The following is a 55185-nucleotide window of genomic DNA, read 5'->3' on the forward strand; positions in this document are numbered from 1 at the left end:
ACGGAGCACCATAAGGCGTATCCAGCGTCAGCCTCTGACGAATCGCGAGGCCTTCCAGATTGGCCAACCCGGTACCTCCGATGAGCGCGTGAACGGTCATAAGTCGAACCTCAGTCGAGCAACTGCGCCGTCCTCAGCGCAGCCACTGCCGTCGACCAGCGCGGCGCCTGGCGATAATCGGTACAGGCATGGCCACGCCCGCGCATGCGCTGCAGGCGCGGGGCCGGCATGACCTGCAAGCGCTGCAGTGCGCTGAGGGCCAGTTCAGCCGAGCCGCGGTCATTGCATACCAAGCCCATGTCACAGCCTGCGGCAAGTGCAGCTTCGATACGCTTGCCGGCATCGCCGACCACGTGCGCACCGGCCATGGACAGGTCGTCGCTGAAGATCACGCCGTCGAAGCCCAGCTCACCGCGCAGGATGTCCTGCAACCAGCGGCGCGAAAAACCCGCCGGCTGCTCATCGACCTGCGGATAGATGACATGTGCCGGCATCACGGCATCGAGTTCACCAGCCAGCCGCTTGAACGGCTGCATGTCACAGGCACGGATGTCATCGAGGCTGCGCTCGTCGACCGGGATGGCCACGTGGGAATCCGCTTCCGCCCAACCGTGCCCAGGGAAGTGCTTGCCGGTGGCGGCCATACCGGCCTGATGCATGCCACGGATGAAGGCAGCTGCCAGTGTGGTGGCGCGCAGCGGATCGCCTTCGAACGCACGACTACCGACCACCGCGCTGCGCTGGTGATCGAGATCCAGCACCGGAGCGAAGCTCAGATCCAGCCCGACCGCCAGTACCTCGGTCGCCATCAGCCAGCCACAGTGCTCGGCCAGTTCGTCGGCGTTGTGGTTGTCGGCAATCGCGCGCATCGCCGGCAGCCGCAGAAAGCCCTGGCGCAGACGCTGCACCCGACCACCTTCCTGGTCCACCGCCAACAGCAGGTCCGGGCGCACGGCGCGAATGCTCTGACACAGCTCGCGCACCTGACGCGGCGATTCGATGTTGCGGGCAAAAATGATCAGGCCGCCCACCTCGGGCTGGCGCAGCATCTGGCGATCCTCGGCGGTCAGCCAGGTGCCGGCGACGTCCATCATCAAAGAGCCTTGCATGAACATATTCCTTATTTGAAAGCCAGGTTGGCAGCCCACTGCGGGCAAGACGCCTCGTCGATACGCACCCTGCAATACGAGGGCACGCGCTCGAAGAGCGCCAGCATGTCGGCGTTGCGCAAACGGATGCAGCCATGGGACAACGGCTCGCCCATGGGTTCCGTATCCGGGGTGCCGTGCAAATAGATGTAGCGACGGAAGGTGTCGACCTCGCCCAGGCGATTGCGCCCTGGTTCGAGACCACTCAACCAGAGAATGCGGGTAAGAATCCAGTCGCGGCCAGGAAACTGCTGGTGAAGCTGCGGCGACCACACTTCACCAGTCCAGCGCCGCCCGCGCAACACCGCCGCCAGCGGCAAACCGGCGCCGATCTTCGCGCGCACCTGGTGCAGCCCCCGCGGCGTGCAGCCCGAGGCATTGCGCTCGCCCACTCCATTGCGTGCGGTGGATACGGACAAACGCAACACCAGTCGCCCGGCGCTGAAGCCGTACAGCGCCTGATCGGCAATGGAGATATGCAATAAATCGAGATCGGACATGGGCCGCTAGCTTAGCCGAAGGGCGAAGCCAAGCCCACCTACTGCCGGGTCATGCCTTGGGGGCAGCGCTTGGCGTCTTGGTCCGCGGCTTGAGTTGCGCACCAGCCAGCGCCGGATCGTTGACCCCGGTCTCAGAGCGCATGCCGGCGGCGAGGAACGGCACCATCATGCGCATCACCTGCTCGATCGAGGTATTGACGCCGAAATCGGTCTCGGCCATCGCTCGCAGGGCCTTGATACCGGACATGCTGAACGCCGCGGCGCCAAGCATGAAGTGCACGCGCCAGAACAGCTCAAGCGGAGGAATGCGCGGCGCGGCGTCATGCACCAACAGCATGTAGCGACGAAAGACCTTGCCGTAGACCTCTTCCAGGTATTTGCGCAGGTGGCCCTGGCTCTGACTGAAAGCCAAACCGAGCAGACGCATGAAGATCGACAGGTCGTTACCGCTGCGCGGCTTCACGGCCAGCGCCTGCTCGACCAGAAGTTCAAGCAACTCTTCCAGGGAAACCTGGGTTTCGGATTTGGCCTGACGACGATCGAGTTCTTTTTCCAGGCTGGCGCAAAATGGCCCGAGAAAACGCGAGAAGACCGCCTGAATCAGCGCCTTCTTCGAACCGAAGTGATAGTTGACCGCGGCCAGATTGACGCCGGCCTTGCTGGTGATCAGACGCAGTGATGTCTCGGCGAAGCCTTTTTCCGCGAACAGTTGTTCCGCAGCATCGAGAATGCGTTCAACGGTTTCCGACTGAGCCATGAGTTATCACCTGACAAACACTTGTTTGAAACATACGTTTCAGCCCACCGCATTGTCAAGCCGCATGAGCCGTCTTTTGGCCGCCCGGTCACAGCTTACAACAAGCAGAGACGCAGATTAGCCAACGCGGGTAACAAGCGGAAAGATCGGCGCCTGCAAATAGACCGTTGCCAAGCCCGACTTACTGTATATAATCCCAGTCACTGTATAAAAAGACAGAGCCCAGCCATGCTGAAACTGACGCCACGCCAAGCCGAGATTCTCGCCTTCATCAAACGCTGCCTGGAAGACAACGGCTACCCCCCTACCCGCGCGGAAATCGCTCAGGAGCTGGGTTTCAAATCACCCAATGCGGCAGAAGAACACCTCAAGGCCCTCGCCCGCAAGGGCGCCATCGAGATGACCCCAGGCGCCTCGCGCGGCATCCGCATTCCGGGCTTCGAGGCAGGCGCCGCAAACGAGGATGAAGGCCTCCCGGTCATCGGCCGCGTAGCCGCTGGTGCACCGATCCTCGCTCAGCAACACGTCGAGGAATCCTGCCAGATCAACCCGGCGTTCTTTCAGCCCAAAGCCGACTACCTGCTGCGTGTGCGCGGCATGAGCATGAAAGACATCGGCATCTTCGACGGCGATCTGCTCGCCGTGCACACCACCCGCGAAGCCCGCAACGGCCAGATCGTCGTTGCCCGCATCGACGATGAAGTGACGGTCAAACGTTTCAAGCGCGAAGGCAACAAGGTCTGGCTGATTGCCGAGAACCCTGATTTCGCCCCGATCGAAGTGGACCTGGAACACCAGGATCTGGTCATCGAAGGTTTGAGCGTCGGTGTAATCCGCCGCTGAGGAGACACCATGTACGTGCAGCAATCGTTCGAACGCCCACAACTTGCCCTTTTCGACGCCTTCCTTGCTGGAGCGCCAAGCGCCCCACTGGTTACCGATGACACCTCCACTAACGAGGATGATCAGGCTTTCAGCGAACTGGCTCTGCGTGGAGCGGCCGGCCACTGCCTGCACTTGCTGGCCCCGATCCTGCGTGAACTGAGCCAGAATCAGGATGCACGCTGGCTGACGCTGGTGGCACCGCCGGCCAGCCTCACGCAAAGCTGGCTGCGCGATGCCGGGCTGAACCGTGAACGCATCCTACTGCTGCATCCGCGACAAGGGCAAAACGCGCTGGAACTGGCCGAGGAAGCACTCAAGCTGGGGCGCAGCCACACCGTCATCAGCTGGCTGCACCCGGTTGAACGCAGCACGCGCCAGCGTCTCGCCCAAGCCGCCAATGCCGGCGCCGCACAAAGCCTGAATATCAGCCTGGGCTGAAGATCCGCAAACGAAAACGGGGCTCCATTGGAGCCCCGTTTTCGTTAAGCCGTAACCACTTCAGTGCAAGACGCGCGGGCCTTCTTCTTCTTCGCTACTGAAATCGCCCTCAGCCATTCGACCGGCCATCTGCACGCCAACATTGAGCATGGCCTTGGCGACTTCGATGTGCTGCCCCTGCAGAAAGGCTTTGGCATCAGCGGAGAAATCCAAGGTCACCAACGCCTCTTCATCCTCTGCACGACGCAGGGCAATACGCCCATCGGGCAGTTCGACGATTTCCAGAAAGGATGTGGGCATGGTTCAGTCTCGATGCGAAAACATGACATTGTAACAGTCGAACGGGATCATCCCCAGTCCACTTGTCCAGATATGCGCAATCAGCACTCGCTGAGGCCTTCACGAAAGCGCAGCACCACAGCCTTGAGCTGCTGCCGCCAGGCATCTACGTCGTCCAGGCTCAACTCGACAGGCTCCTCACCGACGCTGACAGCCGTGATCAGGGGCATGGACGGATCGACCTTGGCCTTGGGCGCCTCGCGCGGCGGCTGGAACAACGCGGCATAGGCAGCGAGCAGCTCAGCCAGCCAGGTTTCACGCTGCTGCGCCAACTCGACCAGTTCAGCCAGCTCGGGACTGGGCGCGCCATCGAGCACGACCTGCTGAACGAACGACTCGACACGCGAGGGCGCGTCGTCGCTCATGCGGTAGTAGCCGGCAATCTCATGGCACAAGCCGAGAAGCCCACCGTACAGGTGAAACAGCGCGGCCTCGCGCTCGGCCTGTACCAGCGCCTGCACATTGAACGCCGAGGAAGCCTCGGCCTTGCGCCAGTTATCCAGAGCGATACCGGCGAAGAAGATCTTCTGATTGGTGCGGGTATAGATTTCTTTGGCCATTGCGGCGCCCTCCACTACAGATCGAGCCATGATACGCGCGCCAGCGGGAGCTGACGCGCATCTCGTCCAGGCATTCAGAGCGCCGCTTACGACGCCAGAGCGACACGCAGCTGATCGTGAGCCAGCGCTAGCGCTTGTCCTCGACCTTCCACTTGCCACCATCGTAGAACGCACGCCAGCCGGTCGGCTTGCCGTCGACCTCGGACTGCACGTATTGCTCCTTGGTCTTGCGGCTGTAGCGAATCACCGCAGGGCGACCGTCCGGATCCTTCTGCGGAGCCTCGCAGAGGAAGTGGTACTTGGGGTCGATCTCATGCTTGTGCGGGACGATTTCCAGCACCAGCGGCGCACGGGTCTCACGGTTCTTCGGGAACTGGCTGGCAGCGAGGAACAGACCCGAGGCGCCGTCGCGCAGCACGTAGGTGTCGTCCACCTTCTCGCACTTGAGCTCCGGCATCTCCACCTTGTCCATTTTCGGCGGCGCGGCTTCGCCGTTCTTGAGCAACTTGCGGGTGTTCTTGCAACTGGCATTGGTACAGCCGAAGAACTTGCCGAAACGGCCGGTCTTGAGCTGCATCTCGCTGCCGCACTTGTCGCACTCCAGGCTCGGCCCTTCGTAGCCCTTGATGCGGTACTGGCCCTGCTCGATCTCGTAGCCCGTGCAGTCCGGGTTGTTGCCACAGATGTGCAGCTTGCGGGTTTCATCCAGCAGGTAGGCATCCATGGCCGTGGAACAGATCGGGCAACGGTGCTTGCCAAGCAGAACCCGCGATTCGGACTCGCCCTCGTCGTCTGCAGCGATCTCGTCGCCCGGCACCAGGTTGATGGTGGCCTTGCAGCGTTCCTTCGGCGGCAGCGCATAGCCGGAGCAGCCGAGGAACACGCCGGTGGAGGCGGTACGAATCATCATCGGCCGGCCGCACTCGCGGCACGGAATGTCGGTCAGGGTCGGCTGGTTGGCACGCATGCCGCCCTCGCCGGCTTCGGCCGCCTCGAGCTTCTTCTTGAAGTCGCCGTAGAACTCGTCGAGCAGATGCTTCCACTCACGCTCACCCTGTGCCACGTCGTCCAGACGCTCTTCCATGCCAGCCGTGAAACCATAATCCATCAGGTTGGCGAAGCTCTCGTCGAGACGCTCGGTGACGATGTCGCCCATCTTCTCGGCATAGAAGCGGCGGTTATGCACCGTCACGTAGCCACGATCCTGAATGGTGGAAATGATCGCCGCGTAGGTGGACGGCCGGCCGATGCCGCGTTTTTCCAGCTCTTTGACCAGGCTGGCTTCGGAGTAACGCGCCGGCGGCTTGGTGAAATGCTGGCTGGGGTCGAGCTGGATCAGCTTGAGGCCTTCACCTTCCTTCATTTCCGGCAGGACGTCGTCCTCACCCGGCTTGCTCTGCTGCGGCAGCACACGGGTATAACCGTCGAACTTGAGGATGCGGCCCTTGGCACGCAGCTCGAAACTGCCAGCGGCCACGGTGACGCTGGTGGACAGGTATTCGGCCGGCGGCATCTGGCAGGCCACGAACTGGCGCCAGATCAGGTCGTACAGGCGCTCGGCATCGCGCTCCATGCCGGACAGCTGGGTCGGGCGCAGGTTGACGTCGGACGGACGAATCGCTTCGTGCGCCTCCTGAGCGCCTTCCTTGCTCGAATACTGATTCGGTTTGCCCGGCAGGTACTTGTCGCCGTACTCGCTGCCGATGAAGCCGCGCACCATCTCCACGGCATCGTTCGACAGGTTGGTCGAGTCGGTACGCATATAAGTGATGTAGCCAGCCTCGTAGAGACGCTGAGCCATCATCATGGTCTTCTTCACGCCGAAGCCGAGGCGATTGCTCGCGGCCTGCTGCAGGGTCGAGGTGATGAAAGGTGCCGATGGCTTGCTGCTGGTCGGACGGTCTTCGCGCTTGACCACGCTGTAGCTGGAGGCCTTGAGCTTCTCCAGCGCGGCCATGGCCTGCGCCTCGTTGACCGGCTTGAAGGCTGAACCGTCTTCGCGCACCACCTCGAAGCGCACCTTGGCGTTCTTCGCGGTACCGAGATCGGCGTGCACTTCCCAGTATTCTTCCGGGACGAAGGCACGGATTTCCTTCTCGCGTGCCACCACCAGTTTCACCGCCACCGACTGCACGCGACCGGCAGACAGGCCACGCGCGATCTTGGCCCACAGCAGCGGCGAGACCATGTAGCCCACCACGCGGTCGAGGAAGCGGCGCGCCTGCTGGGCGTTGACACGGTTGATGTCCAGCTCACCCGGCTTGGAGAAGGCTTCCTGGATCGCCTTCTTGGTGATCTCGTTGAACACCACGCGCTTGTAGCGGGTGTCATCGCCGCCGATGGACTCGCGCAGGTGCCAGGCAATGGCTTCCCCCTCGCGATCCAAGTCGGTTGCGAGATAGATGGTGTCGGCATCCTTGGCCAGACGACGCAGTTCGTCGATGACCTTTTCCTTACCGGGCAGGATCTCGTACTTGGCTTTCCAGCCGTGCTCGGGGTCGACGCCCATGCGGGCGAACAGCTGACGTTTGGCCTTTTCCTTGGGCGACAGTGCAGGCACCTCACCAGCAGCAGCCTTGCCACGCTTGGCAGGCTCCTTGGTGGCGCTTGCCGAGCCGCTGGTAGGCAGGTCACGGATGTGGCCGATGCTCGACTTCACCACGTACTGGTTGCCCAGGTACTTGTTGATGGTCTTGGCCTTGGCCGGGGATTCCACGATGACCAGCGATTTGCCCATGGATCAGAAAATTCCTGAATTGCGAAATATAGAAGGCTGGGAGCCATATGAGCCTGCTCACGAGCTAGTGAGCTAGAGTGATACAAGGCAAAAACAAGCGAGGAAGCGGAGTTTACGAGTGGTAAATGAGCATTCCGAGCTTGTTTTTAACGCAGTAGCGCCGACGCGCAACAGATCGTGAACAGGTTCTAAGGCCCCGCTATATATAGTGGCGACCAAGCGAAGGTCAAGCGCAGGGACTGCGCAGTCAGACTCAAGAACCGCCGATAGGGCTGACTTCAGCCTGAATCAAAGCAAAGCGTGGAACGCGCTTGCCGTCCACCTCGACCTCTTCACAGAACATGCTGAGAGGCCGCACCCAGAGGCCGAACTCGCCGTACAGCGCCTGGTAGACCACCACTTCTTCCTCGTTCTCGGAATGACGCGCCACACCGAATACACGGTACTGCGGGCCTTTGTAGTGGCGATAGAGTCCTGGCTGCAACTGCATGAGCGGTTCCCGAAATAAAAAGCCGTAAAAAGCAAAACCGGGGCACTGGGCCCCGGTTTCTGTCGCCTTGCGCTTAAACGCGTTCGAAGACGGTGGTGATGCCTTGGCCAAGGCCCACGCACATGGTGGAGACACCCAGGGTGCCGCCGTTCTGTTTCATGACGTTGAGCAGGGTACCGGAGATACGGGCTCCGGAACAACCGAAGGGGTGCCCCAAGGCGATCGCGCCGCCGTGCAGATTCACCTTCTCTTCCATCTTGTCGAGCAGCTTCAGATCCTTCAGCACCGGCAGGGCCTGGGCTGCGAAGGCTTCGTTGAGCTCGACGAAATCGATGTCAGCCATGCTCAGACCGGCACGCTTGAGCGCTTTCTGAGTGGACGGCACCGGGCCGTATCCCATGATCGCCGGGTCGACACCGGCAACGGCCATGGCGCGAACCACGGCCATCGGCTGGATGCCCAGGTCCTGAGCACGCTGGGCGCTCATGACGATCATGCAGGAAGCACCGTCAGTGATCTGCGAGGACGTACCGGCAGTCACGGTGCCACCTTTCGGGTTGAAGGCAGGTTTCAGCGCAGCCAGGCTCTCGAGGGTAGTTTCCGGACGAATGGTTTCGTCGAAATCGTACATCTTGAGGAAACCGTTCTCGTCGTAGCCTTGCATCGGGATGATTTCATCCTTGAACTTGCCTTCGACGGTGGCCTTGTGCGCCAGACGGTGCGAACGCTCGCCAAAGGCGTCCTGCGCCTCGCGGCTGATGCCATGCATCTTGCCGAGCATTTCAGCGGTCAGGCCCATCATGCCGGACGCCTTGGCGGCGTACAGCGACAGGTGCGGGTTCGGGTCGACGCCATGCATCATGCCGACGTGGCCCATGTGCTCCACACCGCCGACAACGAACACGTCGCCGTTGCCGGTCTGGATCGCCTGCACGGCAGTGTGCAGCGCGCTCATGGACGAACCGCACAGACGGCTGACGGTCTGGCCGGCACTGGTGTGCGGAATCTGGGTCATCAGCGACGCCATGCGCGCGATGTTCCAGCCCTGCTCCAGGGTCTGGTTGACGCAGCCCCAGATCACGTCCTCGACCTCGGCCGGATCGACCTTGGCGTTACGCTCCAGCAGCTTGCTGATCAGGTGCGCGGACATGGTCTCGGCGCGGGTGTTGCGGTGCATGCCGCCCTTGGAACGACCCATCGGGGTACGACCGAAGTCGACGATCACTGCATCTCTAGGATTCAGGCTCATAAATTCACTCTCGCTCTAGTCGTTGCGCGCTTAACCGAAGAACTTCTGGCCGTTGGCGGCCATTTCGCGAAGCTTGGCGGTCGGGTGGTACAGCGCGCCCAGGTCGGCGTACTTGTCGGCCAGGGCGACGAACTCGGCGACACCGATGGAATCGATGTAGCGCAGCGCACCGCCACGGAAGGGAGGGAAGCCGATGCCGTAGATCAGGCCCATGTCGGCCTCGGCTGCGGTGTCGACGATGCCGTCTTCCAGGCAACGAACGGTTTCCATGCACAGCGGGATCATCATGAAGTTGATGATGTCCTCGTCGGTGACTTCACGCTCTTCGACCACGATCGACTTCAGCAGCTCGTAGGCAGCCGGGTCGGAGACCTTCTTCGGCTTGCCGCGCTTGTCGGTCTCGTAGGCGTAGAAGCCCTTGCCATTCTTCTGGCCCAGGCGGTCGGCTTCGTACATCACGTCGACGGCGGTCTTGCCTTCCACGGCCATGCGGTCCGGGAAGCCTTCAGCCATCACGTCACGGCCGTGGTGACCGGTGTCGATGCCGACCACGTCGGACAGGTAGGCCGGGCCCATGGGCCAGCCGAACTTCTCCATCACCTTGTCGATGCGCACAAAGTCGACACCGAAGCCCAGCAGCTTGGAGAAGCCGCCGAAGTACGGGAACAGCACGCGGTTGACCAGGAAGCCGGGGCAGTCGTTGACCACGATCGGGTTCTTGCCCATCTTCTTGGCGTAGGCAACGGTGGTGGCCACGGCCACTTCGCTGGACTTCTCGCCACGGATGACTTCGACCAGCGGCATCATGTGCACCGGGTTGAAGAAGTGCATGCCGACGAAGTTTTCCGGGCGCTTGAGCGCCTGGGCCAGCAGGCTGATGGAGATGGTCGAGGTGTTGGAAGCCAGGATGGCGTCCTCACGTACGACGCCTTCCACTTCGGCCAGCACGATCTGCTTGACCTTGGGGTTCTCGACCACGGCTTCGACGACGATGTCGACGTTGCCGAAATCACCGTAGGACATGGTCGGACGGATGGCGTTGAGCGCCTCGGCCATCTTCGCCGGGGTCATGCGGCCCTTCTCGACGCGCTTGCCGAGCAGCTTGGAGGCCTCGTTCAGGCCCATCTGGATACCCTCTTCACGGATATCCTTCATCAGGATCGGCGTGCCCTTGGAAGCCGACTGGTAGGCGATACCGCCGCCCATGATGCCGGCGCCGAGTACGGCAGCCAGTTTCACGTCACGCGCGATTTCGTCGTGGTGCTTGGCCTTCTTCTTCAGTTCCTGATCGTTGAGGAACAGACCGATCAGGCTCTCGGCAACCGAGGTCTTGGCCAGTTTGACGAAGCCGGCGGCCTCGACTTCCAGCGCCTTGTCACGGCCGAAGTTGGCGGCTTTCTGGATCGACTTGATCGCCTCGACCGGTGCCGGGTAGTTCGGGCCGGCCTGGCCTGCGACGAAGCCCTTGGCGGTCTCGAAGCACATCATCTGCTCGATGGCGTTGAGCTTGAGCTTTTCCAGCTTGGGCTGACGCTTGGCCTTGTAGTCCAGCTCGCCGGAGATAGCGCGCTTGACCAGGTCCAGCGCAGCGTCCTTGAGCTTGGCGGGCGCGACCACAGCATCGACGGCGCCGACTTTCAGCGCGTCTTCGGCGCGGTTTTCCTTGCCGGAGGCGATCCACTCGACCGCGTTGTCGGTACCGATCACACGCGGCAAGCGCACGGTACCGCCGAAGCCCGGGTAGATGCCCAGCTTGACTTCCGGCAGACCGATCTTCGCGGTCTCGCTCATGACGCGATAGTCGCCGGCCAGGCACATCTCGAAACCGCCACCCAGGGCAATGCCGTTGATGGCGACGACGGTCGGTACGGCGAGGTCTTCGAAATCACTGAAAATCTTGTTGGCTTCCAGGTTGCCAGCCACCAGCTCTGCATCGGGCAGTTTGAAGTTGTCCACGAACTCGGTGATATCGGCACCGACGATGAACACGTCCTTGCCACTGGTGACAATCACGCCCTTGATCGAACCGTCAGCCTTGATTGCGTCCACGCTGGCGCGCAGTTCGGCCAAGGTAAGACGGTTGAATTTGTTGACGGACTCACCCTTGAGGTCGAAATTCAATTCGACGATGCCGCTCTCAAGAGCCTTAACCGTGATGGCTTTACCTTCGTAAATCATCAACTGATCTCCACGGTATGGAAGCTGAACAGTACACATCGGAGCCAACCGGCAGGCCAGCTCACGGCACAGCCGTCGAGCATAGCTCCAATCGGTACGACATACCCACCGACGCGATATTCGGGCTGTAGTGGCGCGCCTGACCAGGCAAACGCTCAATTCATACGCCCGTTTGATTTGGGTGTGCACACCTTCAGGGAAAAGCTGGCGCTTGTCAATTGGGCTGTTTTCGTCGATTTCTCGACGAATTCTGCAAGCCTGGTCATTCGCGGCCTTCAGCCGATTCCGATAAATAGCGTCAATGTCGAGCCATTGCGGGCGTTTTCAGGCCGGTTGCAGACACCACCGGGTGCCTAGCCAAACTGCCGGGCTCCGGGTACAGTCGTCTCACTTTCAGCTGGCATAGCGCCACCTGAAGGCAATACAAAAACAAATCGAGCCCCACGACGGGCCACACGGAGTCGCCAATGTCGAGCCGCCGTTCGCTTGCATTTCCCCTGAGCGCCCTGCTCGTTTTCTTCTTCACATTGCTGTCCCCTACCCTGCTCCACGCCGCGCCGGCCGACGACCTGCTGCGCCTGCACCAGTTGAGTCTGGCCACACAAAAGAGCCTGGGCGACTTCTACATGTACAACGGCATGGAAGGCGATCAGCGCTACGCCCGGATGATTGGCGAATCACTGCAGGAGGGCCAAGCCTACCTGGACGGTCTCGGCGAAATGCCCGGCGATGCGAGCAAAGCCCTGCGAGCGCAGCTACTGAGCAACTGGCAGAGCTACCGAAACGGGCTTCAGACGCTGATGGAGGCCATGCGCAGCCAGGGCTATACCGACCTGCAGCCGGTAGCCGACCTGGCCGAAAACAACCAGCGCATCATGGCCGTCAGTCAGCAGCTGTATCAGACAATTCAGCAAGAAAGCGGCTTCAGCGTACCGCCGCTGACCCAGAAGAGCCGTGAGCAAAGCCTGCTGATGCAGAGCATCGCGCTGGACTATGCTTCACGCAGCGCCTCGGTCGGCGCCAGCTTCTTTGGTGGCGGCGAGGAGCGCGCCATCGACGAACTGGCTGGCGAGTTTGCCAGCAAGCTGGATAACCTCAGCAACGCCGAGCAGAACACCCCGGAGATCCGCGCGGCCCTCAACGCCATCGGCACCAAGTGGCGTTACATCGAGAAATCCCTGCGCAACTACAACGAGAACACCGTACCCTTCCTGATCAGCAAGTATTCCGACAGCATCATCGACGGTCTGGAGGGCGTTGCCGCCCAGTACGCGGCAAGCCAGCATTGATGCATCAGATTCCGGCCTGCCTGGCCAACCCTCGCCCGGTGCTTGCACCGGGCTTTTCTTTGCCCATTCATGACCAGTCGCCCTATCCCGCACAATGGGGCCATACTTGGTACAGAGCCATTTGCCCCCTTGAGGAGGAGTTCACCATGCCCTATCAGCACATTCTGGTCGCTGTCGACCTGACCGAGGAATGCGACCCCGTAGTGGTACGCGCGCAGAAGCTGGCTCAGGCCAGCGGTGCCAAGATGTCCCTGGTGCATATCGTCGAACCGATGGCCATGGCCTTTGGCGGTGACGTGCCGATGGATCTGTCGATGCTGCAACAGCAGCAGTTCGAACAAGCCCGCGAGCGCCTGGACAGCTTCACCGGCAAATACCCGGAGCTGACCGCAGACCAACGCCACCTGGCTTATGGCCAACCCCGCCAGGAAATCCACCGCCTCGCCGAAGAGCAAGGTTGCGACCTGATCGTGGTCGGCAGCCATGGCCGCCACGGTCTGGCGCTGCTGCTGGGCTCCACCGCCAATGACGTGCTGCACGGCGCGCCCTGCGATGTGCTCGCCGTGCGCCTGAAAAAGGCGGATAAAAGCGCTTGAGATAGCGGCGCGACTAAAGCCCCTCCCGCACAGTAGCCACGTTGGCTCTGTCCGTGGGAGGCGCTTCAGCGGCCTTCGGCCCTATTCGAACGACTCGCCCGCGCTCATGACCAGCGGGCGGATCTTCTGCAGCTGGGTCTCCAGCGAGACCGTCATGCTCGATGACATCGAAAAGAAGGTGAGGAAGGCCTTGAGGTTGGAGTCGCCCTCGCAGGTGTCATGGATGCGCTGCCAGAAGGCCTGATTGACCAGCTTCAACTGCTGGAACAGGCGCACCAGCCCCTTCAACTCCCAATCGGCCAGACGCCCCTCACGCATATTGAAGTACTGCCGCGCCAGGTACAGCGATACCGCGCGCAGGATGAACTCCTGGTTGCTGGCAAAAGGCAGATGGTTCTGCGCCATGGGTTTCAGACGCGCCAGCACCGGACAGGCACTGGTGGCCATGATCACCCCAAGCAGCGCACGCAGGCCCTCTTCCAGACCGACATGCTTGGTGTACTCGCGCTCGGGCGTACGCACCCAGACACTGGCTTTCTTGAATGCCGGCAGGCCATGAAAGTCCTCGATCACCCGATGCAGGTCGACTGCCGCCGGACAATGGCTGAACTGCTCACGACTAAGCGGACAATTGCTGCATTGCTGATGCCCGAGCCGGGTCCAGGCCGGCGCCTGCTGCGCCTCTACGGGGTCATATTCGCGGTTCAGTTCGATCCGATAGCTGAACTGATGATTGTCGTCGAGAGTGATGCGGTACTCGATGGCCATTGCCCGTTCGTTCCTTCGTCAGCCTTCCAGTTCTGCCCAGCGCTCGAGCAACCTGTCCATTTCCTTCTGCAGGTCGTCGAGACGCGCCAATACTTCGGTGGTGATCTGCACCGGCTGTTGATAGAAGGCAGGATCAGAGACCTGCTCCTGCACAGCAGCCATTTCCTGCTCCAGAGCATCGATCTGCCCCGGAATCGCCTCCAGCTCGCGCTGTAGCTTGTAACTGAGTTTCTTCTTCGCCGGCTCGGCGCTCTCCTGCACCGGCGCCGTGGCGGCGGGAGTCGGTGTTTCGACGATGGCCGTGGCCAGCTCGGCCTTGCCCGACTTGCTTTCACCCACACCAAGCAGGCGCGGCGAACCACCCTGGCGCAGCCAGTCCTGGTAACCACCGACGTATTCGCGCACCTTGCCCTCACCCTCGAATACCAGGGTGCTGGTCACGACGTTATCGAGGAAGGCACGGTCGTGGCTGACCATCAGCACGGTGCCAGGGAAATTGAGCAGGACTTCTTCGAGCAGTTCCAGGGTTTCCACGTCCAGGTCGTTGGTCGGTTCATCGAGCACCAGCAGGTTGGCCGGTTTGCTGAACAACTTGGCGAGCAATAGTCGTGCCCGTTCACCCCCTGAGAGCGCCTTCACCGGGGTACGGGCGCGTTGTGGGCTGAACAGAAAGTCGCCCAGATAGCTCAGCACATGGCGGCTCTGGCCATCGATGGTGATGAAGTCACGACCTTCGGCGACGTTGTCGATCACCGTCTTTTCCGGTTCGAGCTGGTGACGCAATTGGTCGAAATACGCCACTTCCAGTTTGGTACCCACCTCGATCTTGCCGCTGCTCGGCTGCAGGTCACTGAGCAGCAGCTTGAGTAGCGTGGTCTTGCCGGTGCCGTTGGCGCCGAGCAGACCGATACGATCACCGCGCTGCAGGACCATGGAAAAATCCTTGACCAGGAACGGGCCACCGCTGTGCGCGAAGCTGACATTCTCAGCCACCATCACCTGCTTGCCGGACTTGTCCGCCGTATCGAGCTGGATATTCGCCTTGCCCTGGCGCTCACGTCGCTCACTACGCTCCGCGCGCATCGCTTTGAGCGCACGCACGCGCCCCTCGTTACGGGTACGACGGGCCTTGATGCCCTGGCGAATCCACACTTCCTCCTGGGCCAGACGCTTGTCGAACAGCGCGTTGGCGGTTTCCTCGGCGGCGAGCTGCTGCTCCTTGTGTACCAGGAAGCTGGCGTAATCACCGTTCCAGTCGATCAGCCCGCCACGATCCAACTCAAGGATGCGCGTAGCCAGGTTCTGCAGGAAGGAACGGTCGTGGGTGATGAACAACACGGCGCCGCCAAAATCCTTGAGCGCTTCTTCCAGCCAGGCGATGGCGCCGATGTCCAGGTGGTTGGTCGGCTCGTCGAGCAGCAGCAGATCGGGCTCGGAGACCAGCGCCTGGGCCAGCAGCACGCGACGGCGCCAGCCACCGGAAAGCTCGGCCAGGGTTTTGTCTGCCGGCAGTTGCAGGCGGCTCAGGGTGCTGTCGACCAGTTGCTGCAGACGCCAGCCATCTTTGGCTTCCAGCTCCTGCTGCACGTGCATCAGTTGCTCGAGGTCGTCATCACCCTGGATGTTCTGCGCCAGGTGGTGATAGCGCGCCAGCAACTCACCAACGCCGGCCAAGCCTTCGGCGACCACGTCGAACACCGTACGCTCGTCGGCTCGCGGCAACTCCTGTGGCAACTCGCCGATCTTCAGCCCAGGCGCACGCCAGATCTCGCCGTCATCGGGCATCTGGTCGCCCTTGACCAGGCGCAACATGCTCGATTTGCCGGTGCCGTTGCGGCCGATGATGCACACCCGCTCACCTCGCGCGATCTGCCAGGACACCCCGTCGAGCAGGGGCATGGCGCCATAGGCGAGGGATACGTCGGCAAACTTGAGCAGGGTCATGGGCATCTCCAGAAACAGGCGGCGCATTCTACCCGAGTTGCCCGCCGGCCGTTGCCGTTTCCACCAAGATGCAAGACGCAATTCCCGCGCATCCGTCGGCGCCGGCTCCGCGCATTTTTGCTGTATGTGTCCATCCGGCCCGGCGGCATTCACCGCGCCCCCATGAAACGCTAAGCTAGGGGTATGCAACGACACGGACCGTGTTGCCCCATACCTCTGCTTCCCCCCCTGGAAATGCCATGCGCAGTCGCTTTTTCTCTGTAGTTTCCTGTCTGATTCTCACCGCCACTGGTGTCGCCAGTGTCGAAGCCGCCAGCCTCACCCAGCAGCGCCAGTACTACGATGAAGCCAAGCGCGCCCTGGCCAAGGGCGACAGCGGCCCCTATCGCCAGTACGCCAGCGCCCTGCGCGATTACCCGCTGACGCCCTACCTCACCTATGACGAGCTGACCAGTCGCCTCAAGTCGGCAAGCAATGCCGAGATCGAGAAATTCCTCGCCGAGCACGGCGACCTGCCCCAGGCCAACTGGATGAAACTGCGCTGGTTGCGCTGGCTGGCCGAACGTGGCGACTGGAAGCCCTTCCTCGATCATTACGACCCGGCGCTCAACTTCACCGAGCTGGACTGCCTGTACGGCCAGTACCAGATGAGCCACGGCCTGACCGCTGAAGGCAACGCCACCGCCGAGAAACTCTGGCTGGTGGGCAAGTCGCAGCCCAACGCTTGCGATCCGCTGTTCGAACGCTGGGCTGCCAATGGCCAGCTCACCGAGCAGCGACGCTGGCAGCGCACCAAACTGGCGGTGGAAAGCGGCAACTACGGCCTGGCCAACTTCCTGATCAAAGGCATGCCGACACTCGGCGAGCGCGGCAAGCTGATGGTCGAAGTGGCGCAGAAGCCGCAACTGTTGAAGAACACCGCACGCTTCGCCCCAGCAGATGAGGCCATGAGCGACGTAGTCGGCCTCGGCCTGCGCCGCCTGGCCCGGCAAAATCCTGAAGATGCCCTGGACCTGCTCGAGGGCTATGCCAAGCGCATGAAATTTTCCTCGGACGAACAGGTCGCCATCGCCCGCCAGATCGGTCTGCGCCTGGCGCAACGCTTCGACCTGCGTGGCCTGCAGGTGATGAGCAAGTACGACCCACAGCTGCGCGACAACACCGTCAGCGAATGGCGTGCGCGCCTGTTGCTGCGCCACGGCCGCTGGGAAGAGGCGTATCAGCTGACCCAACGCATGCCATCCGATCTGGCCAGCAGCAACCGCTGGCGCTACTGGAATGCGCGCAGCCTGCAACTGGCGCAGCCCAACAGCCAGCAACCTGCGGTGCTGTTCCAGGCGCTGGCCAAGGAGCGTGACTTCTATGGCTTCATGGCGGCAGATCAGGTCAAGGCACCTTACGCCCTGAACAACCAGCCGCTGGCACTCGATCCGAAGGTGGTGCAGAAAGTGCGCAACACCGCTGGCATCAAGCGCGCCATGGAATTCCATGAACGCGGCCAGATCGTCGACGGTCGCCGCGAGTGGTATCACGTCAGTCGCCTGTTCAGCCGTGACGAGCTGGTGGCCCAGGCGCGCCTCGCCTACGAAATGGAATGGTACTTCCCGGCCATCCGCACCATCAGCCAGGCCAAGTACTGGGACGACCTGGAAGTGCGCTTCCCCATGGCCCACCGCAGCGAACTGGTGCGCGAAGCCAAGCGCCGTGACCTGCACTCGAGCTGGGTATTCGCGATCACCCGCCAGGAAAGCGCCTTCATGGCCGACGCTCGCTCCCACGCTGGCGCCATGGGCCTGATGCAACTGATGCCCGGCACCGCCAAGGACACCGCACGCAAGTTCGGTATCCCCCTGGCATCGCCACAGCAGGCGCTCAACCCGGACACCAACATCCAGCTGGGCGCGGCTTACCTGAGCCAGGTGTACGGCCAGTTCAATGGCAACCGCGTGCTCGCCTCGGCGGCCTACAATGCCGGCCCTGGCCGAGTGCGCCAGTGGCTGCGCGGCGCCAATCACCTCAGTTATGACGTCTGGGTGGAGAACATCCCGTTCGACGAAACCCGCCAGTACGTGCAGAACGTATTGTCCTACTCGGTGATCTACGGCCAGAAACTCAACGCGCCGCACCCACTGGTAGCGTGGAACGAGCGTTTCTTTGACGATCAGTAAAGGAAAAGCCCCGATCGGACCAGGGTCAGATCGGGGCTTGTCATTTCCTGCACCGAGGCTCCAAGGTGCATCATTTCAGTGGCGCATGGCGTTCGGTTCTTGCTACTCCAGCACTTCGACCGTCATCCCGACCTGCAGCTCACCGATGCCGCGTGGCAACAGGTTCTGACCGAAGTACACGTCGCCATCACGCTCGCGGTAGGTCTTGAGCGTGGCCAAAGGCTCGCGCTGGGCATTGCGCTCGCCCGTCTGCGGGTCGATGGTGGTGAGAATGCAGCGCGAACACCCCTTGGCCACCTCGAACTCCACCTCACCGATGCGGATGCGCTTCCAGCTGTCTTCGGCATAGGCCTCGCTGCCGGTGACGACCAGATTGGGGCGGAAACGCAGCATGGAAAGTGGCTGCCCGACGCGCAGGGAAAGATCGTCCAGCGACGCCTGGCCAATCAGCAGCAGCGGAAAACCATCGGCAAAGGCCACGCGATCACCCGGCTGCGCATAGGCGGTATCGACCTGGCGCGTACGTCCCTCCGGCACTTGCACCAGACGGCAGGGCTTGCCGAGCAAATCGCTGAGCCAGGCCGCCGCTTCATCGCCAGCATCCGGCACACGCAGGCTGTCACGCCAGACGATGACGCCGCGCAGGTCCTGCTCGGGATCGGGCAGCGCCACGGACAGATCGTCACGCCCAGGCGCACTCAGGGTCAAGCCGCCGCGCGCATCGTAAAGAGCACTTAGCTGGCTCATCTGCGGTAGCAGGCGTTGGGTGATAAAGCGGCCATTGTCGGCGTCGACCAGCATCCAGCGCCGATCACCCTGCACACCGAGACCGTCGACCGCGCTGCGCTGCAACACTTCGCCGCGACCGGACTTGAGCGGATAACGGTACAGCCCCGAGAGACTCAGCATGGGTCAGGCTCCTGTTGGCAAAACGCCGTTATACGAGCTGACGGCGCAGCTCACAAGCAGCAAGACTCGGGAAAATTTGCAGGTCAGCGAAGCTGGGTTATGGCACGACCAGCCATCAGCGCTCGGCGGGTCTCCCCGCACTGCGCCAACGCTAGCGGGGTTCGTCCAGCTCGAGACGTTGACGAACCACGTCGACGAGCTTGTCCGGCTGGAACTTGGAGAGGAAGTTGTCACAACCGACCTTCTTCACCATGGCCTCGTTGAAGCTGCCGGACAGCGAGGTGTGCAGCACGACGTAGAGGTCCTTGAGACGCGGATCGTTGCGAATTTCGCTGGTCAGGCGATAGCCGTCCATTTCCGGCATCTCGGCATCGGTGAAGATCATCAGCAATTTGTCGGTCATCACTTCGCCGGTGTCAGCCCACTTCTTCAGTAGATTCAGGGCCTTCAGGCCGTCGCCCGCCATGTGCAGACGCATACCCAGCTGCGTGAGGGTATCGCGCAGTTGGCTCAGCGCTACGCTGGAATCGTCCACCAGCAACACTTCGCGACCGCGCGCCTTTTCCAGCAGCGGGTCGGCGAGCTTTTCTTCGGAAACCTTGGTACTCATCGGCACGATCTCGGCCAGCACCTTTTCCACGTCGATGACCTCGACGATCTGCTCGTCGACCTTGGTGATCGCGGTCAGGTAGTGCTGACGACCGGCGCCACCGGGCGGCGGCTGGATCGACTCCCAGTTGAGGTTGAGGATGCGATCGACGCTACCAACCAGAAACGCCTGCACGGAGCGGTTGTACTCGGTGACGATGATGGTACTGCGCTCATCCGGCACCAGTGGGCGCATGCCGATGGCCTGGGACAGATCGATCACCGGCAGGGTCTGGCCACGCAGGTTGACCACGCCGCAGACGAAGCGATGACGCTGTGGCATCAGCGTCAGCTTGGGCATCTGCAGGACTTCCTGCACCTTGAACACGTTGATGGCGAACAACTGCCGACCGGCCAGGCGGAACATGAGAATTTCCAGGCGATTCTCGCCGACCAGTTGCGTGCGTTGATCTACTGAATCGAGGATGCCAGCCATCATGCGCTCCGAGGTATATAAGTTGAGTCTAGTCTGCCATTGGGATATCGGCGGACTGCCGGCAGACTGAAGCCTTGCTGGCTCGCAGCCATCATGCCTCAGCCCCAGACGCCTGACCAGCGAGCAGCGGCGAATGCCCAGGCAGATGCAGACGTAAAGCGCCAGGTTGTGCGCTGAAACGCAAGCCTTTGCTTTCCATCGGTTCACCGTCGAGGTTCAGGTCCAGCCCTTCCTGCGCTTCCACCTCCAGCCAGGGCAGTCGTGCATTGATCGCGACGCTCTGCAATCCATGCATACCGCCCGAGAGCAGCGTGCCCAGGGTGCTCACCACATCTTGCGCTGCGGGCACGATGCTGACATCCAGCAATCCATCATTGATGGTCGCATTCGGGCAGAGTAGATGCCCGCCGCCAGCCTGGCGACCGTTACCGATGCCCAGGGCCAGAAACTCTCCCTGCCACTCGAAGTCCGGCCCGTGAAAACGACCGGTCGCCGCGCGCACTTCGGAGAAGCGACTGAGCCCGGTGAGCAGATAGGCGGCGCCACCGAGGACTTTCTTAAGCTCTTCCGGGGTGTTGGCGGTTACGTTGGAGCCGAAACCGCCCGTGGCCATATTGAGGAAGGCACGTTCACCGGCCATGCCCACGTCCACGGCCACGGGTTCGACCTCCAGCAGCGCCAATGCGGCAGCAGGTGTTAGCGGAATGCCGGCGGCATGAGCAAAGTCATTGGCCGTGCCCAATGGCAGCAGCACCAGACTGGCATCGCTCTGCGCCTTGACCAAGGCCTCGACCACATCACGCAGGGTGCCATCGCCGCCGCCGGAGATCAGCGTCGGGTAACCGGCCGCCAACCCCTCCGCGACCAGACGCTCGGCGTCGCCGCCTTCCCAGGTCAGGCGCACGGCCAGATCCCAGCCGCGCTCACGCAGGCCCTCGACCGCAGCCCTCACCTCTTCGTTCAGCGCCTGCTTGCCATGCAGGATCAACCAGGCTTTGCGTTCGCGCATCGCGCTCCTCCTTGAAGGAATCTGCGAAAGCCTAATGCCTGGCTCTCGCGAATTTTAATCAAATTAATAGATGTTAATGCTGCATATATTGCGCTTTTAAATCTATTCATCGAAACAGATGATACCGCCATCGACGCTGCGCGGGACTGACCTCGCGCACGACTGGAGAATTGACCATGATCGATGTACGTCCGTTCGAACAACTCGGTGGTGCTCACCACGGCTGGCTCAACGCCCGACACCACTTTTCCTTCGCCGAATACCATGACCCCGAGCGGATGAACTGGGGCCGCCTGCGCGTCTGGAACGACGACGAGATCGCGCCGCATTCGGGCTTCCCGCCGCACCCGCACCGCGACATGGAGATCATCACCTACGTTCGCGAAGGCGCCATCAGCCATGAGGACAACCTCGGCAACAAGGGCCGTACCGAAGCCGGCGACGTGCAGGTGATGAGCGCCGGCACTGGCATCGCCCACAGCGAGTACAACCTGGAGGATGAAACCACCAAGATCTTCCAGATCTGGATTCAGCCGAACCAGGCCGGCCTGCCGCCCTCCTGGGGCGCCAAGCCGTTCCCCAAAGGCGACCGCTCGGGAGCCTTCGTCACGTTGGCCAGCGGATACGAGGAAGATGTGGACGCCCTGCGTATCCGCACCGATGCGCGCCTGGTGGCCGCCACGATCAGGGCCGGAGAAAGTGCCGAATACGCACTGCAACCGGGGCGCAAGGCCTATCTGGTCGGTGCCACCGGCGTCTTCAGCGTCAACGGCGTGGCTGCCAAGGCACGTGACGGCGTGGCTGTTGCGGATGTCGAGGTGATCCGCGTTGAAGCACAGGAAGATAGCGAGATCGTGCTGGTCGATGTCGCCTGATGCACAAACCATCGCCCTCCATTTCAGAGGGCGATGGTTTCTGTGGAAAGTAGCCCGGATGAAATCCGGGGCCGCTCAACTTTCCCGGATTTCATCCGGGCTACGGGTAGTGCTCTACGCCGGGTAGCCGGTGATCTTGCGAATGCGCTGGTACAGCGGTTTGAGCTGGCGGTACATGCGCTGATAGACCTGTCCGTAAAGCTGCTCGTAGGTGCGCTGCGCAACCGGGTTGGGCTGAAACACCTGGCCAACGCGCGTCATGGCGGCGATGGCCGTCGGATAATCGGCGTGCAGCCCCAAACCCACCGCGCAGTTGATCGCCGCGCCCAGGCCACTGGTCTCGTACAGATGCGGGCGTTCGGCCGGCAAGCCGAAGATGTCGGCCGTCAACTGCATTGCCGCATCGCTCTGCGAACCACCACCGGACACGCGCAGGCGTTCAATGCGGGTGCCGGAGCGCTTCTCGATGCGCTCCTTGCCCTGACGCAGGGCATAGGCCAGCCCCTCGAGGATCGCGCGATAGATATGCGCACGGGTGTGCACATCGCCGAAACCGATGATCGAGCCCTTGGCCTCCAGCCCCGGCTCGCGGATGCCCGGTGTCCAGTAAGGTTGCAGCATGAGGCCCATGGAGCCGGGCGGCACGGCGTTGACCAGCTCATCGAACAGCGCCTCGGGTGGCACACCCAGTGCCTCGGCGCGCTGCATCTCGCGCAGGCCAAACTCGCGCTTGAACCAGCTGACCATCCAGAAGCCGCGGTAGATCATCACCTCGGTATTGAAGTGATCCGGCAGCGCTGCCGGATAGGGCGGAATCAGCGGGATCGTCTCCAGATAACGGCTGCGCGTGGTGTTGATGGTGGCCGTGGTACCGTACGAGAGGCACGCGGTGTCGGGCTCCAGCACACCGGACCCCATGACTTCGCAGGCTTTGTCGGCGCCGGCGGCGATCAGCGGCAGGCCCTCGGGAATACCGGTGTGACGACTGGCGAAGGCGGTGATCTGGCCCAGTCGCTCGCCCGGCTTGAACAGCTCGGGCAGTTGTTCACGGCGCACCTTCAGCGCCTGCCACTTCCAGTCGCCGGGCGCAGCCCAACGCAGGCGCTTGTAATCGAACGGCAGGTAGGCCACGCAGCTGCTGGTCGAATCGACGAAGCGGCCGCACAGGCGATGAGTGAGAAAGCCCGACAGCAACAGCACCTTGTGCGCATGTGCAGCGATGTCCGGCTGCTGCTGAGCGACCCAGTTGACCTCGGCCTGCCCCCGAAAATGATCGACCGCCTCCTCGGCGCGTACCAGCTTGAACAGCCAGCCCCACAGCCCCTTGATACGCCCGGCCACCTCAGCACGACGCTGATCGAGCCAGAGGATCGCCGGACGCAGCGGCGCGCCCCGCTCATCGACATGAATGATGCTGCCACGCTGGGTGGTCAGCGCGACGCCCCGGATCAGGCTGCGGTCGATATCCACCTGCTGCCACAGCAGGCGGCAGGCCTCGCCGAGACTGGCCCAGTAGTACTCGGGATCCTGCTCGGCCCAGCCCGGCTGGCTGGAGAAATAGGGATCGAGCTCGACCTTGCCCTTGGCGAGCAGATTGCCGTGGGTATCGAACAGCAGCGCACGCACGCTCTGGGTGCCATTGTCGATGCTCAGCAGATAGCTTGGTTCGCTCAAGGTGTGGTCCTTCATGTCATGCATTTGGCCATGCGTAGCCCGGATGAAATCCGGGAACTGCCTGTTGGTTCAGTCCCGGATTTCATCCGGGCTACAGCAAGTCTGGATCGGCGAGCGGGTTGCTGGGGCGGACGTCCTACGGAAAGTCGGCAGCGCCATCATGCAGTCTCCGGAAGGCTGTAACAGCGCTGCCACAGCGCCAGGTAATCGGCTTCTTCCTGCTGCCAGCGCGCATCACTCCAACCCAGCCGTGGTTGGCACAGCGCGCGGATACCCGGCAGCTCGGCGTGCCCACCGCCCGCCAACAGCAGGCCCAGGCGCGTGCGGCGCAGCAGCAGGTCGTCCAGATGCAGCACCAGCTCGCCTTCGGCAGCCCAGGCCAGTTCGGCCCAAAAGGTATCAGTACCCGCTACGCACTCGCCGCCAACCGACTCGATCAGGCGCAGCACGTCCTGCAACTGTCGACCATGACGGCCAAGCAACCGTCGTTGCTGCGCCAGACTCAGGTGCGGCATGGCCGGCGGCACGCAGTCACGGAACACGGCGCAGCCACGATCATCCACTGGCTTGCCGACGAATTCGGCGCAGGCTCGCAGCACTTCCAGCGCCAGCAGGCGGAAGGTGGTCAGCTTGCCGCCGGCCAGGGTCACGCTGCCCGGCTCGACCCACAGCGCATGCTCGCGCTTCTCGTCCGAGGGTTTCAGCCCGGCGCTGCCGTCGCCCACCACCGGGCGCACGCCGGCCCAGGTCGACAGCACATCGGCATATGTCACCTGGGCGGTCGGGAACTGCTGGGCGCAGGCAGCCAGCAGGTAATCGACCTCCCCGACGCTGATGGCGGATTCACGGTCGAGTTCCTCGGCATGATCCAGATCGGTGGTGCCGATCACCGTCGCGCCTTCCCAGGGGAAGACGAACACCGGTCGCCCATCGCTTTCGTGCATAAAACTGAAGGCGTGCGCCACTGGCAGGCGCCAACTCGGCAGCAGCAGGTGGCTGCCGCGCAGCGGACGAATGCGACCATTGCCGGGCTGGCGCAGGCGATCGGCCCAGGCGCCGGTGGCTTGCGCCACGGCGCGGCTGCGCAGGCGGTACTGAGTGCCCGTTTCCACATCCTCCGCGAGCACGCCAATCACCTGCCCCGCTTCACGCAGCAACTCGACCACCCGCATGCCATTGAGCGCTTCGCCGCCTTCGGCGCGCGCCTCGCCCAGCACGCGCTGCACCAGACGCGCGTCGTCGGTCACCGCATCGAAGAACTGTGTGCCACCGAGCAGGCCGTCCTCGCGAATGCCCGGCGCCAGGTAACGCAGTTGCTGCAGTGGGTAGAACAGATGATTGCGCTTACCGGCAAGGGCGTCGTACAAGCTGAGCAGGCCACCGAATACCTTCGGCCCGGGAAAACCGCCGCGGTAGTGCGGCATGACGAAGCTCAGCGGCTCCACCAGCCCCGGCGCCTCACCGAGCAGGCGCTCGCGCTCGCGCACCGAGTCGCGGGTCAGCCCCAGCTGCCCCTTGGCAACGTAACGCAGGCCGCCGTGCACCATCTTCGACGAGCGGCTGGAGGTGCCCCAGGCGAAGTCGCGCTGCTCCAGCAACAGGCAACGCCAGCCCCGCCGCGCTGCCTCACGCAGGATGCCGGCGCCGCAGATACCGCCACCGATCACCAGCAGATCCCAATCGCGCGCAGCCAGTTCAGGCAGTGCGCGCGTGCGCCAGGTGGCGTTCCAGGGTTCCATGCTCAGTCCTGCAGCAATACGCCAGGCGCCAGGCGCTGGTCGGGGTCGAAATGCGTCGCCAGGCTGCGCAGCGTAGCCATGCCCAGCTCGCCCTTCTCCGCCACCAGGTAGGGCGCGTGGTCGCGGCCGACGCCGTGCTGGTGGCTGATGGTGCCGCGATTCTCGGCGATGGTGCGGCTGGCCGCCGCCTTGAGCCGTTGCCAGCGCGCCATGGCCTTGGCGTAGTCGCTGCCGGGGCGGAATACGTAGGTGGTGTAGATGCTCGAACCTTCGCCGTAGACGTGCGACAGGTGGGTGAACACGTGCACCCGCTCGCCATCACCGGCCAGCTCGTCACGCAGGCTGGCCTCGACCTTGTTCAGCAGGTTGTCGACGTTGGACCAGTCGGTGGCGGTTTCCAGGGTGTCCACCAGGTAGCCGCGCTCCCACAGACCATGACGCAGGTAAGGGAAACGGAAGCGGTTATGCTCCCACTTCTTGCCCAGCAGGGTGCCAGTGAACACGCCGCCAAAGCTTTTCAACAGACGCCGCGCCTGTTTCAGCGAGGCGGCGTTCTGCACCCGGCTGCCGGTAACGCCGAAGGTCAGCATGCACTTACCGTCACGGGCGCCGCGCAGGGCCAGGTATTTCTCCAACAGGGCGATCTGCTGCGGGTGACCAGCCAGCGCCAGCTGGGTGCGGGTTTCGATGGCGTTGGACAGGCGCAGCATGGACAGTGGCACGCGCGCCTGGGCCAGGCTGCGAATAGCGCTCAGCGCCTGCTGCCAGTCGGGCAGGAACACTGCGTAGAAGCGCTCCTGCTCGGCCAGGCGACTGATGCGCACGCACACCTCGGAGATCACCCCGAAACGCCCTTCCGACCCCATCACCAGCTCGCGCAGATCGGGCCCGGCCGCCGACGCCGGAAAGGTTGGAATCTCCAGAGTGCCGGCGAAGGTTTCCAGCTTGCCGCCAGCGAACAGCTGCTCGATGCGTCCGTAACGCAGCGACTGCTGGCCGCTGGAGCGGCTGGCGACCCAGCCACCGAGGGTCGACAGTTCCCAGGACTGCGGAAAGTGGCCCAGCGTATAGCCGCGCGCCCGCAGCTGGCTTTCCACCTGCGGGCCATTGGCGCCGGGGCCGAAGGTGGCGATCAGGCTGTCCTCGTCGATCTCCAGCAGGCGCGTCATGCGCTCCAGCGACAGGGTCAACACCGGACGCTGGCCGGCCTGCGGGTTGATATGGCCGGCCACCGAAGTGCCGCCGCCGTATGGAATCAGGGTCACGTCATGCTTTTGCGCCCAGGCCAGCAGCTCGCGGATCTGCGCGGCGCTTTCCGGGCAGGCGACGCCATCGGGAAAAAGGCCGAAGTCACCGGAGCGCATCGCCAGCCAATCCGGCAGGCTCTGGCCACGGGCGTGACGCACGCGCACCTCGGCATCAACGCTGATCAGCGGATGCGGCGCCAGGCGCGAGGCCGGCACGCGCGCCAGCACATCCTGCAGGCTGGCATCGGCCAGACGCTGGCCCGGCCCGACCAGCTCGGCGAGAAAGGCCTCGCCATGGGCTGGCAGTTCCACTTCGGTTGCCTCGTCACCCCATCCGTTCCAGCGTCGCATCGCATCCCCCATTCCGATCAGCACTTATGGCTGCCTATACTAGCCAGCCGCCGATTTCCGTCACTGTCGAATCGGGACAGGCACTATCGCCAATCAAGACAGGCACCCCAGAACAAGAAGAATCCATGGAAAACCTCGGCTATACCTCGGTTCCCGCCCTGCTCAAGTACCTGCGTCACGCCGAACAGCTCGGCCTGGACATCGACCGCGCTCTGGCCGCCGCCGGTATTGGCGCGCAGGACCTGGCCGACAATGGCAAGCGCATGCCCAGCGAGGTGCATGAGCGCCTGCTGGCGCATCTGATCGAGGTGTCCGGCGACTCGCTATTCGGCCTGCATGCTGCGCGTTTCGTCCAGCCCGGCTCGTGGAGCGTGCTCGGCTACATTGCCATGAACTGCGCCACCCTGGGCGAAGCCATGGGCCGCATCGTGCCGTACGAGAAACTGGTAGGCGACATGGGCACCAGCCGTATCGAGGCGGCCGAGGATCATGTGCGGCTGATCTGGAGCTGCCGTCATCAGGCGCCGCAGGTGCGCCGCCATATGGTGGAGAACGTGCTCGCCTCCTGGCTGCTGTACGCACGCTGGATCGCCGACTCCGAACATTCGCCGCGCGAGGTCTGGTTCGAACACGCGCAACCGGCGACCACCGAGCTGACCGAGTACCAACAGCTGTTCGGCTGCCCGGTATTGTTCGAACAAAGCTGCAACGCCCTGCTGGTGCCGCTGGACTACCTCAGCGTGCCGCTGCGCCAGGCTGATGCCAACCTGCTGCGCACGCTGGAAGAACATGCCCTGACCCTGATGGCCGGGCTGGACGACGACGAGCCGTTGCCACGCCGGGTGAAGAACGCCCTGCGCCTGCTGCTCAAGGACGGCCTGCCGCGCAAGGAACGGGTAGCGGAGAAGTTCGACATGACCGTGCGCACCCTGCAACGTCACCTGCAGCAGGCCGGCACCAGCTACCAGCAGATACTCGATGAGCTGCGCCAGGAACTGGCCGAGCACTACCTGCTGCGCAGCGATCTGGCGATTCAGGACATCGCCTGCTACCTGGGCTTCACCGAATCACGCTCGTTCCACCGCAGCTTCAAGAGCTGGACCGGACAGACGCCGGGCGAGTTTCGCGAAAGCCGGCGTCGGGATAATCCGCTGGGCTAGATCACCTCACGGCGCGGCCTGAAACGCCGCGCCAGCCAGTAATCGATGCTCAACCAGCGCCCGGCTCCGCTGAAAAACAGCACAACCAGCATCACCAGATAGGTCGCGGCGAATTCGATGCCGTTGTTCAGCACGACGAACTTGCCGCTGCCGGTCAGCCAGTCGTAGTTGCCGTGCTCACGCAGGATGCTCCGCGCCCGCTCGAGCTTATCCGCTGCAGCCAGCACTCGCTCGTTGGCAAAGGGAGCCGATGGGTCGGCAATTGCCTGCCAGCCATAGGGCCAATGCACGGTGACGATGGCCACCAGCATGGTGACGATCAAGGGAATGCTGATCCAGCGAACGGCCAAGCCGAACAGCAGCAGGATGGCGCCACCGGCCTCGGTCAGCGCCGCCGCCCAGGCCAGCAATTCGGGAAACGGCAGGCCAAGGCCCCAGTCCGGGTTGCCGAACCAGGCGGCGGTGGCCTCGATATCCGACAGCTTCTGCATGCCGGCCATCCAGAACACCGGCACCAGATACAGGCGCAGCAGCAAGGGGCCGAAGAAATCCAGGCGGCGGGAAGCGTCCAGCGCATCCTGCAAGCGATTGAGCAAAGCGATCATGACGGTCAGTCCTCGGGATGCGGAAACCAGATATCGCGCGCCTGCCAGTCATCCAGCAGCGCGCGGGCGTTGTCGAAATAGCCACGATCAGCGGCCAGGCAGTGAGCCGCAGCCAGCTCGAGCTGCGCCCGCACTGGCGACTCGCCGGTCTGCAGGCGTAGCGCCAGCTGGTAGGCGAAAGGCGCCAGTTGCATGAAGCGCACCTGATCCTGGCGGTCGCGCCAGACCAGCAGGCAGGTCGGCTCAGGCGGAGGCTGCGCGGGGCAGTGATCGGCACCGATCATCTGCACCGGCCAGCGATAGGCCAGCGGCCAGGCCAATGGCGACCAGCCGCGCTCGGGCAACTGCGCGTCACTGACATCCAGCGCCAGCTCGACCCACTCGTAGTGCGCCAGCTCCAGCATGAACGGCGGGTCGTCAGGCTCAGCACGATAGCCCTGCTGCAGCCAGGCGATGAACTCCTGGCTGATTTCCAGGAAATAGGGGGTGGCTGCACGGTGCTCGGAGAGAAAACAGCGCAGCAGACTCTGCCAACGCTCAGCACCGAGCACAGCGCGCAGCACCGGGAAGGCACCGCTCACCAGGCTGGCGACGTTGTTGAAGAACAGCTCCTCGTAGATCGCCATGCGCTCGCGGGTGATGCCCGGTAATAGCGGCTGCGCCTCGGGTTGGCGAATACGCGCGGCGAAATCGCGCTGCTGCTGGATACTGCTCATGTGCCGTACCTGCTCAGCGGTTGCGCGGCCTGTTGCAGGCTGCGGATATGCGCCAACTCGGCATACAGCTCGGCCAATGGTGGGAAATTGAAGTCGCGTTCCAACAGAGTCGGGCGTACGCCATGCCGTGCGTACGCACTGCTCAGCAGCGCCCACACCGGGTCGATCACCGGCGCACCGTGGGTGTCGATCTTCAGATCCGCCGCCTGATCGTAATGACCGGCGACGTGCAAGTAGGCGATGCGCTCACTGGGCATCGCGGCGATATAGGCATCGGCATCGAAGCCGAAGTTGAGACTGTTGACGTAGACATTGTTGACGTCCAGCAACAGCTGGCAGTCGGCGCGTTCCAGCACCGCGCGGACGAAATCCACCTCGTCCAGTTCGCCAGGCAGGCGCGCGTAGGCCGAGACGTTCTCGATGATCAGCGGCCGCTCCAGCACGTCCTGAACGATGCGCACGCGCTCGGCGATGCGCGTCACCGACTCTTCGCAGAACGGCAGCGGCATCAGGTCATACAGCTGACCCTCGTCGGCACAGGCCGACAGATGCTCGCTGTAGGCCAGCACGCCATGCGCGTCGAGAAAGCCCTTGATGGCGTGTAGCAGCTCCAGGTTCAGCGGCGCGAAGCCGCCAAGGTTGAGGGACAGACCATGGCACAACAGTGGCCGACGTTCGCTCAGGGCTCGCAGTTGCTTGCCCAGCCGACCGCCGACACCGATCCAGTTCTCCGGCGCCACTTCGAGAAAATCCGCGCCGCTGGCGTCATCGCCGATCAGCTCGGCGAGCAGCCCGCGACGTAAGCCGAGGCCGGCGCCGGTGAGGTGTGCGAGTTGCATGATCCGTCCTCCCCTGCGCCCTTACTCGCTCTTCTCGCCGCCGCACTTGCCTTCGCCGCATTTACCCTCGGCATCGGCCTTCTTCTCGGCGCCACACTTGCCCTCGCCACACTTGCCTTCGTTGTCGGCTTTCATCTCGCCGCCGCATTTGCCTTCGCCACAGGAACCTTCCTGAGCTTTCTCGGCGGCGGCCAGGCTGTAACCGCTGGCCAATTCCTGCGCGGCAAACGGATTGCTCGCGGCGTGGGCAGTGAAGGCCACGGAAGTCAGCAGCGCGGCGCCCAGGGTAGCGGTCAGGGTATTGAGTTGTTTCATGGCATCTCTCCATCGGTTTCGAATGCGGCGCCGGATTGGCGTCCTCGCAGCAATTGACGAGGCAGAGATGCGGGCGTTACAGCGAGGCTGAAATTTTTCGTAGCCCGGATGAAATCCGGGGAGCTTTGCCCGCTACCCGTCGCGGCTACGGCCGCATGGATGCAGGAGGTAGAGCGAAGCAAGATGCCACAGCCGAAAGCCCCGCCCACAGACACAGGAACATCCGCCGCACCGTGGGAGGCACTTCAGCGGCGAGGCTTTCGATAGCCAGTAGCCCGGACATCCACCGCGCGGTGTGTCAGGCGCAATGCTGGAGCCAAAAAAAGAGGTCAAGCGAATACAACGGACTGCCGTCGCATAGCGATAAGGCTATGATTGGTATGGCTTTTTAGTGCAAAGCAAAACGGGATGGTGCGGAGTTAGATGGAAGGCTCTACTATCGAATTAGTAACTCCATCCATCTAACCACTGTTATGTTTCAACCCAGCCAAGGAATATGCATGAGCAACGGAACACATAGCTCAATCCGCCTTACACTATTTAAGCACGGCGGGGATTCCTTTCTAGCTGCATTGGACGAGGCTCACATTCCTCATGGTCCGATCCACATGTTTACATCAAGGCCTCAAGCGTCCGGCTTAGTCGAGGTCATCACCGCGTTCTCAGAAGCAATGCCTTGGAATTCTATTGCAAAAGTTATAGTCGCCTGGATCGACGCACGAAAAAGTCGAGAAATAATAATTCATACAGAAGCCGGCGATTCAATACATGCAAAGGGCTACTCAGTAGCTGAAATACAGAAAATCCTGCCAAAGTCCACAAACCTCATCATCATTGATACAAAATCAAGTGACGAAACATCACAATAGCTTCAAATCGCTCGCTTCTCTCACTGGGACGGGCTAAAGCCCGCCCCTTAACCAAGAATTAGTCTTTTTAGGAATATTCGTGGCGAAACACAAGTCTCCTCAAGAAGAACGCTCCGTCATATTAGGGCAGCCAGCCAAGCGTCCCTATGGAGTGAAAGTAAGAATTCACCTCATGACTGCAGGGGCAATCGGTGTAGAAGAAGTCTGTGTCCCCCTTCACTCCGGCGCATTTCTAGCCATAGTTCCAGTAAGTAAAGCGCCATGGGAAGGAGGTCAGAAATTCCTCGTCACCCTTGAAGGTTTTCCAACAGCAGCATCTGCCGAGTCTGCTGGTCGTCGACTTGTTCAGGCACTTCTTTGGATGGCGGTAAGCACTGACATACCTCTTCGCCTTGAGTACCTGAGTTATGAACCGGCGGCAGTTTTTGAACGTAACCTTTCAAGCGGAATTATATGCGAGGCTTATGGTGAATCTGGTCGCTCGCCAAATATAGCTTTAGGGGAGATTCAGGAGGCTTACACACACCTCAAGGAGCCCGATGAAAAACTACTTTTATCTATGGAAATCTTTTGTTCTGCTCGACTTGAATCTAGTCAGCGCGCAGTATTTCTCGCGTTAGTTTCTGCTCTCGAACCGCTTGCCCAAGAAGCACGACTCGGTGGTGCTGTTGATACCTTTGTTAAGCAGTGCGCAGCACTGCTGAAAGACTCACAAAACATACCAAGTGACATGCAAAACTCGCTTAATGGCCGCCTACTCCAACTCCGTCAAGAATCAATACGCCAAGCACTCCGCCGCCTAACTCGTGAAGCGCTACCAGACCAACCTGAAGCATCAAAAATTGTCGATGACGCATATAGCTTGCGGAGCCAAATAATTCACAGTGGAAAACCCGCAGACCTTGACATAGATCTGGAAGCTGAAGCGAGGGAGATATCGACGGTTATTCGAAATATCTACTCAAGTATTCTCAAGCGGAAGTCTGCTCTCTGAGTTCATGACTAACAATATATATGGACTCTCTCCTATAATTAGTGAGCAATAGTTTTTCGATCCTGTCGTCAGTCCAGTTGCATTCGTATATCCGGCCTGCTCTGGACTCTATCGCCCTGACCATTCTGTAGTTCGCGCAGCGGAGGCCAAGCGTTCTATCGATCACGGAGATCATCATTGTTGTCGGCCTTGTTCCGCTGCAGGACTCACCCGTACCGAGGACGGACATCCGAAAACCAACAAAACCCTCGACTCACCGTTCACCTTTGGTTGCGCCGGTCCTGCGCCAAGCGCTCGGCCAGGGCGTCAAGTTCAGGCAACTCACCGTCCGGCATTTGCCGGATCACCGCCTGGGTCAGTTTCATCTGGCGGATGAAGCGCCGGCAGTTGCCGCACATGGCCAGGTGGGCGCGCACGGCCAAGCGCTGGCGCAGCGTCAGCTGCCCATCGAGAAAATCGCTGGAGTGAGCGACCAGTTCCTTGCAGGTCAGCATTGGCCTGTCTCCTCGAAATGTTCCAGAGTGGCGAAGACTTTCAGGCGTGCCCGGTGCAGCAGCACACGGGCATTGGAGAGGGAGATGTCGAGAAGATTACAGATCGCTTCCAATTCCAGGCCCTGACGCTCGCGCAGCACCAGCACGCTGCTCTGCAATTCGGACAGGCTGGCCAGCGTATGCTCCAGGCACTCGCGCAATTCGTCCTCGGTGAGCAGGGCTTCGGGGCTGTCCTGGTGCCAGGCATGCGGCGCCAGTAACCAGTGACCGTCGCCAGAAAAACGCTCGTCCCCCACCGTGCCATGTGGCGCGGGCAGGTCATCGAGCAGCACCTCGCGGCGGTTGTGCTTGAGACGGGTCTTGGCGGTGTTGGCGGTGATGGTCAGCAGCCAGGTCTTGAGACTGGAGCGCTCCTGAAAGCCGCTGAGGCTGCGTACTACGGCGAGCCAGGCATCCTGCACCACTTCGTCGGCGTGGCGGCTACCAACGATGGCATAGGCCACCGCACGCATGGCGCCCTGATAGCGCGCGACCAGCTCGCGATAGGCCTTCTGCTCCCCCCCGAGCAGGCGAACCAACAGTTCGGAATCGGACATAGAACTCCCGTCAATGAAGCCTGCGCGCACGCGTGAATCTCGCACGCGTCAGGCAATCCTGTAGCAAGCTGTTGAAAAACTGTCTGCCTTGCCTGCCTCACCTGGGTTTTTCAACGGCCCGCTAGAGAGTTCAAAGCTTGCGCAAAATTACACTGCCAATCGAATAACCGGCACCAAAGGAGCTTAGAACACCCAGGCTGCCGGCTGGCAGGTCGTCCTGGTTCTTGTGCAGGGCGATGACCGAGCCGGCCGAACTGGTGTTGGCATAGGTATCGAGGATCACCGGCGCCTCGTGCGGTTCGGCGTCGCGGCCGAGCAGCTTGCGGGCGATCAGCAGGTTCATGTTGAGGTTGGCCTGGTGCAGCCAGAAGCGCTTGACGTCGCTGACGTTGAGCTGGTTTTCCGCCAGGTGTGCGGCGATCAACTCGGCGACCATCGGGCAGACGTCCTTGAACACCTTGCGGCCCTCCTGGACGAACAGCTTGTCGCGAGCACCCACGCCCTCTTCAGCCGCGCGGTTGAGGAAGCCGAAGTTGTTGCGGATGTTGTTGGAGAACTGGGTCAGCAGCTTGGTGCCGACCACGTCGAACTGGTGCTTGGAGGTCGCAAGGTCGGCACGCTCGATGATCACCGCAGTGGCGGCGTCGCCGAAGATGAAGTGGCTGTCGCGGTCACGGAAGTTGAGGTGGCCGGTGCAAATTTCCGGGTTGACCATGAGGATGGCGCGAGCCTGGCCAGTCTGGATCGCGGTGGTCGCGGCCTGGATGCCGAAGGTGGCCGAGGAACAGGCCACGTTCATGTCGTAGCCCCAGCCTTCGATACCCAGTGCAGCCTGGACTTCGATGGCTACCGCCGGATAGGCACGCTGCAGATTCGAGCAGGCGACGATGACCCCGTCGATATCGGCGACCGTCTTGCCGGCGCGCTCCAGCGCCTGTTTGGCAGCGCCGACGGCCATTTCGCAGAGGATGCCCCACTCTTCGTTGGAACGCTCAGGGATACGCGGCAGCATGCGCTGCGGATCGAGGATACCGTCCTTGTCGATGACGAAGCGGCTCTTGATGCCGGAGGCCTTCTCGATGAAACCACTGCTGGACTCGCTCAGCGCCTCGACTTCACCACGGGCGATGGCCTCGGCATTGTCGGCGTTGAACTGCTGCACGTAGGCATTGAAGGATGCCACCAGCTCGTCGTTGGAAATGCTGTTGGCCGGGGTGTAGAGGCCGGTACCACTGATCACGACGTTATGCACGGTCATTCCTCTTCTCGGCCGCTGGCGGCCTCAGGCAGTAGGCCGGCGACAATGGCGCAGGCCGAAAATCGGGGGACATGGGCCAAGCTCTTGCGATGGTTGGCTCCTGGCCACTGAGTGTGCCACAGGGTAATGGGGTTCGTCCTCAGCCCTTGAGAGTGTCCAAGTGGACAGAACATGACCCAATATAGCCATTTGGTCTAAAGTCTAATCTCGATCCACGTATCTGGAGCTTGCATGAACCTCTCCCTGCTCAGCCGCTACGCTTTTTTCGCCTTCTGCGTGCTGTTCACCCTGGCCAGCCTGCCATTTCTTGGCCATCAATGGATGTGGCCGTTCACCCTGCTCAGCGGCGTTCTCAGCCTGATCGGCATCGGTGATTTGCTGCAGACCCGCCATGCGGTAAGGCGCAACTATCCGGTCCTGGGCAATATCCGTTACCTGGTCGAAGGTATCCGCCCCGAGATTCGCCAATACCTGCTCGAAGGCGATGCCGAGCAGCTGCCGTTCTCCCGCTCCCAACGCTCGCTGGTCTACGCCCGCGCCAAGAACGAAGGTGCCGACAAGCCCTTCGGCACCCTCAACGACGTGTATCAGAATGGTTTCGAGTTCATCAGCCACTCCATGCGCCCGGCACCACTGACCGATCCGGGCAGTTTCCGCGTGGAAATCGGTGGGCCGCAATGCAGCCAGCCGTATTCGGCCTCCCTGTTCAACATCTCGGCGATGAGCTTTGGTTCACTCAGCGCCAACGCCATTCGCGCATTGAATGAAGGCGCCAAGCTTGGCGACTTCTACCACGACACCGGCGAAGGCAGCATCAGCACCTACCACCGCGAGCACGGTGGTGATCTGGTCTGGGAGCTGGGCAGCGGCTACTTTGGCTGCCGCACCGCCGATGGTCGCTTCGACCCCGAGCGTTTCGCCGCGCAGGCCAATACCGCGCAGGTGAAGATGATCGAGATCAAGCTCAGCCAGGGCGCCAAACCGGGCCACGGCGGCATCCTGCCCAAGGACAAGATCACCGAGGAGATCGCCAGCACCCGCGGCGTACCGATGGGCGAGGATTGCGTCTCGCCGTCACGCCACAGCGCCTTCTCCACCCCGATCGAGCTGCTGCAGTTCATCGCTCAACTGCGCGAGCTATCCGGTGGCAAACCGGTGGGTTTCAAGCTGTGCCTGGGTCACCCCTGGGAGTTCATGGGCATCGTCAAGGCCATGCTGGACACCGGCATCCTGCCGGATTTCATCGTCGTCGACGGCAAGGAAGGCGGCACCGGCGCGGCGCCGCTGGAGTTCACCGACCACCTCGGCGTGCCGCTGCGCGAAGGGCTGCTGTTCGTGCATAACACCCTGGTTGGCAGCAACCTGCGCGACAAGATCAAGCTCGGTGCCAGCGGCAAGATCGTCAGCGCCTTCGACATCGCCCGGGTGCTGGCCATTGGCGCCGACTGGGCCAACTCGGCGCGCGGCTTCATGTTCGCCATCGGCTGCATCCAGTCGCAGTCCTGCCACACCAACAAGTGCCCGACCGGCGTCGCCACTCAGGACCAACTGCGCCAGCGCGCCCTGGTGGTCGAGGACAAGGCCCAGCGCGTCTACAACTTCCATCGCAACACGCTCAAGGCGCTGGCCGAAATGCTCGCCGCCGCCGGCCTCGACCACCCGTCGCAGATCGACGCCAAGCACCTGGTACAGCGCATGTCGGCCACCGAGATCAAACTGTTCGCCCAACAGCACGTATTGCTCGCGCCGGGCGAATTGCTCGGTGGCGAAATTGGCGGTGAGTTCTACCAGCGCATGTGGCGCATGGCCCGCGCCGACAGTTTCGAGCCGGCGCCGGCCTGAGCGGCCGGCGCCCAGTCTGCTACGGCCAAGCTCGGCGCGGCATCGCCTAACGTCTTGAACCGGTAACCGCATGCACCTTTCGCTTTGCGCCCTGCTGTTTCTACTGTGCCTCGCAGCCTCGGCCGAGGAGCAGCGCCCGCTACGTTTCTCGGTGTCCGAGAGCTGGGCCATGCCGATGATAAAGATCGTCAATGGCCAGGCTACGGGCGGGATTCTCTACGATCTGCAACTGCGCCTGGCGCAGAAGGTCGGCCGCCGTGCAGAGATGCTGGTGCTGCCGCGCCTGCGCGTTCAACGTTTGCTGATCAGCGGTGGAATCGATGCGCGCTGCTACGTCAATCCAGACTGGCTCGTCGAATCCCACCATCAGTACATCTGGAGCCTGCCCTTCATGGTCCAGCGCGACCTGATCGTCGCTCGCCATGCCGAGCCTGACTTCAAGCTGGAGCAGTTGCAGGATCAGCGCCTGGGGACGGTGCTGGGCTTCAGCTATCCACGCCTGGAACCGCTGCTGGCCAGTGGTGCAATTCATCGCGAAGACGCCCGCACCCAGGAACTGGCCCTGGAGAAACTCGAGGCCGGCCGCTACCGCTATGCCATCAGCAATCACCTTGCGTTAGCGTGGTTCAATCGCGAGCGACCAGCCGACCAACGCCTGTATGTGCTCGGTGAAATCAGCGCCGACCTGATCGCCTGCATCGTCCGGGACGAGCCGGATGTACCGACCCAGGCGCTGCTGCGTGCACTGGTGCAGATGAGACAGGATGGCGAGTTCGACGCCATCCTCGCTCGCTATCGCTGACAGCTACCGACCCGACTTCAGCCGACTGAACGCACGAGTCAGGGCCCGGTTAAACTCACGACTGTTGTCATTTTTGGTGTACAGCGTGGCGCGTAGCTCGGCCGGCGGATAGGTGCCGGGGTCGGAGAGAATCGCTGGATCGACGAAGGTATCTGCCGCCGGCACCGCATTGGCGTAGTAGATGCTGTTGCTGATGGCGCCGATCACCTCGGGCGTCATCAGGTGGTCCATCAACGCCAGCCCGGCTTCCGGGTGCGGCGCATCGCGCGGGATGACCATGGCATCGAACCACAGCAATGCCCCTTCACGCGGGATGCGATAGCTCAGCTGGAATTCCTTGTTAGCCTGTTCGGCCTGTGCCGCGGCGATGGCGACGTTGCCATTCCAGGCCATCGCAAGGCAGGTGTTACCGTTGGCCAGATCGCTGATGTTGCGATCATTGTCGAAATAGCGAATGAACGGTCGCACCTTGGCCAGATGGGCCTCGGCCTGCTTCAGGTCATCGAGATTCTGCCGGTTGATATCCAGCCCCAGGTAGCGGAACGCAGCGGCGAATACCTCGTTGGGATCATTGAGGAAACTCACTCCGCAATCGGCGAAACGCGCTACCACCTGCGGGTCCATCAACATCGCCCAGCTATCGGTCGGGGCATCAGCCATACGCTTAGCGATGGCCTGCTGCTGATAGCCGAAGCCGGTGGTACCCCAGACGTAGAGTCCAGCGTAGCGATTGCCCGGATCGAACTTGGCCATGTGCTGGGTGAACTCGTCATCGAGCCCGGCAAAATGCGGCAGCTGCGTCTTGTCCAGCTCGCGCAATGCACCGCTGGCGATGGCCCGACTCAGGTGCTGGCCGGCAGTCAGCACCAGGTCGTAGCCACTGCCGCCGGTGAGCAGTTTGGTTTCCACTGTTTCCAGCGAATCGAAATGATCGACCACCACGCGGATACCAGTCTTCTCTTCGAACGAAGCCAGGGTGTCCGGGGCCAGATACTCGCTCCAGATATACAGGTTGACCTGCTGCGACGCAGCACCGGCCTGTGCGTGTGCGCAGGCAGCAAGGGTCACGGCCAGCAGACTGGCGGGCAATTTCATCCGGGCCTCCTAAGCGCGCTGGGGCGCGGCGTATTGCGGCATGGTGATGCAGGCGACGTTGCCGCCGCCCAGCAGGATTTCCCGCGAGTTCTCGATGCCGAGGATACGATGCTGCGGGAACAACTCGGCCAGGGTGGCCTGGGCCACACGGTCGTTGGCGTCGCCGAACAGCGGCAGGACGATGGCCGAGTTGCCGGCGTAGTAGTTGATGTACGAGGCGCAGATCTGCGTGCCGGCCTGGCGGGTATGGGTGGCATCGTCCTGATCCAGACCTTCGGCCTCCGCAGCCGTCCATTCCAATACGCGCGGCTGCGGCAGCTTGTGCACCTCCAGCGTACGGCCACGGGCATCACGCGTGCTGCGCAGGATGTCGTAGGCCTCCTGGTAGATTTCCCATTGCGGGTCGGAGCGGTCGTCGGTCCACTGCATCACCACCACACCAGGGCGAACGAAGCAGGCCAGGTCATCGATATGGCCATCGGTTTCGTCGAACTTGCAGCCGCGTGGCAGCCAGATCACCTGCTCGGCACCGAGGTAATCCGACAGCCTGCGGGTCATCTCGTCCTTGCCCAAATGGGCGTTGCGATTGCGGTTGAGCAGGCATTGCTCGGTGGTCAGCAGGGTACGCTGACCGTCACTCTGGATGCCGCCCATTTCAGCGATGAAAGGTGCGCGATAGCGATCGAAGCCTTCGATCTCGAGAATCTTCTGCGCGATCTGATCGTCCTTGTCCCAAGGGTAGTAAAGCCCGCCATCGAGCCCGCCATAGGCGTTGAACTCGAAGTCCACGCCGCGCACTTCGGCCGTCTCGTCATGCACCAGAAACGCCGGGCCGCTGTCACGGAACCAGGTGTCGTTGCAGGTCATTTCCACCACCCGCACATGCGCCGGCAGCAGGCGCCGAGCGTTGGCGTACTGCGCTGCCGAGGCGCAGACGGTGACCGGCTCGCTGCTGGCGATGGCGCTGACGATTTCGCCCCAGACCTTCTGCGCCGGCTTGCCGCCGTTGCGCCACACGTCCGGGCGCTCCGGCCAGCCGAGCCAGCAGCGGCTCTTGGTTTCGAATTCGCCGGGCAGACGAAAGCCGTCGGCCTTGGGCAGGGAGGTCAGGGTACGGGCCATTTCGCGGCTCCTCGTCAGTGGCTGGAAGTAGCCCGACAGTAAGCCCGTCGGTGCCGCTAAGACCAATGACGATAATCGCGGAACCCTTGAATTAAATTCACAGATCGACCAACTGATCAGTGAACCATCCGATGAAATGAGCGACTGCCGGCTTGTCCAGACGCAGGCGCTCGCACACCAGCGCGTACTGGCCGAGCGACGGCACCTGGGCCGCGAAGGGGCGCACCAGGCGACCACTGGCCAGGTCTTCGGCACTGGTCAGGTTGTCGCCGATGGCCACGCCCTGGCCGCGTGCAGCGGCCTCCATGGTCAGGCCGGCATGGCCCAGGTACAGATGTCGCGTCGGCTGGATATCGCAAGCATGAGTGGTCAGCCAGGCGGTCCAGGTCTTGCCGTCCTGATCGTCATGCAGCAGGCAATGACGCGCCAGGTCGCGTGGGTGCTTGAGCGGCGACTGGTTGAACAGGCCCGGGCTGCACACCGGAAAGAACTGCAGGGTCGGTAGCGGCCGCACGAAGTAGGCGCTGGCATCGTCCGGGCCGGTGCCATAGGTGATGGCGATATCGATCTCGCTGCCCGGCAGCGTCGCCTCCAGCGGCTGTTCGTGCAGATGCAGGGTGATCTGCGGGTGGCGCTCGGCGAACTCGGCCAGGCGCCCGACCAGCCACTTCTGCGCCAACTCTGCGGTAACCGCGACGCGCAGTTGCGCCTGCGAGCCGGGATCACGCAGCTCGTCGCAGGCCTCGCCAATCAGCTCGAAGGCCTGCTGAAGGCTGTGCAGCAGGCGCCTGGCCTGCGGCGTCGGGCGCACCTGACGGCCGTCGCGCTCGAACAGCGTGCTGCCGAGTTGCTCTTCGAGCTGGCGAATCTGGTGGCTGACGGCGCTGTCGGTGACGCACAGCTCAGCAGCCGCGCGGCCGAAGTGGGCATGCCGCGCGGCCACTTCGAAAGTGCGCAGGGCGGTGAGCGAAGGCAGACGACGCATGACGATCCCGGTTGCGACAAAGAAAGGCATCCTCCCCCAGCCGCCGGGCGGCCGGCAAGCGCTTCACTTGCTTGAGCGTGGTGCGCGCTCACTCCCGTCGCCTAGGTATCGCTCAGGCTGCACAGCACCTGATCGACGCGCTGCGCCAGCGAGCCCGTCAGGCGAGTGAAAGCCCAGCCACGCCGCAGCAGCTGCTGCTCGTACCACTGGTTCTGCCGACGGCGAAAGGTCTCGTCCTGGCGCGTGCCGTCCTGCACGAAGGGGAAGTCATCGGCGCACAGGAACAGGTGGTGATAGTGGCGCTCGGCCAACTGCTCCAGCTCGACCTCGGCACGCCCGAACAGCTCATGGCAATAGAACAGCGTGGTCAGCGGCGTGGTATCGCAGACCAGATAACGCTGGCACTGTCCGGCCAGGCTCTGCTCACGGGTGACCTGAGTGCGACCGATGCGCAGCAGGTCGTCATAGGCCAGTGCGCCACCCTGCTGCTCCCACAACTCTCGGCCATATTCGGCGGCGTGGCGCGTGCCCAGGGCCTCGGCCAGCGCCAGGGCAAGGCTGCTCTTACCGGTGGACTCACCGCCGAGCACGGCGATGCGCTCGACGAAATCGCCGTAGACCTGCGGCGCCAGGTAGTCGCGCAGGCCATGAATATCGGCGCGCAGACGTGTACCGGACACCGCTACCTGCGTGCGCGCACGGTCGATCTCGACATGCTGCACCGGCCGGCCGAAACACCGGCTCAGGTGGTCGGCGAAGCCGTCGCCATAGGTCTCGCTGGTAAACACCGCATCGACCGGCTGGCCGAGCACGGCCAAGCAAAAGTCAGCCACGAACTGGCGCTGCGCGGCATCGGGCTCGGATTCGTGGGGTAGATCCGGCAGCGCCACACCTCGTGCACGCTGTTGGGCAACCCAGTTGGGCGTCACCACCCAGATGCGCAGCTCGGGAAAGCGCGCCTGCAACCAGTTCGCCCGCCGTTCAGGCTCGCACCCGGCAAGCTCCGGGCGGGCCCAACTGAGCAGCACCAACTGTTCACACTGCTGCTGCGCCTGACGAATCAACCATTCATGCCCCTGGTGCAGCGGCGCGAACTTGCCGACCACCAGCCCACAGGCAAATCGCTTGCTCATCTCAGGCTGTCTGCGCGTTCAGTTCACGGCGCCAGCAGTACAGGCCGTACCAGGCGTTGCACCAGAACAGCAGGTAGATGAATGCGGTCAGGTACAGCTCGCGCGAAGCGAACAGCGGCACCGCGAGGGTGTTCACCAGCAGCCAGCCGTACCAGGTTTCCAGCTTGCGCCGCATCAGCAGCAGTTGCGCCAGCACGCTCAGGGTCAGCACCAGCGAGTCGATGAAGGGCGCGTAGGCGTCGGTGAAGTGATGCAGCAAGGCGCCGTATGCGCCGGCCACGATAACCGCGAGCAGCAGCGCCAGGCCAAGCCCGGCCGCACCGGCGCGACTGATCGGCAGCACTCCACCCTGGCGACCGCGTAGCCAGCTCCACCAACCCAGCAGGCTGGTGGCGATGAAGAAGACCTGCAAGGTGACATCGGCATACAGCTGTACACTGAAGAATAACCAGCCGAACAGAACGCAACCGACCAGGCCGACGCCCCAGGTGTGCACCGAGTTGCGCGCCGCCAGCACGACCGAAACCAGATAGAAGAGGTTGGCGAAAATCTCCAGCGACGACGGCATGCACGCATCCTTATGGACATGGAATCAGCCGCGCAGACTAGCACGTGACGCAGGCCACAGCCGTGCATGCGTCACCTGACAACAGGGCCGATCCATGCTCTGATAAGCCTCCTATCGCACTCCAAAGGACTGGACCGCCCCATGCCTCTGCTCGCCCTGCTGGTCATCGCCTGCCAAGTCACCTGCGGCCTCCACGTGGTTCGCAGCGGCCAGGAACGCTACTGGCTGTATCTGATCATCGCCCTGCCCGGCCTCGGCTGCCTGATCTACTTCCTCGGCATCATGCTGCCTGAACTGCTCGGCAGCCGGCGTGGCCGGCAAACGCTCAATCGTCTGCACGACAGCATCGATCCAGAGCGCCACCTGCGTGCCCTGCGCGACGAACTGGAGATTCGCGACACCCGCGATACCCGCGTCAAGCTCGCCGATGAACTGCTGCGCATGGGCCAGGCCGAAGAAGCCGCCCAGCACTATCAGGCCGCCCTGCGCGGCATCCACAGCGACGCCCCGGACATCCTCCTCGGTCTGGCCAGGGCACGCTTCGCCCTGGGCGATTTCGCCGGCTGTCAGGCGAGCCTCGATCAACTGATCGCCAACAACCCGGACTTTCGCTCCAGCGACGGCCACCTGCTGTATGCCCGCGCTCTGGAAAGCCAGGGCAACGACCTCAAGGCCGAAGAGGAATACCGCGCAATCGCCAGCTACAGCGCCAGCCCGGAAGCCAACTACCGCTATGCCCTGCTGCTGCAGCGACTGGGACGTCAGCGCGAGGCCATCGAACTGCTGCAGCAGATCCAGACCCACGCCCGCCGCTCCGCCCGGCATTACAGCACCCTGCACAAGGAATGGCTGGACCTGAGTCAGAAGGCACTGCTCGACATGCAGCGCAGCTGAGCAGCTTTACTCCCACGCCTCACGTTCACCCTTCCAGGCATGCAACGCGCGCTTCTGCGCGCCCGACCAGAGCCAGCCGCCGCGCGCACCGACCAGGGTGCTGACGGCATGCTGGCGACCCAAACGGTTGTGCCGTGCCAGCATCAGGGCGATATCGCGCAGCACGGCCAGGGTGTTGCTGTTGGACTGAAACAGCGGCGTCAGCAGGCGGCTGGCCTGACGGTAGTAACGCAGGTGGTCACGACGGGCATCACCGTAACTGGCGAACAACGCGTTCCAGTCGAGCGTCTCCTGGGCCACATCGGTGGCGTCACCCAGCACATCAGCCAGCGCGGCGGCATCGACCAGCGCCATGTTGGCGCCCTGCCCCAGTTGCGGGCTCATGGCGTGGGCGCAATCGCCGATGGCCAGCACGCGAGCATCGTTCCAGCGTTGCATGCGCACATCGGCATAGGCGGCCAGGGTCAGTTGCGCGGGGTCGTCGATCTGCTGCAGATACGCCTCTGAAGCCTCGCCAGCGAGCTTGCGCACACGGGTTTTCCAAACCTGCAGACCGCTGCTGCGCCACCTCTCGTGCTCGGCGAGCGGCAAGCTCCAGAACAGGCTGGTCAGCGGCGTCTCACGCGCCTGATGGGTGCAGCCAGTCGGCATCAGCCCGAACATTTCGCGGCAACCGCGGTACCACTGGCGCAGCTCACCGGACTCGGTCGCGGATGAGGTTGGCAACATGCTCCACAGCGCGCCCCAGGGATAGGGCCGCGACCACTGCCGCACCTGCATCTGCGCGCGCAGGGTCGAGCGCGTGCCATCGGCCAGGATCAACGCGGCGAAATCCCCCAGGGGTTGTTCACTGCCATCGGCATGCTCTTGCAGCAGGCGCACATGACCGCTCGCCTGCTCGAAGCGGCTCACCGTCACGCCAGTTGCCACCTGCACACCTGCCCGCTGGGCGGCATTGAGCAGTGCCGTCATCAGTACGCCGCGATGAATGCCCAGGCCGAAACTGCCCGGCTGCCAGTCGTGATAACGGGTGTCGAGGATCACCCGCCCCTGACAGCTGGTGCCATACAGGCGACTCACCGCTGCCCCCAGCGCGGTGCACTCGGCCAGCAGTCCCAGCCGCTGCAGAACGGCCAGGCCGGAAGGCTGCAACAGGATGCCTGCGCCCACCGGCTGCAACTGTTCGACCCGTTCCAGAAGTCGCACCGCATAACCCTGGCGGGCGAGGAATATCGCCGTGGCGAGCCCGGCGGTACCCGCCCCTACTATCGCAATTGGCAATCCGTTCACGTTGCTGCTCCCTGTCTTGATGCAGGGAATACTAACCGGCCGCGCGTGACTCTCGATATGAACGCACGCACAGCGGCACAGCGATCAGGGCGTGTCCGGCCGGATATCGAAGCCACCCTTGTTCTGACTGACGATGCGCAGGTGCTGGGTTTCCCCGCTCTTCACCGGCACGGCTACCTCACGCAGCAGACTGCCCATGCCGCACAGGGTGTCGTCCATGCGATCCGGCGTGATGCCGACCACGCGGGTACCCGGCGGCACCTGAAAGGTCGCGACCTCGCCCACACCGATGCGTGCAGCAACCTTGCGATCCACTTCGATGGCCACGTAGCAACCGCCGCCCATCAACCCGAAGTCGCGATTGACCACGATCTGTGCGCCGTTTGCCTGCGCCTCCTGAAATGCCAGTAAGCGATCTTCCGACACTGGCTTGACGTTCTCGGGGTCTCCCCGAAACGACGAACAGCCAGCCAGCAGCAACAGCGGTAGAGCGATGAGGATCGAACGCATGAAGCCCTCCATGGGCGGATGAGTGCCGCCTGAGTATTGGGCTTGGCGAGCCCGCGGGCAAGGTATCGATGGCGGCGATGTTCGCTAGCACACGCATCGATTTCTGCAATAAAGGGCGCGGTGTTTTCATGGCTCTCGAACCCAGCGCCCCCAATCGGCGCAACTGATCGGAGACCATCGCCATGAAATTCGCAGCCATCACCGCCACCCTGCTCGCCGCTTTGGCGCCCCTGGCCTTCGCCAGCGAAAAAGCCCCCGCCAGCGCCAAGGTGGATGTACAGGACTACCAGTACGGCATGCAGCTGGATATCGACCAGGTACTGCAACGCACCGACAACAGCCGCAAGAGCGGTGTGGTACCCAGCGTGATGGTCTACCGCGACAGCCAGGGCGACGTGCGCGCGGTGCGCTTCATGGAATGGGGCGGACAAAGCAGCCAGAACGGCTAGGCATTCGCCCAACGCCTGCTGCGCGTCATCACTATTGCCCCGGCCGCGTCATGCGTCCGGGGCAATGCCGTTTCAACCCTGCAGGCGTTTGACCAGACGTGCCTGCAACGCTTGCAGCTCGGCCGGGTCGGCCTTGGTGGCCGCGTGAATGCCCAGGCCCTCGCCCTCGAAGCGCGGGATCACGTGCATGTGGATATGGAACACCGTCTGCCCGGCAGGCGCGCCGTTGAACTGCGCAACCTGCACGCCAGCCGGCTGCAGTTCGTCGACCACCGCCTGGGCGACCTTCTTCACCACGGCCATGACCTTGGCCAGGTTGGCGTCATCGATCTCCAGGATATTGCGCGCCGCAGCGCGTTTGGGGATCACCAGACAGTGACCTTTCGACTGCGGGAACAGATCGAGGAAGGCCAGTACATCGTCGTCCTCGTAGAGTCTGTAGCAGGGCAAGTCGCCGCGAATGATCTGAGCGAAGATGTTCTGGGAATCGTAGGTACCGTGCAGGCTCATGCCGATGGGCTCCGTGCCGGGTGGATGAAAACCCGCACCATACCGCCTCGCTCGCACGCAGGGAACCAGGCAGGATTGCTCGAGTCGATGACTACTAGCAGCTGGATCGATTTCCTGCGCCGCAGCCACTCATGTTCTGATCACCCCTTTCGTAGAGGCTGTTCAGGATCTCGCGAGCTAGAGCGATACAACACCGGTGGCGGCCCCGCAAAAACAAGCGAGGAACGGCCGGGGTCGCGGGCGACTGTACTTTTGTACATGAGCATTCCGACCGGGCTGGCGATCCTGCTTGTTTTTAACGCAGTAGCGCCGACGCGCAGCAGATCGTGAACAGGCTCTTAGGCCCTTTCGACATGGAACCCCACATGACCGACCTCAGCCCCTTCCACATCACCCGCAAATGGCCTGCCCAGCACCCCGAGCGCCTGCAGCTGTACTCGCTGCCCACGCCCAACGGGGTCAAGGTCTCGATCATGCTGGAGGAAATCGGCCTGCCCTACGAGCCGCACCTGGTCAGCTTCGACAGCAATGACCAGTTCAGTCCCGAGTTTCTTTCGCTGGCGCCGAACAACAAGATTCCGGCGATCCTCGATCCCGACGGCCCCAATGGCCACCCGCTGCCGCTGTTCGAGTCCGGGGCGATCCTGATCTACCTGGCGGAAAAGACCGGCAAATTGCTGCCACAGGACGCCGCGGCCCGTTACGAGACGATTCAATGGCTGATGTGGCAGATGGGCGGCCTGGGACCGATGTTCGGCCAGCTCGGTTTCTTCCACAAATTCGCTGGTGCCGAGTACGAGGACAAGCGCCCGCGTGATCGTTACGTCGCCGAATCCGCGCGCCTGCTGGGTGTGCTTGACCAGCACCTGCAGGGGCGCGACTGGATCGCGGGCGAGTACAGCATCGCCGACATCGCCGTACTGCCCTGGGTGCGTTGCCTGGTGGACTTCTACAAGGCTGACGAACTGGTGCAGTTCGAGCGCTTTGGCAACGTGCGCCGCGTGCTCGACACCTTCCTCGCCCGCCCGGCGGTGCAGCGCGGTCTGAACATCCCGGCACGAGGCTGATGCACTTGCGGGAGTCGGCCGCCGACTCCCGCATCGCTGATACCTATTGACTTGTCGCCAGCTGTGGCTCGGCACTGCGCTGGTCGGCCTGCCTGCCCAGATACCAGCCGAGCAGCCCCCACAACGCGGCGCAGGCAGCGCCGACCACCGCCACCAGCCAGGCACCTTGGGCCAGCATATCCAGCAGGCTTTTGAGCCAGCCACTCATGGCATCGCCCGCGCGGTAGACCACGGTGTCGATGAAGTTCTTCGCCTTGTACTTGCTCTCGGCATCCAACGGCGCGAAGAGCATCTCCCGCCCCGGCCGCACGAAGGCGTACTCGCCGATACGACGCACGATCATCAGCGCCGCCAGCATGGCAAAGGTCGGCATCAACGCCAGGCCGATGAAGCCAACACACACCAACAGCGGCACGCAGGCCAACAAAACGCGCACGCCCATACGCCGGGCGATGCGTCCGGTAATGAACAGCTGCGAGAGCAGCGCACCAGCCTGCACCACGAAGTCGATCACACCAAACACTCGCACCTGCGCAGCACGATCCGGGAACAGCTCGGCCACCAGACGGGCCTGTTCGAAGTACAGAAAGGTGCTGGCCGTCGCCAGCAGGATCACGAAAGCCGCGATGCCCAGCAGGTAGGGCGAAGACAGCACGCGCATCAGGCCACTGAACGGATTGCCCGGTACCGGACGCCGCGGGCTTTCCGCCTGCACGGACCCCGCGCGCCCGGCGCCGCCCTGCTCACGCCAGCGCATCAGCACCTGCTTGAGCGACAGCGCCACGGCCAGCAGCACTGCCGCCAACAGAATCAGCCCACTCTGCCCCAGCGTGCTCACCAGCCCGGCGCTCAGCGCCGGGCCGACCAGGCCGCCGACACTGGCACCGGCGGCGATGAAGGCGAATAGACGCTTGGCCTGCTCGCTGTCGAACACGTCGGCCATCAGGCTCCACGCCACCGAGACGACGAACAGGTTGTAGACCGAAATCCACACGTAGAAGCTGCGCGCCAGCCACACGCGCTCTTCGCTGCTGAAGAACAACAGGGCGAACAACACCAGGTTCAGGGTGAAGAAGCCATACACCCAGTCGATGAAGTGAATCCGTGGCACCCGTGAACTCAACCAGGCGAACAGCGGTACCGCGACCAACATCACCACGAAGGTCGCAGTAAATAGCCACTGCAGGTTCTCCACGCCGGAGACGATGCCCATTGCCTCGCGGATCGGCCGCAGCATGAAGTAGCCCGAGAACAGGCAGAAGAACAGGGTAAAACCGGCCAGCGCCGGCCACAGCTCGTTGCGCTTCGCGTTGATGGCCAGAGCCACGCGCTGCGCCATCGTTGACGATGACATGCGAAATCCCTCGAACTGGTGCGCCAATAAGGCGCACCGGTATCACTCAGCCGTATCTGACACCCGTCAGACGCTCGGCCACCGACCACAGGCGCGCTGCAGCATCAGCGTCCGCCGCCGCCTCCGGCACCTTGGCAAGACCCAGTGGGCCGCGCTTTTCCTCTTCACCGGTCGGCCCGTAGTAGCGCCCGCCCTCGGCCTCGGCAGCCGTCGCCGCGAACAGCGACGACAGCGCGCCCTGCGCCGCCGAGTGATAGACATCGCGATCCTTCGCCCACTCCTGAGCGAACTCGCTTTGCAGTCCTGGCCCGCGCTCGACCAGTTCGGTAACGGCGACGCCAGGGTGCGCGGCGACGCTGCGCACGCCCCAGCCATTGGCCAGGCTGCGCCGCTGCAGCTCGAATGCCATCATCAGGCAAGCCAGCTTCGACTGGGCGTAGGCGGCGTAGGGGTTGTAGTTGTTCTCCGACTGCAGGTCATCGAAGTTGATACGGCCGCGGTTCACGGCGATGCTGGCCAGCGTCACCACGCGTGGGTCAGGCGACTTGCGCAGTGATGGCAGGAGCAAGCCAGTGAGCGCGAAATGGCCAAGGAAGTTGGTTGCCAGCTGCATCTCGAAACCATCGCGAGATACACCGCGCTGAGGCAGCGCCATGATCGCGGCATTGTTGATCAGTACGTCCAGCACCTCGACTTCGGCGTTCAGGCGCTGGGCCAGGCGGCGTACCGAAGCCAGATCGGCCAAATCCAGCACCTCGAAACGCACCCGCGCATCGGGTACCTGAGCACGAATACGTTCGATGCTCTCGGCACCGCGCTGTCCATTGCGCGCGGCGATGATCACCTGCGCACCGGCCCGGCTCAGAGCCAGGGCGTCCTCGAAGCCCATGCCGCTGGTGCCGCCGGTGACCAGTATGCGCTTGCCGATCAGCGACGGCATGTCCGTCGCCTGCCAATCCGGTGCGACGTCGGCCCAGGCCAGCGTCGGGACACCACCCAACAGCCCATGCAAGGCAAGACTGCCACCCACCATACCGAACAGTTTCAGGGCATCACGGCGCGTATGGCCTATCCCCATAGCATGCTTCTTGTCCATCGGCTGATTCCTCATATCCGTTGACTCGATGCGCCAGAGCAGGCGCAAGTTCAGGACATAGGGTGCAGGCAGGCGGGGTGTACGATAAGCCGTCCAAAGCCGAACAGCGCATACGCTCAGGCGGACAGTTACCTGGTGTTTCGCGGACACGAAGCGTAGCCCGGATGCAATCCGGGGCCGTTGGTATGCCTTCCCGGATTTCATCCGGGCTATATCCCAGCTTCCCCTTCAGGATTGGCAAAGCGGCCATCGCACCGCATTATCGGGCACTTCGTCACCACCCAGCCGACATCCATGCGCCAGCCCAATCTGTCCGACATTGCCCTGTTCGCCGCCGTGGTCGAAGCCGGTGGTTTTCGCGTTGCGGCGCAGCGCCGTGGCATGTCGGCGTCGTCGCTGAGCGATTGCGTGCGCCGTCTGGAGAAGGAACTGGGCGTGCGTCTGCTCAACCGCACCACACGCGGCCTGACGCCTACGGAAATCGGTGCACGCCTGCTGGAGCGTCTGCGCCCGGCATTGGATGAAATCAACGCCGCGCTCAATGACCTGCAGGAAGATCCGCAGAATCCGATCGGCTCGCTGCGCCTGCATGTACCCGGCGTGATCGCGCGGCATATCCTGCCGCAACTGCTCGATGGCTTTCTCGCTCGCTACCCGGGTATCGCGCTGGAAGTGAACATGGACAACACCTTCATCGACGTGATCGGTAGCGGTTACGACGCCGGCATTCGCTACGAGGAAAGTCTGGCCAAGGACATGATCGCCATACCCATTGGGCCGCGCCGGCAGTGTTTCATGGCAGTCGCGGCGCCCAGCTATCTGCAGCGCCATGGCACGCCGCGACACCCCAGCGAACTAAGCGAGCATCACCTGCTCGGCTACCGTTTCGCCAGCGGCAAGCTCGGGGTATGGGAGTTCGAACAGGATGGGCGCACCTTGCGCGTCACGCCCGAAGGCCGACTGGTCAGCTCGTCGCAGGACCTGCTGATCGCCGCGGCCTGCGCCGGCCATGGCATTCTCTATACCTTCGAGGAGTACATCGCGACGCACCTCGCCAGCGGCCAGCTGCAACCCTTCATGCAGGACTGGTGGCAGCACTTCGACGGCCCGTACCTGTACTACCACAGCCGGCGTCACGTACCGGCGCCGTTACGCGCCTTCGTCGACTACGTGAAGGCTCTGAACACGCCCGACCACTTATCTCAAAGCCCGAAGTAGAGCGGCTGTCGATATCCAAGCAGAGCGCTGGGAGATTATAATTTCGCGCTTGCTTCTCCCCCTCCAGGTCACTCATGAACAATTCTGCATCCGACGCCGCGACGAACCTGTCGCCGGGCGCGATCCTTCTCATTCAACTCGCCCTGGCTCTCGGCGGCTTCGCCATCGGCACCGGCGAGTTCGCCATCATGGGCCTGATGCCCAACGTCGCAGCCGATCTTGGCGTCAGCGAGCCGCAGGTTGGCCACGTGATCAGCGCCTATGCCCTCGGCGTGGTGGTCGGTGCCCCTGTGTTGGCCCTGCTCGGCGCACGCCTGCCACGGCGCATCCTGCTTCTGCTGCTGATGGGCTGCTTCGCCCTTGGCAACTTCGCCAGCGCCCTGGCGCCGAGCTACGAGCCGCTGCTGATCTTCCGCTTCATCGCCGGCCTGCCGCATGGTGCCTATTTCGGTATCGCCATGCTGGTTGCCGCGTCCATGGCGCCGCCACACAAGCGCGCCAAGGCGGTCAGCCGCGTGTTGGCCGGCCTGACCGTGGCGATTCTGATCGGCAACCCGCTGGCCACCTGGCTTGGCCAGTTCATGAGCTGGCGCTATGCCTTCGCCCTGGTCGGGGTGATCGCCATCACCACCATCGCCATGGTGGCGATCTTCCTGCCAGCCGACCCGCACGAACAGCGCAGCAGCCCCGCTGGCGAGCTGCGTGCCTTCAACCGCGCGCCGATCTGGCTGGCCCTGGGCATTGGCTCGATCGGTTTCGCCGGGATGTTCTGCGTGTTCAGCTACATGGCGCCGACCCTGCTGCACGTCACCCAGGTCGGGCCAGGCTGGATTCCCCTGGCGATGGGCGTGTTCGGTGCCGGTTGCATCGTCGGCAACAGTGCCGGTGGTTGGCTGTTCGACCGCCTGCGCCTGCGCGCCGTGGCCTGGATCCTGGCCTGGAGCACCCTGGTACTGCTGATCTTCCCCTTCGCTGCGCACAGCCTGTGGACCATCCTGCCGGCGATCTTCGCTCTCGGCACCATGATCGCCCTCGGCCCGGCCCTGCAGACCCACCTGATGGACGTTGCCACGGGCGCGCAGACGTTGGCGGCCGCCTCCAACCACGCTGCCTTCAACGTCGCCAACGCCCTCGGCCCCTGGCTCGGCGGCCTGGCCATCAGCGCCGGCATGGGCTGGACGATCACCGGATATATCGGCGCGGCCACGGCCATCGGCGGCCTGGTGCTGTTCGCCTGGGCATGGCAGGTGCAAAACAAGAGCGCGCCAATCTGACAGATGCGAGATAGTGCGCCGGCAGGTATTGTCTGCCTCCCGAGCCACTGTCGCGTGCCCCGCCCGATGATTGCCCAGCGTTTACGACTCGCCCTGACCGGCACCGCCCTGTTCACCGCTCTGACCGCCCACGCCCACGCCCAAGTCGAAATCGAGGCCAATGCCGGCATGCTGGCGGCGAAGGTTTCGGCGGAGATCGTTCCCGGCGACTACGAGAAGCTGCTGCAGGGTTTGCGCACCAATCCAGGCAAGTACACGCGCAAGATCGTGCTGCTCGACAGCATCGGCGGCAGCGCCCCGGAGGCCATCCGCATGGGCCGCCTGCTGCGCGAAACCGGCTTCGAAGCACTGGTGCCGTCAGGCGGCATGTGCGAGGGCAGCTGCATCTACCTGCTGGCTGCCGGTAGCAAGCGCACGGTCAACGGCCATGTCGCCCTGCGCCGGCCGCCCTTCCCGGCTGGCGACTCGGCACTGGCGCAGTCCGTCCATGGCAGCCAGCCGTTCAGCCCGGCCAAGTACTTTCGCGACATGGGCGTCGATGCAAGCCTGGCCGAAGCGATCTATCAGGTCGCGCCAGGGCGCTTGCGTCTGCTGAGCAAGGATGACTTGCGACGCTATCGACTGAAATAGCGATACCCGCTGAAGTGAAGCAAGCCTCGGCATCACGCGATGCCGGGGCCTTTTTCAGGTTCTGAGCATTCTCGCGGGTGATACGCATGACACCGGGCTGGCAAATTTGTGTGCGTATCGCTCACGGGCTTAGCACTATCCGTTACCGCGTGCGCTGAGCGTTTGGGTTGCGCCCCTTACGGGCGCCACACCTTTCTTGCTTGCCCAAGAAAGGTGTGCCAAAGAAGGGCACCCCGACATCCGGGTTTCGCTACGCGAAACTTCCCTCGCTCCGGCGCTGCTCCGGGGGCCAGCTTAAAAGGGCCATCCCTGGCCCTTTAAGCCTTTCGCCGCATCCATGCGGCTCACTCCCCTACGCAACACCTCCACTCGGCCTCCTGACGGGACCTAGTCGCGAGCTTGCGACATGTCCGGAAGATCAAAGTCGGTAGCGTTTGGCTTTTGCTCTTGAAGCGCGATTTCACAGACGACGCCCAAGTCCCCTTCAGGAGGCCGAGTGGAATCGCCACGTAAGGGGTTGAGCGACATGGATGTCGCGAGAGCCACGATGGGCCAGGGATGGCCCTTCGTGGCGTACCCCTGGAGTGGTGATGGAGGGAGGGAACCCCGGCGCAGCCGGGGCCGGATGGCGGGGTGCCCTTCTCTTTGGTTACTTTCTCTTGGGCAAGCAAGAGAAAGTGACTCGCCCGTAAGGGGCGAAACCCATCAGATCAGACGATGCGCTAAGGGATAGTGCCAGCACCGGCAGCTAACACTTAATTGCCAGCCGGTATCAACTCACACTTTCCCCAAACGATGCGAAAAACCTTTATTCATCAGAACAGGAACGTCATCGCCAGGTTGAACAGCATCGCCGCGACGAAGCCGATGGGCGCGGCGCGCAGCAGCAGTTGCGAGAACAGGGTCGAGCGCACCTTCTCGTCGGTGCACGAACCCAGCAACAGACTGCCGCCGGAGGAGAACGGCGAGATCGAAGTGGCCTGTGCGCCCACCACGATGGCGATGAAGATGATCATCGGATCGATCGACATCGAAGCCGACAACGGCAGCACCATGGGGAACAGTGCCGGCGTCACCACGCCGAGCGTGCTGGCAAAGATCGACATCAGTGCAGCAACCACACCGAAGGCCACCGGAATCATCACTGGCGGGATGTTGCCACTGATCCAGGATGCCAGGGCATCGATGGTGCCGGCCTTGATCGCGACGGTGATCAGCATGCCGACACCGCAGATCATGATCAGCGTGGACCAGGGCACCGAGGCGATGGCCTTGCGCTCGTCACCGAGCTTGAGCAGCAGCGCGATCACCGAGAACACGCTGGCGATCAGGCCGATGTCCACCTTGCTGTTGATGAACTTGACCGTGGCATTGTCCGGGAAGGCCAGCAGGGCCAGCGGCGCAGCCAGAACCAGCACCATCATCAGCACGGTCAGCAGCAGGGTCAGTTTCTGCTCGCGGTTGAAGGCTTGCGGCAGGTCAGCGTTGATAACCGCGTTCTTCAGGTTGCGGCCATGGCCACCGAGGAAGACGAAGGCCGAAATCACCAGAACCGGGATCACTGCGGTGCTGGCGAAGATTGCCAGGGCATTCACGAACGCCTCGCTCTCGGGCATACCGGCGCTGGTCATCAGGCCACGGAAGATGATGCCGCTCTGACTGGAAACGAAGTTCGCTCCACCCAACGCGCCGTAGTTCACCGCCATGCCGCCCAGGATCAGGCTCATGCCGGTACGCTGGCACAGCAGCAGGGTCAGTGGCGCCATGAACGCCAGTACGGTGTAGTAACCCGCGCCCATGGCCGCGATCAGCCCCGAGGTCAGGAAGATCGCGTACGGCAGCAGGTGCGGCACGCCACGGCAGCGATACAGCAGATGCCCGGCGAGTTTTTCCAGGGTGCCGTTGACGGTGGCGAAGCTGTAGAACAGGCAGACCGAGAAGATCACGAAGAAGATCTTCAGCGGCCACATGTTGATGATTTCGCCCGGGCTCATGCCCATGCCGAAGCAGCCCAGCAGGTAGGCAAAGGCAATGGCGAACAGGCCGATATTGATCTTGGTGGTGTACCCCAGCGCGACGGCGAGGACGATCGCGGCGACGACGAGCAGGCTCATCATGGTTTGACTCCTTTTGTTGTTCTGATGTGAGCAGTGGTTACGCCGAGGCGAAACCGAACAGGGTTGCAGGGTTCTCCACCAGAACGCGACGGCGCTCCTCGGGGTTGGGCAGCAGGGCCTCGAGCAGCGCTAATTGCTGATCGTAGCGGGTCTGCGACTCGAACTGGGTGTTGGGCCAATCGCTGCCCCAGAGAAAGCGACCTACGCCACCACAGGCCTCGCGCAGGCGAGCTTCGATGGCCTGGGCGCGGGCCAGGTCGGACTGGCTGCGGTAAGCCGCTGAAAGCTTGATCCACACCGGCGCCTGGCCGAGCAGGTCGAAGAAGACGTCATGCTGAGTAGCGTCCAGTTGCACGCTCGCAGCCGGCAGGCCGAAGTGGTCGATCACCACGGTGACGCCGGACTCGAGGATCGCCGGCACGATCAGCGCCAGATCGTCGAAGCCACGC

General features: G+C 62.8%; 54 protein-coding genes (2 of these 54 cut by a window edge). 17 read left to right on the forward strand and 37 right to left on the reverse strand.

Annotated features, from left to right (window positions below):
* The 4 genes in view from ACN8M7_RS15370 to ACN8M7_RS15385 are tightly spaced (at most 49 nt apart) and all read right to left on the reverse strand, a layout consistent with a single transcriptional unit that may run on beyond the window.
* A protein-coding gene (locus ACN8M7_RS15370) for an S-methyl-5'-thioinosine phosphorylase (protein WP_490261314.1) crosses the window boundary here: on the reverse strand, positions 1-100 show its 5' end (the start). It extends 638 nt beyond the left edge of the window; 100 of the gene's 738 nt are visible here — the first part of the coding sequence; its start codon is at positions 98-100; its stop codon lies beyond the left edge, outside the window.
* A 10-nt stretch (positions 101-110) separates the two neighbouring features.
* On the reverse strand, positions 111-1109 hold the full coding sequence (gene nagZ / locus ACN8M7_RS15375) for a beta-N-acetylhexosaminidase (RefSeq protein WP_490261315.1): 999 nt from the start codon (positions 1107-1109) through the stop codon (positions 111-113).
* An 11-nt stretch (positions 1110-1120) separates the two neighbouring features.
* Entirely contained in the window at positions 1121-1648 is a 528-nt protein-coding gene (locus tag ACN8M7_RS15380) for a L,D-transpeptidase family protein (protein WP_490261316.1), read from the reverse strand.
* A 49-nt stretch (positions 1649-1697) separates the two neighbouring features.
* Positions 1698-2405, reverse strand: a complete 708-nt coding sequence (locus ACN8M7_RS15385; protein WP_490261317.1) for a TetR/AcrR family transcriptional regulator — start codon at positions 2403-2405, stop codon at positions 1698-1700.
* A 228-nt stretch (positions 2406-2633) separates the two neighbouring features.
* Between ACN8M7_RS15385 and lexA the strand changes: the two genes are divergently transcribed.
* Together lexA and sulA are read left to right on the forward strand one after the other, a co-directional pair.
* Entirely contained in the window at positions 2634-3248 is a 615-nt protein-coding gene (gene lexA / locus ACN8M7_RS15390; RefSeq protein WP_490261318.1) for a transcriptional repressor LexA, read from the forward strand.
* A gap of 9 nt (positions 3249-3257) precedes the next feature.
* Positions 3258-3728 carry an SOS-induced cell division inhibitor SulA gene (gene sulA / locus ACN8M7_RS15395; RefSeq protein ID WP_490261319.1) on the forward strand — a complete coding sequence of 157 codons (471 nt, stop codon included), beginning with the start codon at positions 3258-3260 and terminating at the stop codon, positions 3726-3728.
* A gap of 60 nt (positions 3729-3788) precedes the next feature.
* Here sulA and ACN8M7_RS15400 read toward each other — a convergent pair whose 3' ends face one another.
* From ACN8M7_RS15400 to fadB, 6 genes are all read right to left on the reverse strand, one after another.
* Entirely contained in the window at positions 3789-4028 is a 240-nt protein-coding gene (locus ACN8M7_RS15400) for a hypothetical protein (RefSeq protein ID WP_024307543.1), read from the reverse strand.
* An 80-nt stretch (positions 4029-4108) separates the two neighbouring features.
* Positions 4109-4627, reverse strand: coding sequence for a DUF6586 family protein (locus ACN8M7_RS15405; protein ID WP_490261320.1), 519 nt, complete (start codon positions 4625-4627; stop codon positions 4109-4111).
* Positions 4628-4754: 127 nt separating this feature from the next.
* On the reverse strand, positions 4755-7364 hold the full coding sequence (gene topA / locus ACN8M7_RS15410) for a type I DNA topoisomerase (protein ID WP_490261321.1): 2610 nt from the start codon (positions 7362-7364) through the stop codon (positions 4755-4757).
* 253 nt (positions 7365-7617) lie between these two features.
* Positions 7618-7854 carry a DUF1653 domain-containing protein gene (locus tag ACN8M7_RS15415; RefSeq protein WP_490261322.1) on the reverse strand — a complete coding sequence of 79 codons (237 nt, stop codon included), beginning with the start codon at positions 7852-7854 and terminating at the stop codon, positions 7618-7620.
* A gap of 73 nt (positions 7855-7927) precedes the next feature.
* Positions 7928-9103, reverse strand: coding sequence for an acetyl-CoA C-acyltransferase FadA (fadA, locus tag ACN8M7_RS15420; RefSeq protein WP_490261323.1), 1176 nt, complete (start codon positions 9101-9103; stop codon positions 7928-7930).
* A 30-nt stretch (positions 9104-9133) separates the two neighbouring features.
* The gene (fadB, locus tag ACN8M7_RS15425; protein ID WP_490261324.1) at positions 9134-11281 is read right to left on the reverse strand and encodes a fatty acid oxidation complex subunit alpha FadB; all 2148 of its coding nucleotides are present in this window, start codon (positions 11279-11281) and stop codon (positions 9134-9136) included.
* Positions 11282-11748: 467 nt separating this feature from the next.
* On the opposite strand from fadB, the gene ACN8M7_RS15430 reads away from it, so the two are divergent.
* Entirely contained in the window at positions 11749-12570 is an 822-nt protein-coding gene (locus tag ACN8M7_RS15430; RefSeq protein WP_490261325.1) for a hypothetical protein, read from the forward strand.
* 146 nt (positions 12571-12716) lie between these two features.
* Positions 12717-13166, forward strand: coding sequence for a universal stress protein (locus tag ACN8M7_RS15435; RefSeq protein WP_061240303.1), 450 nt, complete (start codon positions 12717-12719; stop codon positions 13164-13166).
* An 81-nt stretch (positions 13167-13247) separates the two neighbouring features.
* Here ACN8M7_RS15435 and ACN8M7_RS15440 read toward each other — a convergent pair whose 3' ends face one another.
* On the reverse strand, positions 13248-13934 hold the full coding sequence (locus ACN8M7_RS15440; RefSeq protein WP_061240302.1) for a DUF6901 family protein: 687 nt from the start codon (positions 13932-13934) through the stop codon (positions 13248-13250).
* Between the two features lie 18 nt (positions 13935-13952).
* Positions 13953-15878 (reverse strand): ATP-binding cassette domain-containing protein, encoded by a 1926-nt coding sequence (locus ACN8M7_RS15445; RefSeq protein ID WP_061240406.1) that lies wholly within the window; start codon positions 15876-15878, stop codon positions 13953-13955.
* Between the two features lie 239 nt (positions 15879-16117).
* On the opposite strand from ACN8M7_RS15445, the gene ACN8M7_RS15450 reads away from it, so the two are divergent.
* The gene (locus ACN8M7_RS15450) at positions 16118-18046 is read left to right on the forward strand and encodes a transglycosylase SLT domain-containing protein (protein ID WP_490261326.1); all 1929 of its coding nucleotides are present in this window, start codon (positions 16118-16120) and stop codon (positions 18044-18046) included.
* A 102-nt stretch (positions 18047-18148) separates the two neighbouring features.
* On the opposite strand, the gene ACN8M7_RS15455 is transcribed toward ACN8M7_RS15450, so the two are convergent.
* From ACN8M7_RS15455 to yegS, 3 genes are all read right to left on the reverse strand, one after another.
* Positions 18149-18955: an MOSC domain-containing protein gene (locus tag ACN8M7_RS15455; RefSeq protein WP_490261327.1), complete on the reverse strand. Its 807-nt coding sequence runs from the start codon at positions 18953-18955 to the stop codon at positions 18149-18151.
* A gap of 151 nt (positions 18956-19106) precedes the next feature.
* Positions 19107-20039, reverse strand: coding sequence for a chemotaxis protein CheV (locus ACN8M7_RS15460; protein WP_013714761.1), 933 nt, complete (start codon positions 20037-20039; stop codon positions 19107-19109).
* A 91-nt stretch (positions 20040-20130) separates the two neighbouring features.
* Positions 20131-21048: a lipid kinase YegS gene (gene yegS, locus ACN8M7_RS15465; protein ID WP_490261328.1), complete on the reverse strand. Its 918-nt coding sequence runs from the start codon at positions 21046-21048 to the stop codon at positions 20131-20133.
* Between the two features lie 176 nt (positions 21049-21224).
* On the opposite strand from yegS, the gene ACN8M7_RS15470 reads away from it, so the two are divergent.
* The gene (locus tag ACN8M7_RS15470; protein ID WP_490261329.1) at positions 21225-21923 is read left to right on the forward strand and encodes a pirin family protein; all 699 of its coding nucleotides are present in this window, start codon (positions 21225-21227) and stop codon (positions 21921-21923) included.
* A gap of 114 nt (positions 21924-22037) precedes the next feature.
* On the opposite strand, the gene ACN8M7_RS15475 is transcribed toward ACN8M7_RS15470, so the two are convergent.
* From ACN8M7_RS15475 to ACN8M7_RS15485, 3 genes are all read right to left on the reverse strand, one after another.
* Positions 22038-23612, reverse strand: coding sequence for an FGGY-family carbohydrate kinase (locus tag ACN8M7_RS15475; protein ID WP_490261377.1), 1575 nt, complete (start codon positions 23610-23612; stop codon positions 22038-22040).
* 143 nt (positions 23613-23755) lie between these two features.
* On the reverse strand, positions 23756-25336 hold the full coding sequence (locus ACN8M7_RS15480) for a glycerol-3-phosphate dehydrogenase/oxidase (protein WP_490261330.1): 1581 nt from the start codon (positions 25334-25336) through the stop codon (positions 23756-23758).
* 2 nt (positions 25337-25338) lie between these two features.
* Positions 25339-26934 (reverse strand): FAD-binding oxidoreductase, encoded by a 1596-nt coding sequence (locus ACN8M7_RS15485; protein ID WP_490261331.1) that lies wholly within the window; start codon positions 26932-26934, stop codon positions 25339-25341.
* 125 nt (positions 26935-27059) lie between these two features.
* Between ACN8M7_RS15485 and gliR the strand changes: the two genes are divergently transcribed.
* On the forward strand, positions 27060-28094 hold the full coding sequence (gene gliR, locus ACN8M7_RS15490) for an AraC family transcriptional regulator GliR (RefSeq protein ID WP_490261332.1): 1035 nt from the start codon (positions 27060-27062) through the stop codon (positions 28092-28094).
* On the opposite strand, the gene ACN8M7_RS15495 is transcribed toward gliR, so the two are convergent.
* From ACN8M7_RS15495 to ACN8M7_RS15510, 4 genes are read right to left on the reverse strand one after another with little or no spacing between them, the layout of a single operon-like run.
* The gene (locus ACN8M7_RS15495; RefSeq protein ID WP_061240294.1) at positions 28091-28699 is read right to left on the reverse strand and encodes an HvfX family Cu-binding RiPP maturation protein; all 609 of its coding nucleotides are present in this window, start codon (positions 28697-28699) and stop codon (positions 28091-28093) included. The genes gliR and ACN8M7_RS15495 overlap by 4 nt on opposite strands.
* A 5-nt stretch (positions 28700-28704) precedes the next feature.
* Positions 28705-29415 carry an HvfC family RiPP maturation protein gene (locus tag ACN8M7_RS15500; RefSeq protein ID WP_490261333.1) on the reverse strand — a complete coding sequence of 237 codons (711 nt, stop codon included), beginning with the start codon at positions 29413-29415 and terminating at the stop codon, positions 28705-28707.
* Complete coding sequence (locus tag ACN8M7_RS15505) at positions 29412-30254, reverse strand: HvfB family MNIO-type RiPP peptide maturase (protein ID WP_490261334.1); 843 nt, start codon at positions 30252-30254, stop codon at positions 29412-29414. Before ACN8M7_RS15505 ends, ACN8M7_RS15500 begins: the two co-directional genes overlap by 4 nt.
* A 21-nt stretch (positions 30255-30275) precedes the next feature.
* Positions 30276-30569 carry an HvfA family oxazolone/thioamide-modified RiPP metallophore gene (locus tag ACN8M7_RS15510; protein ID WP_490261335.1) on the reverse strand — a complete coding sequence of 98 codons (294 nt, stop codon included), beginning with the start codon at positions 30567-30569 and terminating at the stop codon, positions 30276-30278.
* A gap of 500 nt (positions 30570-31069) precedes the next feature.
* Here ACN8M7_RS15510 and ACN8M7_RS15515 point away from each other — a divergent pair, with 500 nt between their 5' ends.
* Together ACN8M7_RS15515 and ACN8M7_RS15520 are read left to right on the forward strand one after the other, a co-directional pair.
* On the forward strand, positions 31070-31438 hold the full coding sequence (locus ACN8M7_RS15515; protein WP_490261336.1) for a hypothetical protein: 369 nt from the start codon (positions 31070-31072) through the stop codon (positions 31436-31438).
* 79 nt (positions 31439-31517) lie between these two features.
* A complete protein-coding gene (locus ACN8M7_RS15520; protein WP_490261337.1) occupies positions 31518-32432 on the forward strand; it encodes a hypothetical protein in 915 nt (304 codons plus the stop codon).
* A 260-nt stretch (positions 32433-32692) separates the two neighbouring features.
* On the opposite strand, the gene ACN8M7_RS15525 is transcribed toward ACN8M7_RS15520, so the two are convergent.
* The 3 genes from ACN8M7_RS15525 to ACN8M7_RS15535 all read right to left on the reverse strand — a co-directional run bounded on the left by ACN8M7_RS15525 (position 32693) and on the right by ACN8M7_RS15535 (position 34774).
* A complete protein-coding gene (locus ACN8M7_RS15525; RefSeq protein WP_490261338.1) occupies positions 32693-32926 on the reverse strand; it encodes an anti-sigma factor family protein in 234 nt (77 codons plus the stop codon).
* Positions 32920-33522: an RNA polymerase sigma factor gene (locus ACN8M7_RS15530; RefSeq protein ID WP_490261339.1), complete on the reverse strand. Its 603-nt coding sequence runs from the start codon at positions 33520-33522 to the stop codon at positions 32920-32922. Before ACN8M7_RS15530 ends, ACN8M7_RS15525 begins: the two co-directional genes overlap by 7 nt.
* A 130-nt stretch (positions 33523-33652) precedes the next feature.
* On the reverse strand, positions 33653-34774 hold the full coding sequence (locus tag ACN8M7_RS15535; RefSeq protein WP_490261378.1) for a beta-ketoacyl-ACP synthase III: 1122 nt from the start codon (positions 34772-34774) through the stop codon (positions 33653-33655).
* Positions 34775-35011: 237 nt separating this feature from the next.
* On the opposite strand from ACN8M7_RS15535, the gene ACN8M7_RS15540 reads away from it, so the two are divergent.
* Together ACN8M7_RS15540 and ACN8M7_RS15545 are read left to right on the forward strand one after the other, a co-directional pair.
* Positions 35012-36622 (forward strand): FMN-binding glutamate synthase family protein, encoded by a 1611-nt coding sequence (locus ACN8M7_RS15540; RefSeq protein ID WP_490261340.1) that lies wholly within the window; start codon positions 35012-35014, stop codon positions 36620-36622.
* A gap of 70 nt (positions 36623-36692) precedes the next feature.
* A complete protein-coding gene (locus ACN8M7_RS15545; protein ID WP_490261341.1) occupies positions 36693-37424 on the forward strand; it encodes a substrate-binding periplasmic protein in 732 nt (243 codons plus the stop codon).
* A 3-nt stretch (positions 37425-37427) separates the two neighbouring features.
* Here ACN8M7_RS15545 and ACN8M7_RS15550 read toward each other — a convergent pair whose 3' ends face one another.
* The 5 genes from ACN8M7_RS15550 to pnuC all read right to left on the reverse strand — a co-directional run bounded on the left by ACN8M7_RS15550 (position 37428) and on the right by pnuC (position 42327).
* Positions 37428-38519, reverse strand: a complete 1092-nt coding sequence (locus tag ACN8M7_RS15550; RefSeq protein WP_490261342.1) for an extracellular solute-binding protein — start codon at positions 38517-38519, stop codon at positions 37428-37430.
* Between the two features lie 9 nt (positions 38520-38528).
* Positions 38529-39641: an agmatine deiminase gene (aguA, locus tag ACN8M7_RS15555; RefSeq protein WP_490261343.1), complete on the reverse strand. Its 1113-nt coding sequence runs from the start codon at positions 39639-39641 to the stop codon at positions 38529-38531.
* A gap of 97 nt (positions 39642-39738) precedes the next feature.
* The gene (locus ACN8M7_RS15560; protein ID WP_490261344.1) at positions 39739-40626 is read right to left on the reverse strand and encodes a LysR substrate-binding domain-containing protein; all 888 of its coding nucleotides are present in this window, start codon (positions 40624-40626) and stop codon (positions 39739-39741) included.
* Between the two features lie 101 nt (positions 40627-40727).
* Entirely contained in the window at positions 40728-41759 is a 1032-nt protein-coding gene (locus ACN8M7_RS15565; protein WP_490261345.1) for an AAA family ATPase, read from the reverse strand.
* A gap of 1 nt (position 41760) precedes the next feature.
* Complete coding sequence (pnuC, locus tag ACN8M7_RS15570) at positions 41761-42327, reverse strand: nicotinamide riboside transporter PnuC (RefSeq protein WP_490261346.1); 567 nt, start codon at positions 42325-42327, stop codon at positions 41761-41763.
* Positions 42328-42468: 141 nt separating this feature from the next.
* Between pnuC and ACN8M7_RS15575 the strand changes: the two genes are divergently transcribed.
* Complete coding sequence (locus ACN8M7_RS15575) at positions 42469-43221, forward strand: tetratricopeptide repeat protein (protein ID WP_490261347.1); 753 nt, start codon at positions 42469-42471, stop codon at positions 43219-43221.
* Between the two features lie 6 nt (positions 43222-43227).
* Here the strand turns inward: ACN8M7_RS15575 and ACN8M7_RS15580 are convergent, their stop codons facing one another.
* Entirely contained in the window at positions 43228-44511 is a 1284-nt protein-coding gene (locus ACN8M7_RS15580; RefSeq protein WP_490261348.1) for an FAD-dependent oxidoreductase, read from the reverse strand.
* A gap of 84 nt (positions 44512-44595) precedes the next feature.
* Positions 44596-45021 (reverse strand): hypothetical protein, encoded by a 426-nt coding sequence (locus ACN8M7_RS15585; RefSeq protein WP_061240280.1) that lies wholly within the window; start codon positions 45019-45021, stop codon positions 44596-44598.
* A gap of 182 nt (positions 45022-45203) precedes the next feature.
* On the opposite strand from ACN8M7_RS15585, the gene ACN8M7_RS15590 reads away from it, so the two are divergent.
* A complete protein-coding gene (locus ACN8M7_RS15590) occupies positions 45204-45470 on the forward strand; it encodes a DUF2790 domain-containing protein (RefSeq protein WP_490261349.1) in 267 nt (88 codons plus the stop codon).
* Positions 45471-45542: 72 nt separating this feature from the next.
* Here ACN8M7_RS15590 and ACN8M7_RS15595 read toward each other — a convergent pair whose 3' ends face one another.
* Entirely contained in the window at positions 45543-45980 is a 438-nt protein-coding gene (locus ACN8M7_RS15595; RefSeq protein ID WP_061240278.1) for an HIT family protein, read from the reverse strand.
* A 365-nt stretch (positions 45981-46345) separates the two neighbouring features.
* Here ACN8M7_RS15595 and ACN8M7_RS15600 point away from each other — a divergent pair, with 365 nt between their 5' ends.
* On the forward strand, positions 46346-47047 hold the full coding sequence (locus ACN8M7_RS15600; RefSeq protein WP_490261350.1) for a glutathione S-transferase N-terminal domain-containing protein: 702 nt from the start codon (positions 46346-46348) through the stop codon (positions 47045-47047).
* 43 nt (positions 47048-47090) lie between these two features.
* Here ACN8M7_RS15600 and ACN8M7_RS15605 read toward each other — a convergent pair whose 3' ends face one another.
* Positions 47091-48401, reverse strand: a complete 1311-nt coding sequence (locus ACN8M7_RS15605; protein WP_490261351.1) for an NTP/NDP exchange transporter — start codon at positions 48399-48401, stop codon at positions 47091-47093.
* A gap of 46 nt (positions 48402-48447) precedes the next feature.
* Positions 48448-49497, reverse strand: coding sequence for an SDR family oxidoreductase (locus ACN8M7_RS15610; RefSeq protein WP_490261352.1), 1050 nt, complete (start codon positions 49495-49497; stop codon positions 48448-48450).
* A gap of 294 nt (positions 49498-49791) precedes the next feature.
* On the opposite strand from ACN8M7_RS15610, the gene ACN8M7_RS15615 reads away from it, so the two are divergent.
* The 3 genes from ACN8M7_RS15615 (at position 49792) to ACN8M7_RS15625 (ending at position 52619) form a co-directional block, all read left to right on the forward strand.
* Positions 49792-50715, forward strand: a complete 924-nt coding sequence (locus ACN8M7_RS15615; RefSeq protein WP_490261353.1) for a LysR family transcriptional regulator — start codon at positions 49792-49794, stop codon at positions 50713-50715.
* 74 nt (positions 50716-50789) lie between these two features.
* Entirely contained in the window at positions 50790-51989 is a 1200-nt protein-coding gene (locus ACN8M7_RS15620; RefSeq protein ID WP_490261354.1) for an MFS transporter, read from the forward strand.
* Positions 51990-52055: 66 nt separating this feature from the next.
* Positions 52056-52619: a COG3904 family protein gene (locus ACN8M7_RS15625; protein WP_490261379.1), complete on the forward strand. Its 564-nt coding sequence runs from the start codon at positions 52056-52058 to the stop codon at positions 52617-52619.
* Positions 52620-53434: 815 nt separating this feature from the next.
* On the opposite strand, the gene ACN8M7_RS15630 is transcribed toward ACN8M7_RS15625, so the two are convergent.
* Positions 53435-54736, reverse strand: a complete 1302-nt coding sequence (locus ACN8M7_RS15630; protein ID WP_061240273.1) for an SLC13 family permease — start codon at positions 54734-54736, stop codon at positions 53435-53437.
* 37 nt (positions 54737-54773) lie between these two features.
* Positions 54774-55185, reverse strand: partial view of an amidohydrolase family protein gene (locus ACN8M7_RS15635; RefSeq protein WP_197432186.1) — the 3' portion only. 410 nt of this gene lie beyond the right edge of the window; only the last 412 of its 822 coding nucleotides appear in the window; its start codon lies off the right edge, out of view; it ends in the stop codon at positions 54774-54776.

This window comes from Pseudomonas spartinae, from assembly GCF_965197125.1.
GTDB classification, from domain to species: domain Bacteria; phylum Pseudomonadota; class Gammaproteobacteria; order Pseudomonadales; family Pseudomonadaceae; genus Aquipseudomonas; species Aquipseudomonas composti_A.

What these genes read in the sequence shown, in the direction of transcription:
- ACN8M7_RS15575 (WP_490261347.1), top strand. Translation starts at nt 42,469, where the DNA reads ATGCCTCTGCTCGCCCTGCTGGTCATCGCCTGCCAAGTCACCTGCGGC.
- ACN8M7_RS15435 (WP_061240303.1), top strand. Translation starts at nt 12,717, where the DNA reads ATGCCCTATCAGCACATTCTGGTCGCTGTCGACCTGACCGAGGAATGC.
- ACN8M7_RS15455 (WP_490261327.1), bottom strand. Translation starts at nt 18,955, where the DNA reads ATGCTGAGTCTCTCGGGGCTGTACCGTTATCCGCTCAAGTCCGGTCGC.
- ACN8M7_RS15615 (WP_490261353.1), top strand. Translation starts at nt 49,792, where the DNA reads ATGCGCCAGCCCAATCTGTCCGACATTGCCCTGTTCGCCGCCGTGGTC.
- topA (WP_490261321.1), bottom strand. Translation starts at nt 7,364, where the DNA reads ATGGGCAAATCGCTGGTCATCGTGGAATCCCCGGCCAAGGCCAAGACC.
- ACN8M7_RS15400 (WP_024307543.1), bottom strand. Translation starts at nt 4,028, where the DNA reads ATGCCCACATCCTTTCTGGAAATCGTCGAACTGCCCGATGGGCGTATT.
- ACN8M7_RS15550 (WP_490261342.1), bottom strand. Translation starts at nt 38,519, where the DNA reads ATGAAATTGCCCGCCAGTCTGCTGGCCGTGACCCTTGCTGCCTGCGCA.
- ACN8M7_RS15505 (WP_490261334.1), bottom strand. Translation starts at nt 30,254, where the DNA reads ATGCAACTCGCACACCTCACCGGCGCCGGCCTCGGCTTACGTCGCGGG.
- ACN8M7_RS15525 (WP_490261338.1), bottom strand. Translation starts at nt 32,926, where the DNA reads ATGCTGACCTGCAAGGAACTGGTCGCTCACTCCAGCGATTTTCTCGAT.
- ACN8M7_RS15610 (WP_490261352.1), bottom strand. Translation starts at nt 49,497, where the DNA reads ATGGACAAGAAGCATGCTATGGGGATAGGCCATACGCGCCGTGATGCC.
- ACN8M7_RS15450 (WP_490261326.1), top strand. Translation starts at nt 16,118, where the DNA reads ATGCGCAGTCGCTTTTTCTCTGTAGTTTCCTGTCTGATTCTCACCGCC.
- ACN8M7_RS15460 (WP_013714761.1), bottom strand. Translation starts at nt 20,039, where the DNA reads ATGGCTGGCATCCTCGATTCAGTAGATCAACGCACGCAACTGGTCGGC.
- ACN8M7_RS15480 (WP_490261330.1), bottom strand. Translation starts at nt 25,336, where the DNA reads ATGGAACCCTGGAACGCCACCTGGCGCACGCGCGCACTGCCTGAACTG.
- gliR (WP_490261332.1), top strand. Translation starts at nt 27,060, where the DNA reads ATGGAAAACCTCGGCTATACCTCGGTTCCCGCCCTGCTCAAGTACCTG.
- pnuC (WP_490261346.1), bottom strand. Translation starts at nt 42,327, where the DNA reads ATGCCGTCGTCGCTGGAGATTTTCGCCAACCTCTTCTATCTGGTTTCG.
- ACN8M7_RS15495 (WP_061240294.1), bottom strand. Translation starts at nt 28,699, where the DNA reads ATGATCGCTTTGCTCAATCGCTTGCAGGATGCGCTGGACGCTTCCCGC.
- sulA (WP_490261319.1), top strand. Translation starts at nt 3,258, where the DNA reads ATGTACGTGCAGCAATCGTTCGAACGCCCACAACTTGCCCTTTTCGAC.
- ACN8M7_RS15440 (WP_061240302.1), bottom strand. Translation starts at nt 13,934, where the DNA reads ATGGCCATCGAGTACCGCATCACTCTCGACGACAATCATCAGTTCAGC.
- ACN8M7_RS15590 (WP_490261349.1), top strand. Translation starts at nt 45,204, where the DNA reads ATGAAATTCGCAGCCATCACCGCCACCCTGCTCGCCGCTTTGGCGCCC.
- ACN8M7_RS15415 (WP_490261322.1), bottom strand. Translation starts at nt 7,854, where the DNA reads ATGCAGTTGCAGCCAGGACTCTATCGCCACTACAAAGGCCCGCAGTAC.
- ACN8M7_RS15600 (WP_490261350.1), top strand. Translation starts at nt 46,346, where the DNA reads ATGACCGACCTCAGCCCCTTCCACATCACCCGCAAATGGCCTGCCCAG.
- ACN8M7_RS15385 (WP_490261317.1), bottom strand. Translation starts at nt 2,405, where the DNA reads ATGGCTCAGTCGGAAACCGTTGAACGCATTCTCGATGCTGCGGAACAA.
- ACN8M7_RS15445 (WP_061240406.1), bottom strand. Translation starts at nt 15,878, where the DNA reads ATGACCCTGCTCAAGTTTGCCGACGTATCCCTCGCCTATGGCGCCATG.
- ACN8M7_RS15530 (WP_490261339.1), bottom strand. Translation starts at nt 33,522, where the DNA reads ATGTCCGATTCCGAACTGTTGGTTCGCCTGCTCGGGGGGGAGCAGAAG.
- yegS (WP_490261328.1), bottom strand. Translation starts at nt 21,048, where the DNA reads ATGCGCGAACGCAAAGCCTGGTTGATCCTGCATGGCAAGCAGGCGCTG.
- ACN8M7_RS15380 (WP_490261316.1), bottom strand. Translation starts at nt 1,648, where the DNA reads ATGTCCGATCTCGATTTATTGCATATCTCCATTGCCGATCAGGCGCTG.
- ACN8M7_RS15630 (WP_061240273.1), bottom strand. Translation starts at nt 54,736, where the DNA reads ATGATGAGCCTGCTCGTCGTCGCCGCGATCGTCCTCGCCGTCGCGCTG.
- ACN8M7_RS15545 (WP_490261341.1), top strand. Translation starts at nt 36,693, where the DNA reads ATGCACCTTTCGCTTTGCGCCCTGCTGTTTCTACTGTGCCTCGCAGCC.
- ACN8M7_RS15405 (WP_490261320.1), bottom strand. Translation starts at nt 4,627, where the DNA reads ATGGCCAAAGAAATCTATACCCGCACCAATCAGAAGATCTTCTTCGCC.
- ACN8M7_RS15430 (WP_490261325.1), top strand. Translation starts at nt 11,749, where the DNA reads ATGTCGAGCCGCCGTTCGCTTGCATTTCCCCTGAGCGCCCTGCTCGTT.
- ACN8M7_RS15540 (WP_490261340.1), top strand. Translation starts at nt 35,012, where the DNA reads ATGAACCTCTCCCTGCTCAGCCGCTACGCTTTTTTCGCCTTCTGCGTG.
- ACN8M7_RS15620 (WP_490261354.1), top strand. Translation starts at nt 50,790, where the DNA reads ATGAACAATTCTGCATCCGACGCCGCGACGAACCTGTCGCCGGGCGCG.
- ACN8M7_RS15470 (WP_490261329.1), top strand. Translation starts at nt 21,225, where the DNA reads ATGATCGATGTACGTCCGTTCGAACAACTCGGTGGTGCTCACCACGGC.
- ACN8M7_RS15475 (WP_490261377.1), bottom strand. Translation starts at nt 23,612, where the DNA reads ATGAAGGACCACACCTTGAGCGAACCAAGCTATCTGCTGAGCATCGAC.
- ACN8M7_RS15565 (WP_490261345.1), bottom strand. Translation starts at nt 41,759, where the DNA reads ATGAGCAAGCGATTTGCCTGTGGGCTGGTGGTCGGCAAGTTCGCGCCG.
- fadB (WP_490261324.1), bottom strand. Translation starts at nt 11,281, where the DNA reads ATGATTTACGAAGGTAAAGCCATCACGGTTAAGGCTCTTGAGAGCGGC.
- aguA (WP_490261343.1), bottom strand. Translation starts at nt 39,641, where the DNA reads ATGGCCCGTACCCTGACCTCCCTGCCCAAGGCCGACGGCTTTCGTCTG.
- ACN8M7_RS15605 (WP_490261351.1), bottom strand. Translation starts at nt 48,401, where the DNA reads ATGTCATCGTCAACGATGGCGCAGCGCGTGGCTCTGGCCATCAACGCG.
- nagZ (WP_490261315.1), bottom strand. Translation starts at nt 1,109, where the DNA reads ATGCAAGGCTCTTTGATGATGGACGTCGCCGGCACCTGGCTGACCGCC.
- ACN8M7_RS15485 (WP_490261331.1), bottom strand. Translation starts at nt 26,934, where the DNA reads ATGCGACGCTGGAACGGATGGGGTGACGAGGCAACCGAAGTGGAACTG.
- ACN8M7_RS15500 (WP_490261333.1), bottom strand. Translation starts at nt 29,415, where the DNA reads ATGAGCAGTATCCAGCAGCAGCGCGATTTCGCCGCGCGTATTCGCCAA.
- ACN8M7_RS15625 (WP_490261379.1), top strand. Translation starts at nt 52,056, where the DNA reads ATGATTGCCCAGCGTTTACGACTCGCCCTGACCGGCACCGCCCTGTTC.
- ACN8M7_RS15560 (WP_490261344.1), bottom strand. Translation starts at nt 40,626, where the DNA reads ATGCGTCGTCTGCCTTCGCTCACCGCCCTGCGCACTTTCGAAGTGGCC.
- ACN8M7_RS15515 (WP_490261336.1), top strand. Translation starts at nt 31,070, where the DNA reads ATGAGCAACGGAACACATAGCTCAATCCGCCTTACACTATTTAAGCAC.
- ACN8M7_RS15510 (WP_490261335.1), bottom strand. Translation starts at nt 30,569, where the DNA reads ATGAAACAACTCAATACCCTGACCGCTACCCTGGGCGCCGCGCTGCTG.
- fadA (WP_490261323.1), bottom strand. Translation starts at nt 9,103, where the DNA reads ATGAGCCTGAATCCTAGAGATGCAGTGATCGTCGACTTCGGTCGTACC.
- ACN8M7_RS15595 (WP_061240278.1), bottom strand. Translation starts at nt 45,980, where the DNA reads ATGAGCCTGCACGGTACCTACGATTCCCAGAACATCTTCGCTCAGATC.
- lexA (WP_490261318.1), top strand. Translation starts at nt 2,634, where the DNA reads ATGCTGAAACTGACGCCACGCCAAGCCGAGATTCTCGCCTTCATCAAA.
- ACN8M7_RS15585 (WP_061240280.1), bottom strand. Translation starts at nt 45,021, where the DNA reads ATGCGTTCGATCCTCATCGCTCTACCGCTGTTGCTGCTGGCTGGCTGT.